44 protein-coding genes and 1 riboswitch (1 of these 45 running past the window's edge) are annotated in these 57671 nt (G+C 40.9%); of the genes, 6 read left to right on the top strand and 38 right to left on the bottom strand.

Annotated features, from left to right (window positions below):
- Window positions 1–1088: the 3' portion of a glycoside hydrolase family 43 protein gene (locus tag C4S54_RS13635; RefSeq protein ID WP_103870009.1), read on the top strand. 475 nt of this gene lie to the left of the window's left edge; only the last 1088 of its 1563 coding nucleotides appear in the window; its start codon lies off the left edge, out of view; its stop codon occupies window positions 1086–1088.
- A gap of 38 nt (window positions 1089–1126) precedes the next feature.
- Here C4S54_RS13635 and C4S54_RS13630 read toward each other — a convergent pair whose 3' ends face one another.
- A complete protein-coding gene (locus tag C4S54_RS13630; RefSeq protein WP_103870008.1) occupies window positions 1127–1891 on the bottom strand; it encodes a PHP domain-containing protein in 765 nt (254 codons plus the stop codon).
- Between the two features lie 87 nt (window positions 1892–1978).
- Between C4S54_RS13630 and C4S54_RS13625 the strand changes: the two genes are divergently transcribed.
- On the top strand, window positions 1979–2761 hold the full coding sequence (locus C4S54_RS13625; RefSeq protein WP_022775371.1) for a formate/nitrite transporter family protein: 783 nt from the start codon (window positions 1979–1981) through the stop codon (window positions 2759–2761).
- Between the two features lie 1553 nt (window positions 2762–4314).
- Here the strand turns inward: C4S54_RS13625 and C4S54_RS13620 are convergent.
- Entirely contained in the window at window positions 4315–5472 is a 1158-nt protein-coding gene (locus C4S54_RS13620; protein ID WP_103870007.1) for a hypothetical protein, read from the bottom strand.
- A gap of 184 nt (window positions 5473–5656) precedes the next feature.
- Here C4S54_RS13620 and C4S54_RS13615 point away from each other — a divergent pair, with 184 nt between their 5' ends.
- Complete coding sequence (locus C4S54_RS13615; protein ID WP_022775365.1) at window positions 5657–6430, top strand: SDR family oxidoreductase; 774 nt, start codon at window positions 5657–5659, stop codon at window positions 6428–6430.
- A gap of 321 nt (window positions 6431–6751) precedes the next feature.
- On the opposite strand, the gene htpG is transcribed toward C4S54_RS13615, so the two are convergent.
- From htpG to C4S54_RS13555, 12 genes are all read right to left on the bottom strand, one after another.
- Entirely contained in the window at window positions 6752–8860 is a 2109-nt protein-coding gene (gene htpG / locus C4S54_RS13610; protein ID WP_103870006.1) for a molecular chaperone HtpG, read from the bottom strand.
- 119 nt (window positions 8861–8979) lie between these two features.
- Complete coding sequence (locus C4S54_RS13605; protein WP_160110772.1) at window positions 8980–10659, bottom strand: AMP-binding protein; 1680 nt, start codon at window positions 10657–10659, stop codon at window positions 8980–8982.
- Window positions 10631–11386: an acetyl-CoA carboxylase carboxyl transferase subunit alpha gene (accA, locus tag C4S54_RS13600; RefSeq protein ID WP_103870004.1), complete on the bottom strand. Its 756-nt coding sequence runs from the start codon at window positions 11384–11386 to the stop codon at window positions 10631–10633. The genes C4S54_RS13605 and accA overlap by 29 nt, the downstream gene beginning before the upstream one ends.
- A gap of 20 nt (window positions 11387–11406) precedes the next feature.
- On the bottom strand, window positions 11407–12219 hold the full coding sequence (locus tag C4S54_RS13595) for an acetyl-CoA carboxylase carboxyltransferase subunit beta (protein ID WP_242973826.1): 813 nt from the start codon (window positions 12217–12219) through the stop codon (window positions 11407–11409).
- 24 nt (window positions 12220–12243) lie between these two features.
- Window positions 12244–13572: an acetyl-CoA carboxylase biotin carboxylase subunit gene (locus C4S54_RS13590; protein ID WP_103870002.1), complete on the bottom strand. Its 1329-nt coding sequence runs from the start codon at window positions 13570–13572 to the stop codon at window positions 12244–12246.
- A gap of 1 nt (window position 13573) precedes the next feature.
- Window positions 13574–14008 (bottom strand): 3-hydroxyacyl-ACP dehydratase FabZ, encoded by a 435-nt coding sequence (gene fabZ / locus C4S54_RS13585; protein ID WP_103870001.1) that lies wholly within the window; start codon window positions 14006–14008, stop codon window positions 13574–13576.
- Window positions 14009–14017: 9 nt separating this feature from the next.
- Window positions 14018–14440, bottom strand: a complete 423-nt coding sequence (locus C4S54_RS13580) for an acetyl-CoA carboxylase biotin carboxyl carrier protein (protein ID WP_103870000.1) — start codon at window positions 14438–14440, stop codon at window positions 14018–14020.
- A gap of 2 nt (window positions 14441–14442) precedes the next feature.
- Entirely contained in the window at window positions 14443–15681 is a 1239-nt protein-coding gene (fabF, locus tag C4S54_RS13575) for a beta-ketoacyl-ACP synthase II (protein WP_200821078.1), read from the bottom strand.
- The gene (fabG, locus tag C4S54_RS13570; protein WP_103869998.1) at window positions 15674–16414 is read right to left on the bottom strand and encodes a 3-oxoacyl-[acyl-carrier-protein] reductase; all 741 of its coding nucleotides are present in this window, start codon (window positions 16412–16414) and stop codon (window positions 15674–15676) included. Before fabG ends, fabF begins: the two co-directional genes overlap by 8 nt.
- Window positions 16407–17342 carry an ACP S-malonyltransferase gene (locus C4S54_RS13565; protein WP_103869997.1) on the bottom strand — a complete coding sequence of 312 codons (936 nt, stop codon included), beginning with the start codon at window positions 17340–17342 and terminating at the stop codon, window positions 16407–16409. The genes fabG and C4S54_RS13565 overlap by 8 nt, the downstream gene beginning before the upstream one ends.
- On the bottom strand, window positions 17342–18286 hold the full coding sequence (fabK, locus tag C4S54_RS13560; protein ID WP_103869996.1) for an enoyl-[acyl-carrier-protein] reductase FabK: 945 nt from the start codon (window positions 18284–18286) through the stop codon (window positions 17342–17344). The genes C4S54_RS13565 and fabK overlap by 1 nt, the downstream gene beginning before the upstream one ends.
- A gap of 21 nt (window positions 18287–18307) precedes the next feature.
- The gene (locus C4S54_RS13555; RefSeq protein ID WP_103869995.1) at window positions 18308–18529 is read right to left on the bottom strand and encodes an acyl carrier protein; all 222 of its coding nucleotides are present in this window, start codon (window positions 18527–18529) and stop codon (window positions 18308–18310) included.
- 112 nt (window positions 18530–18641) lie between these two features.
- On the opposite strand from C4S54_RS13555, the gene C4S54_RS13550 reads away from it, so the two are divergent.
- Window positions 18642–19499 carry a MerR family transcriptional regulator gene (locus C4S54_RS13550; RefSeq protein WP_103869994.1) on the top strand — a complete coding sequence of 286 codons (858 nt, stop codon included), beginning with the start codon at window positions 18642–18644 and terminating at the stop codon, window positions 19497–19499.
- Here C4S54_RS13550 and C4S54_RS13545 read toward each other — a convergent pair whose 3' ends face one another.
- From C4S54_RS13545 to asnA, 20 genes are all read right to left on the bottom strand, one after another.
- Complete coding sequence (locus C4S54_RS13545; RefSeq protein ID WP_103869993.1) at window positions 19500–20432, bottom strand: TIGR01212 family radical SAM protein; 933 nt, start codon at window positions 20430–20432, stop codon at window positions 19500–19502.
- Window positions 20405–21007: a GNAT family N-acetyltransferase gene (locus C4S54_RS13540; RefSeq protein ID WP_103870049.1), complete on the bottom strand. Its 603-nt coding sequence runs from the start codon at window positions 21005–21007 to the stop codon at window positions 20405–20407. The genes C4S54_RS13545 and C4S54_RS13540 overlap by 28 nt, the downstream gene beginning before the upstream one ends.
- A 27-nt stretch (window positions 21008–21034) precedes the next feature.
- Window positions 21035–23083, bottom strand: coding sequence for a DUF2264 domain-containing protein (locus tag C4S54_RS13535; protein ID WP_103869992.1), 2049 nt, complete (start codon window positions 23081–23083; stop codon window positions 21035–21037).
- Between the two features lie 89 nt (window positions 23084–23172).
- Window positions 23173–24339 (bottom strand): glycoside hydrolase family 88 protein, encoded by a 1167-nt coding sequence (locus tag C4S54_RS13530; RefSeq protein WP_103869991.1) that lies wholly within the window; start codon window positions 24337–24339, stop codon window positions 23173–23175.
- Window positions 24340–24509: 170 nt separating this feature from the next.
- On the bottom strand, window positions 24510–25304 hold the full coding sequence (locus C4S54_RS13525; RefSeq protein WP_103869990.1) for a hypothetical protein: 795 nt from the start codon (window positions 25302–25304) through the stop codon (window positions 24510–24512).
- Window positions 25305–25920: 616 nt separating this feature from the next.
- Complete coding sequence (locus C4S54_RS13520) at window positions 25921–27984, bottom strand: heparinase II/III domain-containing protein (protein WP_103869989.1); 2064 nt, start codon at window positions 27982–27984, stop codon at window positions 25921–25923.
- Between the two features lie 53 nt (window positions 27985–28037).
- The gene (locus C4S54_RS13515; RefSeq protein ID WP_103869988.1) at window positions 28038–28841 is read right to left on the bottom strand and encodes a DUF7402 domain-containing protein; all 804 of its coding nucleotides are present in this window, start codon (window positions 28839–28841) and stop codon (window positions 28038–28040) included.
- Between the two features lie 105 nt (window positions 28842–28946).
- Window positions 28947–29996 carry a tetratricopeptide repeat protein gene (locus tag C4S54_RS13510; RefSeq protein ID WP_103869987.1) on the bottom strand — a complete coding sequence of 350 codons (1050 nt, stop codon included), beginning with the start codon at window positions 29994–29996 and terminating at the stop codon, window positions 28947–28949.
- A 9-nt stretch (window positions 29997–30005) separates the two neighbouring features.
- Window positions 30006–30383, bottom strand: a complete 378-nt coding sequence (locus tag C4S54_RS13505) for a RidA family protein (RefSeq protein WP_103869986.1) — start codon at window positions 30381–30383, stop codon at window positions 30006–30008.
- A 114-nt stretch (window positions 30384–30497) separates the two neighbouring features.
- On the bottom strand, window positions 30498–30737 hold the full coding sequence (locus tag C4S54_RS13500; protein ID WP_022774288.1) for a hypothetical protein: 240 nt from the start codon (window positions 30735–30737) through the stop codon (window positions 30498–30500).
- 14 nt (window positions 30738–30751) lie between these two features.
- A complete protein-coding gene (locus C4S54_RS13495) occupies window positions 30752–31741 on the bottom strand; it encodes a GDSL-type esterase/lipase family protein (RefSeq protein WP_103869985.1) in 990 nt (329 codons plus the stop codon).
- Between the two features lie 9 nt (window positions 31742–31750).
- Window positions 31751–33103 (bottom strand): MBOAT family O-acyltransferase, encoded by a 1353-nt coding sequence (locus C4S54_RS13490; RefSeq protein WP_103869984.1) that lies wholly within the window; start codon window positions 33101–33103, stop codon window positions 31751–31753.
- 57 nt (window positions 33104–33160) lie between these two features.
- Complete coding sequence (locus C4S54_RS13485; protein WP_103869983.1) at window positions 33161–34576, bottom strand: tetratricopeptide repeat protein; 1416 nt, start codon at window positions 34574–34576, stop codon at window positions 33161–33163.
- A gap of 3 nt (window positions 34577–34579) precedes the next feature.
- Window positions 34580–34744 (bottom strand): hypothetical protein, encoded by a 165-nt coding sequence (locus C4S54_RS16130; protein WP_022774293.1) that lies wholly within the window; start codon window positions 34742–34744, stop codon window positions 34580–34582.
- A gap of 31 nt (window positions 34745–34775) precedes the next feature.
- Entirely contained in the window at window positions 34776–36155 is a 1380-nt protein-coding gene (locus C4S54_RS13480) for a bifunctional folylpolyglutamate synthase/dihydrofolate synthase (RefSeq protein WP_103869982.1), read from the bottom strand.
- Between the two features lie 34 nt (window positions 36156–36189).
- Window positions 36190–38862 (bottom strand): valine--tRNA ligase, encoded by a 2673-nt coding sequence (locus C4S54_RS13475; RefSeq protein WP_103869981.1) that lies wholly within the window; start codon window positions 38860–38862, stop codon window positions 36190–36192.
- A gap of 33 nt (window positions 38863–38895) precedes the next feature.
- Entirely contained in the window at window positions 38896–40524 is a 1629-nt protein-coding gene (locus C4S54_RS13470; RefSeq protein ID WP_103869980.1) for a GGDEF domain-containing protein, read from the bottom strand.
- Between the two features lie 426 nt (window positions 40525–40950).
- Window positions 40951–43413, bottom strand: a complete 2463-nt coding sequence (locus tag C4S54_RS13465; protein WP_103869979.1) for an ATP-dependent DNA helicase — start codon at window positions 43411–43413, stop codon at window positions 40951–40953.
- A gap of 110 nt (window positions 43414–43523) precedes the next feature.
- Window positions 43524–43763 (bottom strand): HPr family phosphocarrier protein, encoded by a 240-nt coding sequence (locus tag C4S54_RS13460; RefSeq protein WP_022774298.1) that lies wholly within the window; start codon window positions 43761–43763, stop codon window positions 43524–43526.
- A gap of 85 nt (window positions 43764–43848) precedes the next feature.
- A complete protein-coding gene (gene asnA, locus C4S54_RS13455; protein WP_103869978.1) occupies window positions 43849–44859 on the bottom strand; it encodes an aspartate--ammonia ligase in 1011 nt (336 codons plus the stop codon).
- A 159-nt stretch (window positions 44860–45018) separates the two neighbouring features.
- Window positions 45019–45123, top strand: a riboswitch (TPP riboswitch).
- A gap of 80 nt (window positions 45124–45203) precedes the next feature.
- On the opposite strand from asnA, the gene thiT reads away from it, so the two are divergent.
- On the top strand, window positions 45204–45896 hold the full coding sequence (gene thiT, locus C4S54_RS13450) for an energy-coupled thiamine transporter ThiT (protein ID WP_103869977.1): 693 nt from the start codon (window positions 45204–45206) through the stop codon (window positions 45894–45896).
- Here the strand turns inward: thiT and hflX are convergent.
- The 4 genes from hflX to C4S54_RS13430 are packed head-to-tail and all read right to left on the bottom strand — an operon-like array spanning window position 45886 to window position 56605.
- Window positions 45886–47205: a GTPase HflX gene (gene hflX, locus C4S54_RS13445; protein WP_081644796.1), complete on the bottom strand. Its 1320-nt coding sequence runs from the start codon at window positions 47203–47205 to the stop codon at window positions 45886–45888. The genes thiT and hflX overlap by 11 nt on opposite strands.
- Window positions 47206–47213: 8 nt before the next feature.
- Entirely contained in the window at window positions 47214–50894 is a 3681-nt protein-coding gene (addA, locus tag C4S54_RS13440; protein ID WP_103869976.1) for a helicase-exonuclease AddAB subunit AddA, read from the bottom strand.
- 37 nt (window positions 50895–50931) lie between these two features.
- Window positions 50932–54447: a PD-(D/E)XK nuclease family protein gene (locus tag C4S54_RS13435; RefSeq protein WP_242973824.1), complete on the bottom strand. Its 3516-nt coding sequence runs from the start codon at window positions 54445–54447 to the stop codon at window positions 50932–50934.
- 25 nt (window positions 54448–54472) lie between these two features.
- A complete protein-coding gene (locus tag C4S54_RS13430; RefSeq protein WP_160110771.1) occupies window positions 54473–56605 on the bottom strand; it encodes a GGDEF domain-containing phosphodiesterase in 2133 nt (710 codons plus the stop codon).
- A gap of 178 nt (window positions 56606–56783) precedes the next feature.
- On the opposite strand from C4S54_RS13430, the gene C4S54_RS13425 reads away from it, so the two are divergent.
- A complete protein-coding gene (locus tag C4S54_RS13425) occupies window positions 56784–57365 on the top strand; it encodes a TIGR01440 family protein (protein WP_334293928.1) in 582 nt (193 codons plus the stop codon).
- The last annotated feature ends 306 nt before the right edge of the window (window positions 57366–57671 follow it).

Below are 57671 nucleotides of genomic sequence, written 5' to 3'. Positions count from 1 at the left end.
CAGATTCTGATACGCACGATACTGAAAAGCTGATAATATCAGATGCCGATGACGCATATCTTGGCTATGAGGGTTCTCATTTTTACAAGATAAATGGAAAATACTATATTTTCCTGATTCACATTCCAAAGTCCACAGGAAAGCGCACTGAGAGCTGCTTTATTTCAGATTCTCCTTTTGGTCCCTACACCGGAAAAGATGTCTGTGATGACGACAGAAACTACCGCTCCTCAGGCGTAGCCCAGGGCGGAATAATTAAGACTCCAAATGGTAAATGGTATGGCATTCTCTTTCAGGACAGCGGTGCTGTAGGCAGAATTCCTATACTTATGCCTGTGAGCTGGGATGGAGATTATCCAGTCTTTGGAGATAACGGCCACATCCCTGAGTCTTTTGACATTGAAGATTTGAAACCTGGCCACTGCTATAACCCGCTTGTTTCAAGTGATGACTTTAAGACTGAGTATTCTCTTCAGGGAAATTCTTCATTTGGTTTTAAGCCATGCTGGCAATTTAACCATGAACCTGACTTATCACTCATAAAAAGAAATCTTACAGATGGAACAGTTACTTTAACAACTGATAAGCTATCATCCAACCTGATGCAGGCTAAAAACACACTGACTCAGAGAACTCTTTTCCCGGGCTGTAGCAGCACGGTCATCGTCAATGGTTCAAATCTGAAAGATGGTGACTACGCCGGTCTTTGCGTTTTGGAAAGCTGTTATGGCTTCATAGCTATAACAAAGCGCCATGATTCATACTATCTTGTCATGGGCAAAAGAGATATCACCACAGGTGGTATTTTTGGCGAGCGCCACGATGACGAGCCTTTTGATGAAATGGAATGCATAAGGCTTGAAGATTCTGTAGTCAGACTGCACTCAAATGTAGAATTTGAAAATGACACAGCAGAATTTAGCTACTACGAAAAAATAAGTGATGCCTCACCTAAAAAGCTCGGTATCACTCATAATCTGCAGTTTAAACTTGACCATTTTACTGGTGCAAGATTTGGCCTGTTCATATACAGCACAAAATCCTTTGGCGGAAGTGCTTCATTTTCAGATTTTGTATATCAGTCATAAACTTGTGACTGATATGCAATAGGTGCTATGTTTTCATTTCAATGATAAATCACTTCAAGAGAAGGCTCTTTTACCGGATTCGTCAGCGCAGCGTTGCCGCTAACAGGCTTAAATTCTGCTGACAGATCCAAAGCATCACTCTTATAAAGAGGTATCCCTTCTCCAGCCATAAATGCCTCTACATACTCTTCAATAGTCCTTATGGGATGGTCAAATCCCATTCCACCCATGTTCTTTAATCCAAAATTGTGAATATCAGAGCCCGCAGCCATTCTCATATTGTTCTCCACTGCATACTGATACCCAAGAGCATTCTGGTAGTCCGGGTTTGATGCGTTGTAAACCTCAGCACCGTCGCAGACATTTTTTGTAAGGTGTATCGCTTTCAGATAATCTCTTTCTCTATAGGGATGCGCATGGATCATTATCGCCCCCGCTTCATGAACTGTCTTATAGACTTCGTATCTGTCTTTTTCCATTATGTCAGGGTTTGCCAAAAGCCAGTTTTTATCTACTCCGTAAAGCAGGTATTCATCCCCTTCAAAGTTATACTCTATTCCAAAAAGTACAACGAAGTCATCGCCTGCAGCTGCCCTTGCATGCTCATACCCCTTGCAGTACAATTCAACTCTTTTCTCCCATGGAAGATCTTTTGGAACAGCACTGTTTCCGTTAAAAAAGTGATCTGTCACAATGATGCCGCTGTAGCCAAGCTTTTTCATATAGTCAATATAATTTACTCCCGGCGTAGATGAACAGGCACTTCCCTCGATAGTGTGTAAATGTGTTTCAAAAATATACATGATTAATTCCCCAAAAAATATTTCCTTTTCAAAAATAACCCTTTAAGATTATAATATAGTTTCACGTTAATTTGGGAGGAAAAAGATATGAAATCACCGGCAGAAATTGCTACAAGATACGAAGCTGCAGGTTCAGCTAAAGCATCTGCACCCTTTGGCAAAACTCTTTTACTTGGAATAATGGCAGGAGCATTTATAGCACTTGGAGGCCTTGGAAGCCAGATAGCTTCTTGCTTTGCTTCTGATCCATCATCAGCAAGAATGATCAGCTCAGTGGTATTCCCTATAGGACTTTTCATGGTACTAATCGGCGGAGCTGAACTTTTTACAGGTAACTGTCTTATCACAATCCCTGTTCTTTCAGGTAAAGCCAAGCTTTCAGGCATGTTAAAAAACTGGGTTATTGTTTACTTTGGCAACATGATAGGCGGCTTCATCATAGCAGCCCTTGCTACTTTCAGCCACATCTACTCATTTGGCGATAACGCACTTGCTTTGTCAGTCGTAAATACCGCCATTACAAAATCAAACATAAGCTTTACAGATGGACTCCTCCGAGGAATACTCTGTAATGTTCTTGTATGTATGGCCGTATGGTGCTCTTTTGCAGCAGACGAACTTGCAGGAAAGGTATTTGCCCTTTGGCTCCCTGTAATGCTCTTTATCATCTGCGGATTCGAGCACTGCGTTGCCAACATGTACTTCATTCCCGCGGGCCTTCTCACATCAGCCTTCTATGGTATCCCAGGCGATGGTCTTTCACTTGCAGGTTTCTTTATAACAAACCTCATTCCTGTAACTATCGGAAACATCATCGGTGGCGGCCTCTGCGTTGGCGCAGTATACTACGCTGCATACCTTAAAAAATGATCACAGAGAAGAAATAACACGAATATTGTAGATAAGGGAGAGTAATCAGCTGTATGCAATTAGCATACATCTGATTACTCTTTCTTTGTATATGCGTAAATGACTTCTCTAACTCTCTATAAGACACGGGGACGGTTTTAATGACTTATTAAAAGCAAGTCACTCAACCATCCATTTAACTTCTTAGAAAAGTATAGGTTGTAGCTGCGTACGCCACCATTGACTGAGCCTGAGGAAAACGCGGCCTTTATCTCGCCGACGGTGAGGATGATGGGAACAGTAGTTAGATTCATGCACCATCGGATTCAGCATTGTAGCGTTTTCCTCAGAACCCGTCAATGGCAAGCACCTTCGGTGTGGCTGGGTATAAAGGCCTCTGGCTCCAATTCCGAGAACAGTAGGGGCGGCTACTTTCAAGGATGTATGTGACTATATGTCTGCGTCTTTCAATGTAAATAGAGCGAAGATTCTGTTTTGGAAATATAGCCTGATTTTTGAGCTTACGACACCATGCGACAAGGTTTTTGACTTGTGATTTTGGGCATATACGGCCTTATTTGAGGTTACCACACCATTATATAGAGATCATATGTCCTCAGTTCACTCATCCAATGGATGTGGCAATCCATTTTTTCTCGTATATGCCCAATTTCACTTCCTGAAAATTCTGTCGATGGATGTGTTAACTTAAAAATATGACCCTATATACTCAATTCGTTTTGACAATCCGAATTTTCTATGTTCCATTCACCGTCCATATGATCGTGAAGAATAATGGTTTGCGCATATAGCGCTTTGGAGAGCCACTTTGAGGTCTCATGACCAGAAACATGACCTAAGTAAAAGAAAAATACAAAATAGGTCATGAATTTTGTAGCAGTTTAGCATTATCACGATAAAAAATATGACCTAAATAAAAGAAAAATACAGAATAGGTCATGAATTTTGTAGTAGTTTAAGCAATATCACAACCAAAAATATGACCTAGACAAATGAAAAATGCTGTTTAGGTCATGAATTCTGTAATAACAAGGCAATATCATGACAAAAATCATGACCTAGGCAATTGAAAAATGCTAATTAGGTCATGCTTTTTGCAATAGCACGTTATCCGTGCAGGTTATAATAAATTGTCACAGTAAAATGAAAATATAGCCCTACACATTATTGAAAGTAGCCACCACTACTGTTCCTGGATTCAGAGCCCGAGGCAATACCCCCAGCCACACCGAAGGTGCTTGCAATTGACGGGGGCTGAGGAAAACGCTAAAATACTGAATCCGACGGTGTATGAATGAAGCTACTGTTCCCATCATCCTCACCGTCGGCTTGTAGACCAAGGCGTTTTCCTCAGATTCAGTCAATGGTGGCGTACGGAGCCACTATGTATGGCTCATATGTTGGATTTTGACATTTCTTTTCCTTGGATATAAAAGAATGCTTACGCCACCGGCGTAAGCATTCGTAATAAAATCAATTCTAATTATAAAACTACCGCTGTAACACAAGAGTACGCTTTTTTAGCAGTTTCCTCATTAAACCAAGCAATCTCATTACTGTACAACGCTGTATTCAATAACTTCAGCTTTTTCAAGGTCAGCGTACATAGCTTTCATTGCTGAGTCATCAGGTACTACTGCATTTTCATCTCCATCAAGCTCTCGAAGATCTGAGTGATGGTAATATGTACCATTGCCGTTTCCGTCATATTCTACATATGCTTCTTCGTCAATGCAGAGAATACTTCCACTTGCAATAGTATATTTTTTGATCCAATGATTTGAACCTGCGTAAAGCTTTCCATCATAAATTGCAAGAGGATAAGCTGTGCCGCCTGCTTCTACAAGACCAAGGTACTCTGGAACACCAGCTTCATTGTAGCGATATACTTCTGAATCGATAGCTGCATTGAATACACCACCATCAGGGCTGTTATTAAATGTGTATTTTGTCACAAGTAAAACATCTACTCCATCGATAGTTGCATTTGCATAGCCGCTTCCTTTTTCAAGCTTATCTACAATCTGTGTAAAAGTATCACATCCTGTGATGTCAGTAGGAACATATTCATCATCCGGCATATTGGCGCCAACCTGCTTACTCTCATCATACATAGCCTCTGCTATTGCCTGAAGATCAAATCCGTCAAGGTCAGCAGCCTCTACAGTAAGAGAATAATCTGCCCCTGTTTCTATATCAAACCAGGTGATAAGATCAACATATTTATCATCGCCAATGTAGCGGTAAGCTTTTCCTGTCATATTTCCACCGCCCCAGTTAGCAAGAGTAATATCATCTTCCACTGTCCAGTTATAATACAGGCCTGAAATATCCGTAGGCTCATCTGAAGCAATGAGCTGTTCTCTTGCAACAAAAGAATTGCCATCAAGATCAAAGTCAAGCTCTACAAGAGGCCATGTATACTCATTCTCCTTTTTTTCCGCTTCCATCATTCGCCATACTATATTTGTTGCTCCTTCAGGTGCAGAAAAGAGATTTGGAGCTACAGCATATGCTTCATCTTCAGTACACTCACGCCATGGATTTGCGATTTCTGTTTCTTTAGTACTCTCAGAAGAAGCTGCCTCTGCTACATTTTCAACTGCTTCACTTGTTTCGGTTGTTGGTGCTTCTGCTGCACCTGATCCACATGCAGCCATAGAAATGGCCATAGAAATAGCCATGATAGAAGTTACGAATCTTTTTTTCATGTTTTCCTCCTCATAAACGAAATTTAAATTCATATATAATGCTACACCATTTTGTGTACCACAATAATTAAAAAAAAATAAAACAATTTAAAAATATATATTGCATGCAATTTAATTATGTGATAGATTGTATACAATCTAATTCGCAAATACAAAATATTTTACCAGAAAGGATGTGATATTTATGAATAATATGTTTGATTTAACAGGAAGAGTTGCACTTGTGACAGGCTGCTCAACAGGACTTGGTGTACAGATGGCTAAAGCTCTTGCAAGCCAGGGCGCTTCAATCATCGCTCTCGCAAGACGTCAGGAGATGATCGATCAGGTTGCAAAAGAAATCCACGATACATACGGAGTTGACACTCTCGCTATAAGATGTGACATTACAGATACTGATATGGTTGATAAGGCTATAGATGAGGCTCTTGCTCATTTTGGAAAAATAGATATTCTTATCAACAACGCCGGAACAGGTGCAGTCGCTCCTGCAGAGGATATCACAGATGATCAGTTCAGCAATGAGCTTAACATTGATCTTTTTGGAACTTTCAAAGTTGCAAGAGCAGTTGCTAAAAAGGCAATGATTCCTGCAAAATACGGAAGGATCATCAACATCGCTTCTATGTACGGACTTGTTGGAAACAAGATTGCTCCTTCATCTCCATACCACGCAGCAAAAGGTGGTGTAGTTAACCTCACAAGAGCCCTTGCAGGTGAATGGGGCAAGCACGGCATCACAGTAAATTCCATCTGCCCAGGTTATTTCTACACTCCTCTTACAAAAGAAACTCTTGATTCCGATTACTTCAAGGAGTATGCAAAGACAGCTATTCCTATGGAGAGATACGGTGTTGAAGGTGAGCTTGATACAGCAGCAGTTTTCCTTGCTTCTCCAGCCTCCAGCTACGTTTCAGGAATCGCCCTTCCAGTTGACGGCGGCTACACAAGCATGTAACCCCTCGCAAAAATACATACTTTCTTGCGAGTGGCATTAAATCCGAAAGTGCCCATAACTTTGGATTTATGGTCTACTATACATATAAAGACTAGTATTTTTGCAAGAACAGCAGACGAACTGAAAGTGCAGGCATAGTGATGTGAGCGATTTATTTTGAAATGATGATAAATGGATATAAATAAACCCACAAAAGACTTGTGTTCTGAATAAGTATGAAACAAGTCTTTTGTGGGTGTTTTATGTCCAATTTATCACATTGAAAAATATCAGAGTGAACAGAGCTATACCTGCACTTTCAGCTCGGCTGCGTCCGTTTAATTATTTTGCAAGAACCATCATGATCTCATTGCTGCGGGAGATGAACTTGGTCATTGCTTCGCCTTCAAGTGGTGCGTTCTGAATGCGTGCAAGATCGTAGAGCTGCTCACAGATCATGTTTGTGTTCTCACCGTCTTCGTGTTCCATTACGTACTGAACAAGAGGATGATTTGCGTTGAGGATAAGTGTCTGGCCTTCGTTACCAAAGTCACCCATGCTCATTCCGTTCATGGCATACATCTTCATCATCTCTGCCATACGTCTTGATTCTTCTGATACTGTAAGCATAGAAGACATCTTCTTATCTTTGAGCTTTTCAAGCTTGATTGTAAGTTTGTCATTCTTAAGAGCCTTTTTGATCTTCTCTGAAAGCTCTTTTTCCTTCTCTTCAAGTTCAGCTGCTGCCTTCTTGGATGTCTTGGACTTAAATGTATCTGTAAGGTCTGCATCGATTCTTGCAAACTTGATACCTTCATTCTTAGCCTCAAGCTGCTGCATGAAAGGAACATCGATGTTGTGGTTCATGATGAAAGCTTCCATCTTCTGAGCCTTGAACATCTTAATGTACTGGCTCTGCTGCTGTTCATCAGTTACATAGTAGATTGTACGAGGTTCCTTAGACTCTTCTTCCTTCTTTTCTTCAGTAGAAGAATCCTTCTTCTCATCGATAACTTCTGCCTCAACCTTATTGCCGTTCTCATCAACAGCATCTTCCTTAGCTGCTGCCTCTTCAGCCTCTTTATTGATCTGAAGAGCTTCAGGTGTTGTAAGATACTTGCCATCGAGGTTCTTAAAGAGGATGTAATCTGTCATCTTCTCGCAGAACTTGTCATCACGAAGGCATCCGTATTTAATGAATGGGCTGATGTCATCCCAGTACTTGTCATAATTCTCTTTATCTGTCTTGCAAAGACCTGCAAGCTTCTCCGCAACCTTCTTTGAAATGTACTCAGAAATCTTCTTAACAAATCCATCGTTCTGAAGAGCACTTCTAGAAACGTTAAGAGGAAGGTCAGGACAGTCAATAACACCCTTAAGGAGCATTAAGTACTCAGGAATAACTTCCTTGATGTTATCAGCTATAAATACCTGGTTGTTGTAAAGCTTTATTGTTCCCTCAATTGATTCAAACTCCATGTTGATCTTAGGGAAGTAAAGGATACCCTTTAAGTTAAATGGATAATCCATGTTGAGGTGGATCCAGAATAAAGGCTCCTTGTAATCACGGAATACCTTTCTATAGAATTCCTTATACTCCTCATCTGTACAATCCTTAGGTGTCTTAGCCCAAAGAGGATGTGTATCATTAAGAAGCTGTGGTCTTCTCTTTATCTTAAGCTTCTTCTCCTCTTCCTTTTTCTCATCCTTATTTTCGCCATCTGCCTTGGTCTCATCTTTCTTTTCAGGCTCAACGACTTCTATAACCACATCAGAATCCAGTTTTTCTGATTCTTTGATTGTCTCAGTTCCCTCTTCATTTTCCTTTGAAAGATAGATTTCATAAGGCATGAATGAGCAGTATTTCTCGATTACTTCTCTGGCCTTGTACTCGTTACAGAACTCAAGGCAGTCCTCAGAAAGGTGAAGAGTGATTGTTGTTCCTACCTCTTTTTTGTCACCATCTGACATCTCAAAATCTGAACCGCCATCACATGTCCAGTGAACTGAAGCTGCATCAGACTTATAAGAAAGTGTATCGATATCTACTGAATCAGATACCATAAATGTCGAATAGAAACCAAGTCCAAAGTGACCGATGATCTGGTCTGCATTAGCCTTATCCTTGTACTTGTTAAGGAAGTCAGTAGCACCTGAAAAAGCTACCTGGTTGATATATTCCTCAACCTCTTCAGCAGTCATACCAATACCATTATCAGTGATCTTGATAGTCTTTTCCTTATCGTTAAGTACAACATCTACACGAGGCTTAAATCCATCAGGAAGAGTGTACTCTCCCATCATATCCATCTTGCGGATCTTTGTGATAGCATCGCATGCATTTGAAATTACTTCTCTGTAAAAAATATCATGATCCGAATAAAGCCATTTCTTAATTATTGGAAACATGTTTTCGCTGTTAATAGAAAGATTACCTTTTTTTGAAGCCATAATTCTCACTCCTTATAAAAATATTTAGCAGGTAAAAATCCCACCAAAAACTAGTTTAAGTCCGCCCAATACAAAAGTCAATAAAAAATTAGCACTCATCTAATCAGAGTGCTAATAACCTATCTATTATAATCTCTTTTTCGTATCACTGACCTTAATATCTTTCCGTTGGCATTATGTGGAAGGCTCTCTTCAAACTTTATAAGTCGTGGGTATTTGTAGATTGCGGTATTCTTCTTTACGAAGTCCTGAAGCTCCACGGCAAGCCTGTTGTCCGGTTCATAGCCTTTATTAAGAACAATGCTGGCCTTTACAAGTGCCCCTCTTGTTTTGGAGGGATAACCTGTGACTGCGCACTCAAATACTGCCGGGTGATGCATCAGTATATCCTCTACTTCTGAAGGGCCTATCCTGTAGCCGCTAGATTTTATTACATCATCATTTCTTCCTACAAAGAAAAAGTGCCCTTCCTTGTCCCTAATAGCCATGTCCCTGGTATGATATACTCCGCCGTCCCATACCTCTTTGTACTCATCTTCTCCACATAAATATCCTGCCAAAACTCCCACAGGCCTCTTTCCATCCTTTGGTACTATGACAATCTCACCCTCTGTGCCATCAGGTACAGGATTGTTGTTATCATCCACAAGCTCAATATGATAAAGAGGTGATGCAAGCCCTATGCTGCCAGGAACCTGCTGCCCATCCACAGTAGTACAGGTCAAAAGAGCTGTCTCAGTCTGGCCAAATCCCTCTCTAACCGTAAGCCCTGTCATCTCGGTAAATTTCTTTGATACCTCTTTTGGCATGGATTCACCTGCAGTTGTGACATAATGCAGATTCTCAAGATTGTACTTTTTTAAATCTTCCAGAACAAGGTACTTATATATGGTAGGCGGCGCACAAAACGTGTTAACTTTCTCTTCTTCAAGAAGTCTTAGCATATCTCCCGCATAGAACTGTTCATAGTCGTAGACCATGATGGCCGCTCCCATAAACCACTGACCGTAGAGTTTTCCCCAGGCAGTCTTGGCCCAGCCGGAATCCGCCACAGTAAGATGAAGCCCCTTTTCTCTGACCCCATGCCAGTTTTTGGCTGTAAAAATATGGGCCAATGGATAGGAAAAGTCATGAATAACTGCCTTCGGCGCCCCATTTGTTCCGGATGTGAAATAGTAAAGCATAGGATCAGTAACCTTCGTTGTCACCCTGTCAAAAGAGCTTTCTCCACTTTCAAGCATCTGATCAAAGCCCTTTTTATCCTTGTAAGTATCCCCCACAACGATCTGGCATGTCAAAAGACCTGCTATTGCACTTTCTACTTTGCTGCAGATATCATCAGCATTTACGCATATTACAGCCTTTGCCCCTGAAAGACGCACTCTCTCCCTGATATCCTCAGCAGAAACCATATGTGATGTAGGCACAGCAACTGCCCCAAGCTTGTGAAGAGCCAGGATGCTTATCCAGAACTCATATCGTCTTTTAAGAAGCAGCAAAACGCTGTCACCTTTCCCGATGCCGAGACTTCTCAGCCCATTTGCAGCCTTATTTGAGAGCACCTGCATATCTCTAAACGAAAACCGCGTTTTCCTGCCATCTGCAGTCTTGTGTAAAAGAGCCAGCTGGTCTGGCACTTCTTTGGCAAACCTGTCCATAACATCATAGGCAAAATTGAAATCATCGCCATATGTAAGCTCAATATCAGTGATTTTTCCACTGTCATCTTTTATTTCTTTATAGTAATCCTCATAGATCATGGTATTTCCCCTAGTAACCCACTTTCCTAAACTTTTCATAGCGCTCATCAACAAGGTCTTCTACAGGTAATTGCTTAAGTTTCCTTATTTCTCCAGCAATTTCTTTTAAAAGATCGTCTGTTTTTTCACTGCTGCACACCCTGTCCACAAGCCCAAGTTCATAGAGCCTCCCAGCTGTAAGTCCAAGAGCTTTGGCTGCTGCATCTGCTTTTTCCGTAGTTTTCCACAATATGTTGGCGCAGCTTTCAGGAGAAACCACACTAAAATAGGCATCCTCCATTATCCAGATCCTGTCAGCATGGCTAAGAGCAAGTGCTCCGCCGCTTCCGCCTTCTCCTATAACAATTGATAATATGGGGGTTTTAAGATCAGACATTTCAAAAAGACTTTGGGCGATTGCCCTTCCCTGGCCCCTTTCCTCTGCGTCAATGCCGCAATAGGCACCGGCTGTATCGACAAAACAGACAACGGGCCTTTTAAACTTCTCTGCCTGCTTCATCAGTCTTAGAGCTTTCCTGTACCCTTCGGGCATGGCGCTGCCGAAGTTATGTTCAATACGCTCTTTGGTATCTTTCCCCTTTTCAATTCCTACTACTGTAACCGGAATTCCATCAATCCTGCCAATCCCTGCTATTATCGCCCTGTCATCTCCAAAAAGCCTGTCTCCGTGAAATTCCACAAAGTCTTTTACCAAAGCTTTTATGTAGTCGCTTGCAGTCAGGCGTCCCTCAGATCTGGCGCCCTTAACAATCTCGTAATCTTCCATTTGTTTGTTCCCTCTATGCCTTAAAATCCGTGGAGCTTTAAGATTCTCTCAAGATATTCCTTCTGCTCCTGTCTTGGCACTATCTCGTCGATAAAACCGCACTCCAGAACCCTTTCTGCCTTTTGAAAGCCATCCGGCAGCTTTTGGTTAAGAGTTTTTTCAATAACCCTCGGCCCTGCAAATCCCACTCTTGCTCCCGGTTCTGCAAGTGTTATGTCTCCAAGCATTGCAAAAGAGGCATCTACGCCCCCTGTGGTGGGATTAGTCAAAAGAACTATATAAAGGTTCCCAGCCTTGTCATGTCTTTTTACTGCGGCAGAAACCTTTGACATCTGCATTAGAGAAACCATGCCCTCCTGCATCCTTGCTCCTCCCGAAACAGTGACTCCAATAACCGGAAGGCCACGCCTTGTTGCATATTCAAAGAGCCTTGTGATCTTTTCACCTACAACTGCTCCCATGGACCCCATCATAAAATTTCCATCCATGGCGAAGATGCAGACCCTGCTGCCGCCGATAGCTGCCTCTCCGCAGATCACAGCCTCTTTTTCACGGCTCTTTTCCTTTGCTGCAATGAGCTTATCCTCATACTCAGGGAAAGATAGGATATTCCTGGATTCCATATCCCTGTCCATCTCAACAAAGCTTCTTTTATCTGTGAGCATAAGGATCCTTCTGCGGGCTCTCACAGGAAAATAGTGTCCACACTCAGGGCATATAAAATAGTTTTTCCTGATCTTTGAAACAGACACCTGATTTTGACATTTCTTGCAGGTGATTTTCCTGCTCCTTGGCCTGTTATCTGTATTTTCAAGCTCATTATTAACTTTCAAAAATAAGCTTTTAAGCTCCATATCTTATAACACTTTCTGACAGATCCCTGTATCATAGTTTCCAACTACAAATCTGCCGTTTTCCATGAATTTCATATGCATATCCCTGTTATTATCAACCCCCAGAAGCACAAACTCTGACAGAGCACTCTTCATCTTTCTGATAGCTCCATCCCTGGTATCTGAGCAGACAATAAGCTTACCCAGCATTGAATCGTAAAAAGGACTTACAGTGCAGCTCTGATAAAGAGCTGAATCAAACCTTACATCCACTCCTCCCGGAATATGCAAAAGCTCTACCTTTCCGGTGGAAGGCTTAAAATCCTTTGAGCTTTCTGCGCATATCCTGCACTCGATCGCATGCCTGTTACTTCCTATCTCCTCCTGCTTAAAAGGAAGCTCAACTCCCGCTGCTGTTCTTATCTGCCACTCAACGATGTCAATGCCGCACACCATCTCTGTCACAGAGTGTTCAACCTGAAGCCTTGTGTTCATCTCCATGAAGTAGAACTTATCATCTTTTACCAGAAATTCCACTGTCCCCACAGTCACATAGCCCACCTTCACAGCAAGCCTTCTTGCGGCCTCGTGCATCTTAATACGCAGCTCCTCTGAAAGAACCGGAGCCGGGCACTCTTCGATAAGTTTCTGATTCTTTCTCTGAACTGAACAGTCCCTGTCCCCAAGGATCAGGACTTTTCCCTTTTTATCTGCAATTATCTGAACCTCAACATGTTTTACATTTTCAAGATACTTTTCCATAAACACGCCGTCATCGGCAAAAGAGCTTTGGGCTTCTTTTTTCACCTGCTCAAAAGCAGAAAGAATTTCTTTTTCCTCCCTGACAACTCTTATGCCTTTGCCACCGCCACCGGCTCTTGCCTTAAGGATAACCGGATATCCTATCTCTTTTGCCCATTTGAGAGCGTCTCCACTGTCAGTGAGGATATCGCTCCCCGGAGTCACAGGAACATCTGCACTCTTTGCAATTTCCCTTGCAATCTCCTTTTGTCCCATATTACGCATAACTTCTTCACCGGGGCTGATCAGAACAATTCCGTTCTCGCTGCACTTTTTGGCAAACTCAGGGTTTTCTGATAGCATTCCATAACCCGGGTGAATAGCCTCTGCCCCGGTCTTTTCTGCCACAGTCAGGATAACGTCCATGTTAAGATAGCTGTCTTTCACCAGCGCTCCGCCAATGCAGTAGGCTTCATCTGCCATTTCCACATGAAGCGCATCCCGGTCCGCCTTGGAATAAACAGCAACCGTCTCTATTCCCATTTCTTTGCAGGCTCTGATGACCCGAACTGCCACCTCGCCCCTGTTGGCAATAAGAATCTTAGAAAACATGTCAGTTACCTCCCTTTTCCACCAATATGGCAAAAGAAAAATCACCGCTCATACACTTTTTTCCATCCACTGTGAGTTCTCCATGAAGCAGATACATAGGATGCGCATCTCTGATAAGCTTTGTATCGATCCTTATGGTATCTCCAGGCTTTATCATTCCCCTGAACCGCACCTTATCAAGGCCTGTGTACACAGGAGTTGCATCTTTCCCCTTCATCTTTTCTTCAAACATGATGCAGGCGGACTGGGCCATCATCTCACACTGAATAACTCCCGGCACTATTGGATTCCCAGGGAAATGCCCCTGTAAAAAGAACTCATCTCCCCTTACCTTATAAAATCCTGTTGCCGTACCATCTTCATTGAGATACGCCTCATCCACAAGCAGCATCGGCTCCCTGTGGGGAAGTATCTTTTTTATTTCTTCTCTGTTCATAAAATCACCTTACTCTATGACAAACAGGACCTGGTCATACTCAACAAGGTCACCTTCATTTGCCAAAACCTTAGCCATAGTTCCGTCAACCGGAGACTTTACCTCATTGAGCATTTTCATTGCCTCCAAAGTGCACAGAACATCGCCCTTTGAAACCCTGTCTCCCTTTTTGAGTGCCTTTTTATCTCCAACACTTCCATTAAAAACACCAAGGAGAGGGGCCTTAACCTCAAAGCCGCTGACAGCTTTAGCTTCACCTGCTTCAGGTTCATTTTTTACTTCATTTTTATTTGCCACAGGCTCTTTTTCCACAATTTCAGATGACTTTAAATCTCTTTTCAACTTTAGAAAAAAATCTTTCTCATGAACCTCAAGTTCTGATAAAGACAGCCTTGCAAACATATCCTCATAATCTTTTAAAGAATTAGTCATACTCACGCCTCGTAACGTTTAAATGCTATACATGCATTATGTCCGCCAAATCCAAGGGACGTGCTGATTGCATATTCAATATCTGCACAAACGGCCTTATTTGCTGTATAGTCAAGGTCACATTCCTCATCTTTTTCCTTGTAGTTTATGGTCGGCGGAATTATGCCATCCTTAAGTGCAAGAACAGAAGCAATGGCTTCAACCGCACCTGTGGCTCCCATCATGTGCCCGGTCATGGATTTGGTGGAACTTACATGGATGTCGTAAGCTCTTTTGCCAAAAACAGCCTTGATGGCCTTGGTCTCCATGGCATCGTTTAAATGAGTACCTGTGCCGTGGGCATTGATGTATATCTCGCTGCTTTCATCAATTTTCCCCTCGTCAACAACGCTCTTGATGGCCCTTATGGCTCCGCTCCCTTCCGGGTCCGGCGCTGTGATGTGGTAGGCATCCGCAGTATTTCCATAGCCGATAACCTCAGCAAGAATATTGGCTCCTCTTGCCTTGGCGTGCTTATACTCCTCGAGGATAAGGATCCCCGCTCCTTCTCCCATAACAAAACCGCCCCTTCGCTTGTCAAAAGGAAGACTTCCCTCATCAGGATTTTCTGCAAGATTCAGGGCCTGACAGTTGATAAAACCTGCCATTGCAAGCTCATTTATGGAAGCTTCGCTACCTCCTGTGATTATGGCATCTGCATATCCGTGCTTGATTGCCCTGTAGGCCTCTCCTATGGTGTTAGTTGAAGTAGCACAGGCAGTAACAACAGGAAGTGTTGGCCCCTTTGCGCCGAATTTTATTGATATAGCTCCTGCTGCCATGTTGCTGATCATCATTGGCACAAAGAAAGGTGATACCATGTCAGGACCTTTTTCTCTTAACTTATCCTGCTCTCTGATCGTAGAATTGATACCCCCAATTCCCGATCCTATATACACTCCAAAACGTTCACTATCAATCCCGTCCTCAAGTATCCTGCTCTGGGTTACAGCCTGCTTTGCTGCTGCCATAGCATACTGCATGAAAAGATCTGACTTTCTGATCTCCTGCATGCTGTCATAATATTCTTTTGGGTTAAAATTCTTGACCTCCGCATCAAGGCTTACCTTAAGGCCTGATGCATCAAATCTTTTTATCTTTCCTATTCCGCATACACCGTTTTTGAGATTATCCCAAAAAGTGTCCAGATCATTTCCTACTGGACTAATAACTCCCATTCCCGTTACAACTACTCTACACATACATTCCTCCATCCACTTTGATGACTTCTCCGGTTATGTACTTTGACCCTTCGCTTCCCAAAAAAAGCGCAAGGTCAGCCACATCCTCGGGATTTCCAAGCTTCCCAAGTGGGATCATCTTCTTCATTTCCTCTGTCTGCGCATCGCTTAGCATCGCAGTCATCTCAGTGGTTATATATCCTGGTGCTATGGCGTTGCACCTTATATTTTTTCTTCCGTACTCCCTGGCAACGGCCTTTGTAAATCCAACAATTCCAGCCTTTGATGCAGCATAGTTGGTCTGGCCTTTATTCCCCATAAGTCCCACAACTGAACTGATATTTATAATGCTTCCTTTTTTATGCATCACAAAGTTTCTGATAAAGGCTTTAGTGACATATATACATCCCTTTAGATTCACATCTATAACACTGTCAATATCCATAGTCTTAAAGTTTGCAAGAAGGTTATCCCTTGTTATTCCTGCGTTATTTACAAGGATATCGATAGTGCCAAAGTCAGCTATTATCTCCTTTGCTACGCTGTCAACCTGGTCTGCATCCTTAATGTCGCAAACATAGAGCCTTGCCGTAATTCCATAAGAAGTAAGCTCTTTTATTGTTTCAAGGGCTGCTTCGCTCTCTCTTGTTGCAATGATCGCAAGATCTGCCCCATTTTGAGCGAATCTCAAAGCAATTGCCCTGCCAATTCCCCTGCTTCCTCCTGTTACTACTGCTTTCTTTCCTTTAAGCATCCTTTTTAAGCTCCCTTAATACTTCATGAAGTGAATCCATATCATTTACTGAATAAACCCTGGCTCCCTCAACAGTTCTTTTCACAAATCCCGAAAGTGTCTTTCCGGGACCGCACTCTATAAATGTATCAACTCCGCTATCCGCCATGTTTTTGAGAGTTTCCTCCCACTTAACGCTGCTGCAGACCTGACCTGATATGGTGTCTATCATATCTTTTTCTTCCTCCGGGTAGGGCTTTGCTGTTTTATTTGCATAAAGAGGAATATGGGGTTTTTTAAGTTTATAGACCTTTCCTTCCTTTAGCTCATGCTTTAGCTCTTTTGCTGCACTCTCCATATAAGGCGTGTGAAAGGGTCCTCCAACAGGAAGCTCTATAAATCTTACCTTTTGCTCCCCAAGTTTTTCCTTGAAGGCATCTATTTTCTCTTTTTCACCCGATACTACTACCTGCCCCGGGCAGTTGTAATTTACAGGATAAACCTCATACTCTTTGCACATTTTTTGCAAAAGAGCTTTGTCCATCCTAAGCACAGCTACCATGCCACCTTCCACAGCTTCAGCGGACTTCTGCATGTATTTTCCTCTCTGGCACACAAGCTTAAAGGCTTCCTGGAAACTTAGTACATCAGAAGCTGCAAGAGCTGCCACTTCCCCAAGAGAAAAGCCTGCAACAGCATCCGGACTTACTCCATTCTGCAATAGAGATATAGCCCCCGCCATATCAGCTAAAAAAAGGCATGGCTGGGCATTTTCTGTTCTTTTTAACGTTTCAGCATCCCCTGTAAACATCTGAGTAAGCGTACCGGGGCGGATTGCCTCGGCAACTCCAAAGAAGTTGTGAACTTCAGGTATATTCTCAAATAAATCCTTTGTCATTCCGGGATACTGACTTCCCTGACCGGCGAATAAAAAAGCTATCTTTCCCATCAAAGTTCCTCACATTTCTTTTCCAAGAGAGCCTTAGCATCTCTGCAGATACCTGTAATGATCTCTTCACATGTCCCCTCAGAGTTAACGAGCCCTGCAATCTGTCCGCACATACATGATCCCGTCTTAACGTCTCCATCTATGGCAGCGCGTCTAAGTGCCCCTGCTCCCATTTTTTCCAGTTCATCCGGTGTAGATAGTGGGTCATTTTCTTTTGCCTGAAAGTCCCTTGTCATTCTGTTTTTCAGAGCTCTTACCGGGTGCCCAAGGCTTTTACCTGTGACAATCGTGTCTCTGTCCTTTGCCTTTAAGACTTTCTCCTTATAATTTGGATGAACACCGCACTCTTTTGCAGTAAGGAATCTTGTTCCCATCTGAATGGCCTTGGCCCCCAGCATAAAAGCTGCTGCCATGCCTCTTCCATCCGCAATTCCTCCGGCAGCGATAACAGGGATATTCACCGCATCAACAACCTGTGGCACAAGTGCCATCGTCGTGGTATCTCCAACATGTCCACCTGACTCACAGCCCTCAGCCACCACTGCGCTGGCGCCCATTCTCTGGGCCATTACTGCAAGAGCGACGCTTGCAACCACGCAGATTACCTTTACTCCTGCATTTTTTAACTGCTCCATGTACTTTGCAGGGTTTCCTGCGCCTGTTGTCACAACTGCGATTTTTTCCTGGCAGACAACCTCAACAGCCTCTTCAATATATGGACTCATGAGCATCAGATTCACACCAAAGGGCTTATCTGTCAGCTCTTTTGCCTTCCTTATCTGCTCCCTAAGCTGCTCCCCATTGGAATTCATCGCTGCGATGATACCAAGTCCTCCTGCGTTTGATACTGCAGCTGCAAGATTCGCGTCAGCGATCCAGGCCATTCCTCCCTGAAAAACCGGATATTTGATCCCAAGCATTTCACAAATCGGATTTGCACTCATTTATCGTTCCTCTCCAGATCATTACTGCTTCTCAATGAGCTCAACCAGCTTATCGATTGTTGTGATCTCCTGTGAAAGCTCAATCTTGCAATCAAGCTCTTCCTGCATCTGCATAACAAGCTCCATGATGTCCAGAGAATCAAGTCCGATCTCTGTAAATGTTGATGAGGATGAGATTTCACTTTCCTCCTTATCAAGATACTCTGCGATTATACGAATGATTGTTCCTTTAACGTCTTTCATTTTTGTCTCCTTTTGAATGTTCCATGTTTATTTATTATCAATTCTTTGTTACAATAATCTTGGGTGTTACCCCCAAGTCAATAGATTTTTTTAAGTTTTTTCGAGGGTTTTTATGACAACTTTTTACGATTACAAAAACGACCAACAGGAATATTCACTCACTGTCAGCCAGTTTGCAAAACTATGTGGTACGACAAGGGATACTTTAAGACACTACTATGAACAGGACATTCTCATGCCCAGAGTAGATGAGAGCAACGGCTATCACTACTATTCCGCATCTCAGATAAGCTCTTTCTTTTTTATAAGCACCATGCGCCAGGCGGGCTGCAGCATTCCCGAGATCAGAGACCTTATCCACAACTCCTCCAGGGAAGCAATCGAGAGACTGACTAACTCCAAGATTCTTGAAATGCAGAGGGAGCTTTACAGAATAAATAAAAAGATAAGTGCGCTGCACCTTGGAATGTGGATACTTGGAGAATTCGGAGGGCACAAAAAGGGCTCTTTGTTCTTGCAGACAATGCCCGAGATCAGCATCAGTAAGACTCCCATTCAGAATAAAGACTTTGCTCATCACACCGCTGATATCGCCGAGGACATCTCAGTTCACCTGAAAAAAGCTGTGGACAAGGATTCTCTGTCTATCTTCCCAACAGGAGTCACCATCTCTTATGAAGACCTCGTCAAGAAGCATTACGTTTATAACAACATAATAAGTCTTTCTTTCCTGCCTGCAGATAACATCGATACATTTCCTGCAGAGGGCCGCATCGCTCTGTGCTGCCATCAGGACAATCTGTCAAAAGACATTGAAAAGACCTACCAGAAAATGCTTTCTTACATAAAAAAGAACAGGCTAAAAGCCTGCTCTGATCTATACGTAATAAGTCTCATTAACCTTTATGACAAGGAAAAAGAACATACTTACTTCAAATATTTATTTATATATGTGGAACCTGAAAGCTGATCACTCAAGGATTCCCTTGCATTTCCTGGTGAGGGTGTTTAAGACACGCTTTTTATCAAGGCTCCAAAGTGGCTCCACAAGGAGCTTTCTGGGGCCATCCCCAGTCATTCGATGTATCACAGTTTCCTCAGGTAAAAGAGCTATGCACTCTGCAACAAGGTCTGTGTATTCCTCCATATCCATAAAGGAAGGCCTCTCAGCTTCACTCATCTCAAGGTACTGTCTGTAAAGCTGTGTCCCCTTAAGAAGTTGCAGATTTTGAAGCTTTATGCCATCGAGCACAGGTGTAAGCCCGGAAAGGTATCTGACCGTATCAAGCATATCTTCCTTTGTTTCGCCAAAAAGCCCTAAGATTACATGAACTATTACAACTATCCCGGCTCCTTTAAGCCTCTTATAGGCATCTTCAAAAACCTTTAGCTCATAACCTCTGTTGATGCTTATGGCAGTTTTTTCATGGATTGTCTGAAGTCCCAGTTCTACCCATACAGGCTTTATCTGATTCAGCTCTTTTAGCATATCAAGGACGTCTCTTCCTATACAGTCAGGCCTTGTTCCGAGGGATAAGGCCACCACGTCTTCTCTTTTAATGACTGCGCTGTAGAGCTCTTTTAACCTGTTTACGTCTCCATAGGTATTGGTAAATGACTGAAAATAAGCAATAAACTTATTTGCATCGGTTTTTTGTCGCACCTTATCCTTGGCTCGTTCAAACTGCTCATTCAACTGCCTTACCCCAATGCCGGTCACAGGAACAGCGAAGTCTCCTGAACCTCCCTCAGAGCAAAATGTGCATCCATGAAAAGACCTCTCACCATTTGGCATAATGATAGAGCCGTCCCTGTTTGGGCAACTGCAGCCCGAAGTCAGGGACAGGCGATATATCTTTTCACCATATGTACTTTTTAAGAATGTTGAGAGTTTATGATGCATGGTTCATCCCCATGTTCTCCGATGATCTTTTCCATCCAGACCATATCGTACCATTTGCCAAACTTGAATCCACATTTATGGAAATGACCAATAAGTTTATAACCCATTTTTTCGTGGAATCTGACACTGTCATAGGTCAAATATTCATCCTCTTTTTCAGGATATCCGATGCATGAGTATAGATTGAGGATTCCCATGTCCTTAAGGCGCTTCTCAAGCTCCTCATAAAGAGCTCTTCCAAGTCCATTTCTCTTGCAGTCTTTATCGAGATAAATGGACATTTCAACGCACCACTGATAAGCTGCCCTCTCGTGGAATTTGCTGGCATAGGCATAACCAACGATCCTGGTACTTCCTGCATTCTCACTGTCATCTGCGTTTGAGACTTCCTCAACAACAAGATAGGGGAAATCCTTAAGAACTTTTTCTATACGGCTCTTAAACTCGCTTACAGTTGGCACTTCATACTCATAGGTTATAGCTGTTTTTTCAACATAATACCTGTAAATATCAAGAAGTGCCTCTGCATCATCAGCGGTTGCAAGCCTTATTTTATAACTGCTGTTATTATTCACTTTGTCCTCCAGGTGATGTTACTTGGATCACAGCTGAAGATTACCTTCTATTCCTTCAAAATCAATGACTTTGCAATCGCCGTTTTTAAGGCTTATTCTGACAGGTCCATATCCTCCGCATTTCTGAGGGTCTGTGTACTCTATGGACTTTACAGGGAAAATATCATCATCTGAAAAGTCTTCAAGACTCTCTTTTGTGATCACCTGAGAAATAAGGAAGTACGGCTCATATCCATACTGCTTTTCCCTCTTGGTATCTGCATAAAGGATAATGGAATTCTCACTGTCAGGGTTGGTATTCTTACTGTGTATCAGGTCTATATTATCCCAACCATCCATAATCGTAAAGGCTAACTGCTTTTCTTTTCCTGTATGATCATGGCCCTTTAATATAACAGCCTTAAATCCATCTTTCTCTTTTTTGATAACCTCTGTTCCATTATCAGGGAATCCAAAAGCTCCAAGTGTTATACGGAGCGGTCTTCTGAACATGCGGATCTTGTCTGCACGCATGATTCCATAAGGAACTGCAAAATCAGCGATATTTATGGCTGTTCTCCAATGAGTTTCTGTCTGTGTCTCATACTCAAAGAAGTGCCTTCTGTAGAGCACACCATCCTTCTCCCCATGCCAGAAGCATGCATTAGGCGTAATAGCTACAGGATGCTCTTCATCCAGGTAAGTCACAACATACTGCTGAGACTGAACTCCATCCTTATTGACACTGTCCCAAGGGAATTTTGTGTTATAAACAAGCTTTCCATAGTTCCAGATTCCATGAAGGTCCGTTTTATCTTTTACCATCTTACCAGTTCTAAGCTCAGTAATACCATTTGCCTCATGGTTAGCCATGCAAAGTCCTGGTCCGTCCAGGGTTGTGACAAGGGTCTCATTTTCTTTTAAGTCTTCCCATGGGCCAATATTTTCTTTGCTTGTCCAGAATGGATGATCAGCAGGCAGATGCAGGCACAAAAGAGCCTTTGCAAGCCACATAGGAGACTCAGCGCAGGAATAGGACTGCACAAGAGGAACGAATGGGCCATAGAAGCCAAGTGTTGGTACGCCTTCCCACAAAAAGTCATCTCTTGAAAGGAACTGCAGAAGTGATCCTGAGCAGATCCTTCTTGCAAGTCCTGGATCTATAGCGGGATTGTTCATAAGGAGATTGCCGTCAAATGAACTTGTTGCTGCATTTCTGTAGATGCCGCTTCTTCCCCACATATTTGTAAATCCATCTCTGTCAAAAAAGAGTGGATATGTCTTCATGAGTTCATTGGAATTTTCTTCAAACTTTTTGGCTATATATGGCTCTTTTTCATATCCATACCACTGATTCCAGATGGCTGTATACATATTGAAAGCCCAACATGAATAATAGTCAAAGGACTGTCCGTCTCTGTACCAGCCCTGGCCAACATAATAATTCAGGATGTTCTGGGCATGGTCGCGCATGATATCCTCATCAATCTCATAGCCGTACATATTAAGAAACGCCAGATCAAGCATGTTAAAAAGGCGCCAGTTCTGAGGCACTGTATTTGAATGAGCAAAGTCGCTTAAAAAGGCTGCTATTCTGTCTTTTTCTTCCTTTGTGTAGGTCTCCCAGATTTCGTCTTTTGAAAGCCAGAGACAAATAACAAGCGCTGCTGTCTCTACAGTCTGCTGAAAACATGCACATGGGTTGCCGCTCTTATCCAGCTCTTTCATATCCGAATAGTTTAATACGTAGTTCTTTTCACCCTTTGTAACTGCATATAAAACCTGTTTCTTATAATAATCTCTTACATTTATGCCATTTAATACAAGGTCAGGCCTAATGTGGATTAAAGGCGCAGAAATAAAGAAGGATCTGCAAAGTCCCTCAAAAATCTCCGCCTTGTAGCGCCACATGGGAGCATCCTTTGAGGGGTAGGTAACTTCAGTCTCATACCTTGGCATTACCACCGGATCCTCTATGCTTTTGATATTTCCAAATATTCCTGATAAAAGATATTCTGCTGCCTCTATCCAGCTCTCTCTTGTAAGGCCTGTATATGGGCTAAGTTCATAGTCTGTTTTTGTAGGTGTAAACTTCATGGTCTGCTCCTTATACTCTGACAATATATATTATTGCATCAAAATAAACTGCTTATGACATTTTCAGGTTAAGCTGTCATAGTATTCGTTCAGAATACATTAAGGGCGCTCTCGTTAAGCTTCATAAGTGCCTCAATGTAATAATAGTCACCATAGATAATGGCCATATGGTGACCATTTCCATGATAATCAACTGAGCCTCTGGTAAGGAGGTTATCTCTGTCTAAAGTGTAGTCGCAGCTATGGCTATCAAGCGCTTTTAAGAGTTTTACGGCTGCTGCAAGGTATTTTTCTGCACGTTCACTATTATTATTTGCATACTGGCCCAGAAGACTCTTTGCGATTTCAATTAATCCACCTGCTGTTATTGCAGCTGCTGTAGAATCCTCAAGATCATCCGTCTTTGGCTGTCTGTAGTCAATTGGAACAAGGAAAGTCTCAGGCATCTCAGAGAGTACATAATCTGCAACTTTCATAGCAGTTTCAAGATATTTCTTTTCACCTGTATGAATATAACTAAGGGCAAATCCATAAACTGCCCAGCTCTGTCCTCTTGTCCAGCTTGAGCCTTCACCATATCCCTGTCCGCCATACTCTCTGTCGAACTTTCCGGTAAATGGATCAAAGCCAACGATATGTCTTACTGAGCCGTCTTCTCGGATAAAGTTTTTCATTGCTGTATCCGCATGTGCCATGGCAATCTTTTTAAATCTTGGATCTGCAAGCACATCAGAAGCCCAGTACAAAAGCGGAAGATTCATCATACAGTCGATAATAGCCCAGCCTGTAGTATCTCTGCCATCACCCCAGTCATTCCATGCCCTGATGAAATTACCGTTTAAGTTAAATCTTCCCGCAAGGCTTGCTGCTGCAAGTAAGCCTCTGTTCTTTGCTTCCTCGCCTTTATTTAACTTGTAATTGATGACAGCTGTTGGAAGCCATCTAAAGCCGGCATCGTGGTCCATTCCGTTATAATTAAGAAACGCTGCATCAAGCTTTTCTTCTACCCAAAGCGCCTCTTCTTTAAACATATCATTACCTGTAAGCTTATAGAGCTGCCACATTTCTCCGCCCCAGAAGCCATTAGTCCACCAGCAGATTTCTTTTTTATCTGATCTGTCATCAAATCTGCCGCTTTCATCTGTAGTATATGGTATCTTATTCCTGTTTCTCTCTGTAACAGGAACCATCTTTTCTTCTATTTTTTTCAATGTGTCATTGACCCACTGTAAGTCTTCGCTACTGATAAATCCCATAATCTTCCTCCCAAACATGATTGCATAGTTGAATTGCTTTAGTTTTTTCTTACCCAATTCACCAAATTATATAGTACCGTCTTTTGGAGCAAAAAATAATGTATATTTTATATTAAATCTTGCGATTTTTTAGCCAAACAGGATTTTGTCACTAAATGCATGACTTTTGGTTATAGCAAGTAATTTTCTATAACCCTGTCAATGCCTACTGAATCTAAAGGTATCTTTTCTGTTTCAAATGTAGCAAGCATGTTTAAAGACATCACGTAGCCGTTCTCTACATATGCTTTTGACTTATATATATATTTGCTTATATATTTTTTATCATCCATCATTCCATAATGCTCCCAAATATATATTTTTCCGGTTCTCTTATTCTTCACAATAAAATCCGGATAAAAATATTCATTACCAACTTTTAATCTGCATTCATATCTATACTGAATTCCATTTCGAAATAGTGCATCAGCAATCATTGCCTCTGCTTTGGACCTTACCAGGTCACCTTTTAAAGTGGCAATTTTCAATTTTTCTGGATTTTTATTTGATTTTTCATACTCTGCCTTATCCCAATTATCATCGCATTCTGCGCCAAAATAAGATGGTATATCTATCAATTTCCTATATGCAGGTTGATTTTTAATAGTCATCGCTGGTGTCTCTCTAGGATGTCTTTTTATGTATGCATCAATGGCTGCTATTTCCATCTTTGTCGAACTTATCTGCTTTTGCAGCAAGTTCTTTATGGCAAGACTTTTTGCGATTTCTATTTTATCCTTCTTTAAGTATTTCCTTGTGATTTTCCGGTCTTTTTGAATTACCTGATAATACTTATAACCCCTGCCATTTTTATTTATCTGTATTCTTCCTTCAGGAAAATTTCCCCTTTCAAATTTATCTTGATAAATGTTTAATTTTTTAAGCAGCACTCTTTTTTCTGCCATCATAGCATCTTCAATATCCACATTCACTCCTACTTTCTTAGAATTTTGCTTTCTTTATTTGTTTTCTTCTTTATTTTGTGCGGTTTCTCTCCTTCTCTTTTCTTTGTCCCTACTTATATACCTAGTATTGCTGTCACTTTTCGTGCAGTTATCATTACATGCACTCTGTTTGTTAATATGAATAGTCTCGCGATTTGCGAATAACGTTGTTCATGCCAGATTAGGCATCAAGATTTAAATAAATAAACAACTTGATGAAAATAACACATTTCAACTTCTAAAGTCAAGCTTATTTCCTATTATTGTAAAAATAGTTTATCTACACCCTATTTTTTCTAAAACCATTTCCTATACAGCTTATTTTTATTTAACTGCACCCTTTTTTTCAACTAACTCTTTCCTGTGATTAGATTTCTTGTTCAAGTGCACCCTCTAAAAAGGGTGCACTTGATTTAAAACATGTTGTATAGCCAATGTCTCCAATATGTAATAGGGTGCAGTTAAATCAATATCGGTATCACAGGAAAACAAAAACAGAAAACTGGGGTGCAGTTGTCTGAATATGTTAATCTCAGGAAATTCCACTTACAAAAACAGGGTGCAGTTGCTTTAAAATCTGCAACTGCACCCTGTTTCATCATCTAAACTTCATTTCAAGCCTATTTGAAGGCCCCATCTCTAAAAGCACTCTGTATACATCGTGCTTCCAGGCGATAGAAAGCCTCTCATCTGTTATTGGATATGCTTTAACAGTGGCTGATTCTGCGCCACTTATCTCTGCGCATCCCAGATTGCCTATGCGCACCAAAAATTTCTTCTTGCATGATGCGGGGCCATCACTTGGACTATCCTCACAATTTCCATCTTCAGAAAGCACCTCAATTTCCGGCTTCTCATAAGTCATAAGACTTATAACTGCATTAAGATCGCCATCATAGGTATCCTCAACACAAACACCCTCACCTTTATTCAGACTTACAATTCTTTTATAGCTTCTGATGCGGTCATCACCGTAAGCACCTGCGATATCCATGGCTAAAGAGGATATATGCTTTCCAGAGCATACTTCATCAGCAGAATTATCTTCTGAATTCATGCATAAAATACAGTTTACATCCCCTGCCGCGAACTGTTCACCTGCGTGCTGCATTATAAATGCTGAATTATACACATCTGCAGCAGCATCTCTTCCAAGTTCTTCCAAATACTGTTTTCCGCATGCTTCAGTTTTTCCCTCAAACGTGCCACTCTTATCTCCAGTCAGGTATCCTTCATCAACAAAAGTAGGCAGATTGTGGAACTGAGACTGCATGGTCCACAGTTCATATCTTCTATTAGAGAAAGTCTTCTGTGTATAAGTTCCAACTCCAAGGTCAATGAGCATAGGCTTTCCATTTTTATATATGGTAAAAGAGCCAACATCATTATGATTATGACTATCTGCATTGTCACCAGCTTTGGCAGCAAGTGTATAAACGCCGTCTCGAGCCACCATCAGTCCAACACTCTCAAAAAAGGCATCTTCAGGTATACCTGCTTCACCAGTAACACCCATCATCTCGTCATAAGCAAAAGCCTGGATAAAATGGTAAAAGAGATTTATCTCACTGCTGACAAGCCTTTCCTCTTCAGATTCTTTTTGAAAATCAAGAGCTGCAAAAGTAGAAAGGACCTTATCTCCTGTTGCCTTTCCAAACAGATACTCTCTTGCAGTTCTTCCACCAGCAAGAGCGCTGCAATCAGCAAAGTTCACATAATACCCATTGCCTATGTACATCTTAACTATGTAATTGGCAACATTTCTAATAAGCTTTTCCTTGAATACCTCAGCAAAAGAGCTATTGCCATCCTTGCCATTTCCAAGAACAGCGCTCATAAGCTCAAGACATCCAAAGAGACAAAGAGCCGCATGAGAATAATACTGAGCTCCCTCATCACAGCCTCCGTCTTCGCCGTACTCATCAAGGAAGTAATCACAGGACTTGGCAGCCTTTTCAATAAATACCATTCTTTCCTCTTCTGTGAAAAAGTCTTCAGGACGAGTAAGGGCACATATCAGAACGTTTTGTGTACACCATGGTGTCCAGTTACACATTGATTCCTTGCCATTTCCCATCCACCAAAAATGCTGTTCTAAATATGGGGTAAATATTCTCTCCTTAAGTCTTTCATTGACATAAGTGCTGATAAAAGGACTTATCTCATTTAATACAGGTCTTAAAGCATATTCTGCAAAAGCAACTTCTGCACCTGACTCTGCATCAAAAAGATCTATGATAGGCCTTGTCACATCAGGCATTTTCTCCTGTACGCCATCACGCACATAGCTCGTGTGGGGTGGCAGGCACCATGTAGTTTCCTCCAGGATGAGGTATAGCCCATCAAGGATATCCCCTAGAAATCTCCCTTTATTTTCAACGCACTCGGCAAGAACAAGCTTATTTAATTTCCTTCTCCTTGGAAAGTACTTATCCTCAAACCTTACTCTGTTTCCTGATTTCTTAAACTCCATAAAATCCGAGATAAGAAGCTGTGTCCATGGTTCTTTCATAGCCTCCTCGCCAGCCTGCACAAGTCTCTTTTTCAGGGAGTCAGAAAGTCCTTCCCATTTGTTCCTGTCTGAAATATCAGGATACTTTGTATATATGCTGCATCCTTCACTTTTACTAAAAAAATTCTGTATTAAAGTTCGATTACTCATCTGCTTTCCTCATTTAGGGTGAATTTATCTTTATTCTGTTCAGATACTTTTATTCAATTCACTCCTGCCTCAGTTCCATACACTTCTATCTGTGTAAGTGCAGGGAATGGGCTTGGATCATCGGCTTTTATCAGTTTTCCAAGTTTTATCCACCTGATGTTTTTCTTCTCAATGTTGAAAACATGTGGTTCTGCGACCTTTTTATCCATTTTGACAACTTCGCTGCTTCCATCAGAAAAAGTGAAAGTAGCTTCTACCCACCAGTTATCATGTGGGAAATCGGCTCTTGTATAGAGAACTATCTTGTCAAAGTCAACTTCTCTTCCAAAATCCAAAGTAAACTCAGCATCATCCTGTCTGTTTATTCCCCAGGATTCATAAGGCCACTCACCATGAGAAAGTGTAGCTATACAGCCATCTATCGCATTCCTTGCAGCAAATACAGCTTCGCCTCTTGTTTCAACATTGGCACTTGCATGAGGATAAACACCTGACACTTCATGCTGATCAAAAGGATTAAGAGCAATATTCCTATAGCCTTTAACTTCATAATCCTCAGCTTCTCTTATTGTAACAACATGTCTGTTGCCAAAAAACGCAAGGGGATTATAGCTTGTTTTCTTTTCATAAAAAGGAACAATAAAATCAACAGTTTCCTGGTCCACAAGCACCAGAGAAGTACCAACTGCTGCATCTACCTTTACGACATAGAACTTTCCGGGAACAAGTCCTGAAAACTCAATAACATCTCCCTTTCTATACTCCCCATCCCAGGCAAGTACTACATTTTTCTCACCTTCGTACTCTGCCTTAGGCACATGATCCCATTCATTAAATACTGTAATTTTCATACCCACTCCTCCAAAGCCTTTTTCAATTTTACTTTATAGTCAAAAAATCCGCACAAACTGCGGATTTTTCTATCTAACCAAAAAACATTATTACATTTTGAACAAAAACATTCATCTTGTTGATAAAAATACGTTTTCTCTAACTGCTGCCTCATCCTGTGGATATTCCTGGAGATATGTTGTCATTAAAGATGATGCCAATCCAAACTCTCCCATATATTCATAGGCAGTTATCTCATTAAGCATAAGCGCCTGATTTAAGGATTTGTCGTTTATCTCTATTCCTGACTGAAAAGAAGAAACAGCACCTTCATAATCGCCCTGCTTTATCTGGCACATTCCAAGCTGATTGTAGACCTTTGCACTGTTAGGATTTTCAGACAGATAAGTCTTATAAACACTTATAGCATAGTTATAATCACCCTGAACTTCTCCAGTCTGTCCCAGCAAAAGAACTACCGGCTCTTTTTCCTGGTCTCTTTCGCTTCTTGCTGCTTCGAGGTAGCTCTGAGCATCAGCATTGTTCCCAAGGTAAAAAGAAATCTGTCCCTTCTCGTAGTTGGTCATGTAATCACTGCCATTTTCCAAAGCTCTGGTAATGATGGAAACGCCTTCCTCTTCATAGCCATTTTCAGCAAGGGACTTATATATCATGATCATCATAGAATAATCCTTGGGATTAAGAGATATGGCCTTGGTAAAATCAGCATATCCGGAGTCATGATTACCTGAGGACAATTCACATGTTCCTCTTAGATAATACGCATTGATGTCTCCGCTCCGAAGACCGATTATTGCATCATAGACCTCTTTTGCCTTACTGTACTCTCCAAGCTTCATATAGCTCTCAGCAAGGTAGTAGTTGGTGTCAAAGTCCATATCATCAACTATTCCCTCATCCGATGCAAGCGAAGAAAGCAGCTCCTCAGCTGCCTGCTCATACTCGCCGCTATATAGATATGCTATTCCCTTACCTCTATGGATAAGGCACGCATCCTCGCCATTTTTTTCTGCTTCCTCAAAGCTCTCGAGCGCACTGGTATACTCGTGGCTCTCGATATAAGCAAAACCGGAGTCAATGCTGTGTCTTCCGGCCAGACTCCCGCAACCTGAAAGCAAAATGGTCAGAGATAACGCTCCCGCAACAATTCCGCGCTTCATAAGCTCTTATTACTCCCCAAGATAAGCAATTACCTCAACTTCGCAAAGGACATTTCTAGGTAACTGTTTAACTGCCACGCAACTTCTTGCAGGCTTTCCTGTAAAATACTTTTCGTAAACAGCATTAAATGCTGCAAAATCGCTCATTTCAGCTAAAAAACATGTTGTCTTAACTACGTGCTCAAAGTCAGTTCCTGCTGCCTTTAAGATCTCGCCAATATTGCGGCAAACTCTGTCTGCCTGATCAGCAATTGTAGTTGTGTCTATTTCCCCACTTGCAGGGTTGATCGGGATCTGTCCTGAAGCATAAAGAAAATCCCCTGCCTTGATTGCCTGTGAATATGGTCCTATAGCTGCTGGTGCCTTGTCTGTACTGATGTATTCCATTTCATGTCCTCCTCTTTAAATGCTTAAGTGCTCTGCTCTTGGGATTCTCACTAGGCTCGTAAATACCTCGCCAAGTGTTTCCCCATGGCTCGCACTAAATTCGAAAATACCTCATTAAGTGCTCTGCTCAAAAACGGCAGTCACATAGAAACCCCTGTCATTCTCCTCAACCTTTGTCACTACGCCTTCCCTCTCAAGCATTCGCTCTCTAAAGGGGAAATTGCCTGACATTGCAAGAGACGGATCAATCGTATAGTAATAGTTACTTGGAAGGACGCCTTCCGTAACAGTCACATGATCTCCCTCTTTAAGGAGTCCGGGCCTTTCCATTTTAAAAGTCATTTCTCTAGCCATTTTAACACCTACCCTTATTCCTTAACAATAGCATTTGCAAGCAAATACTGATGCCATCTCTCATATGAAGAAGCCTTAAGATGAACATCGTCAAAAGAAAGCTCTGCTAAAAGGTTTCCGTTTTCATCATCAACCGCTTCATTCATGTCTATGTAAAAGATAGTTTTGTTATCTGCAAGCTCTGAAAGTGCCATATTTCTAGTATTTATATTGTCGTTATTAAAGTACTTATCTGAACTGCTCTTTTTCTCTGTCACGTGCATGATGCCCTGGATATATATGATCGCATCAGGCTGAAGTTCACGAATTCTGTCCACCACAGCCTTGTAGGCCTGGGCAAAAGTCTCAGGTGTTCCTGTTCCAATCTCATTAAGTCCAAGCATGATATATATCTTGGAAAACTGATTCTCGGAAAGAGCCTGATCAACAGTGATTTTACCGCTTTCAGTCTTGATGAACTCAGTGTTCATGGCATTGTATATGGTCAATGAGATCTTGGAATAGAAGGTGGCCCTGGTATCCAATTCTTCACAATACTCAGAAAGTCCAACTGTTCTGGAGTCTCCGATGAAAAGAGCATCCGTAAAATAGTCATCATCAACCTGAGTAAATTCATACACTTCCTCAGAATTGCCTGAAATGTCATTGCCGGAAACATCATTTCCTGATACATCAAAACTTTCTGCACCAACGCCATTTCCTGATATATCCTCACTTACCTGTAAGCCATCATCAGGACTTTGTGTGCCTTCTGCCAGCTGATCGTCTTCGACGTTTTCCACATTTTCTGTCAAAGAATCAGAGTAATCCACATTTGTTTTTGTCCACGGAAAAACTCCATCCGCAGCAGCTTTAAAAAAGCTGGCAAGGATAGGCGTATCAATATCTTCAGGACTTACGTACTCACTGTATACAGTGTCCTTCAGTGCAAAAGACAATATCGATATTAAGCTTGCTGTGATCACTACCCCAATTAAGAGAGGGCATGTCTTTACTAGTTTCATTTTTATTCCCTAAAATCTAAAATACATAAATGGATTACCGGCAGCATTGGATAAGCTATAAACGCAAACCCAGAAAAGTACAAATAATAATACAGTAAATGCCGGATGTTTCCTCTTTACTTCAAAGAATTTATATAATCCCGGAAGCAAAAGAACAATTGATACTGCCAAAAATCCGCCATAAATACCAAGGTTCTTTATATAATCGCTTCCATTCACAGATATTCCCTGTCCAAAGAAAGGAAACAATCTTTTAAAATAATCTGTAAGACCCTTAAAATCAGAAATTGCAAATATTACCCAGGTCAGCGGAATAAGTACAAGCACATTGAATCTGCCAAGCACCTTCCTTGCAATTTCAGGCATTTTCCCCAGCATTACAAATCGCTCAAAAACGATAATACCAAAGAGGATAAGTCCCCACAAAATAAAGTTAGGCGTAACTCCATGCCAAAAGCCTGTAATAAGCCAAACCACAAAGAGGTTTAAAACAATCCTCATATCCCCTACTCTGCTTCCTCCAAGAGGAATATAGATGTAATCCCTAAACCAGGATCCAAGAGAAGCATGCCATCTTCTGTAAAACTCAGACACACTCGCTGAACTGTAGGGCTGGTCAAAGTTTACAACAAACGGAAATCCAAGCATTACCCCAATTCCTGCAGCCATAAGAGAATAGCCCCAGAAATCATAGTAAAGTTCAAGAGTATATGTAACCGCGCCAATCCACGCAAGAGGAGTTGAGATACTCTCATAACCTATTGTTCCTATATCATTCCACAGCATAGACAGATGATCTGCCAAAAGAACTTTCATTCCAAGTCCTACAACAAAGAACCTTAAGCCATCTTCTATCGCCGAGAAAATATCCTCTTTTTCTTGAAAATATATCTTTTTCTGATAGTCAGAAAAACGCATGATAGGTCCTGAAACCACCTGTGGGAACATGCAAAAATAAGCCGCAGCATCGACAAAGCGCGGCTCTTCATCAATTTTTCCCATGTAGAGATCTGCCTGATATGAAATCATCTTAAAGGTAAAAAAACTGATTCCAATTGGCATAAAAGAATTATCCACAAATTGTGAAAGAAGCTTAAACTCTACGAGCATTAAAGCATCAAGACATACAATAAACGCAAGAAGAAACTTATTCTTCTCCCCCTTATGAGCTCTCCCAAATAAGTAGTTAACAATCACAGCTATGCATAGTACTGCAAGCCCCTTTAAATCTCCCACCGCATAAAACGTCAAACTCCCAATAAGCAGCGTAACGCTTCTATATGTAACGGGAGTCAGATAAAATGCTACTAGAAACACAGGTAAAAACCTGAATATAAAACCTAAATCCGAAAAATTTATCATTTCCCCACTTTGTTCCTTCAAAATAAGGCGATATTTCTATCGCCTCAATCTGCTTAATCAACCATCAGAATTATTTATTTCTGCAAGCTTGGTCTTAGCCTCCTGAGCGCTCTTTGTCTCAGGGAACCTTGTGATAACCTCGTCATAGACCTCTTTAGCCTTGGCAATATCACCACTGTTGTAATATGAATTACCAAGATAATACAATGTATTCACATTGGTATTGTCGTACTGATATGCCTTAGAAAGATTGCTGATAGCAATTTCATAATCACTTTCCTTATAGGCACTGTATCCGGTATTGTAATATGATGTTGCAAGCTGTGGACCTACAAGCACCATAAGATTGTCATAAAGCGCTGTGAATTCAGTTGAAACATCATCACCTATCACAGTAAGATCAACGTCAGCAAGTGCTTTTGCTATTCCATCCACGTCACTTGGATCCTTGATGTATATTGAAGCAGCCTGCATAAGGGAATTCATAGCTGCTGATGTGGATGTTGCACCCTCATATCCTGAAACCTGTCCCTCAAGTTCCTCTACCTGACTCTTAAGAGTCTTGATCTGCTGCTCATAATCATTTATCTGTGCTGACTTGGCATCAGACTCTTCACTAATCTGAGTTATCTTTTCCTGATTATTGGAATTGATCCCTGCAATTCTCTGAGGAAGTATCAAAAAGCATGAAGCAGCAATTCCCAAAATAATTCCAAGAACAATGCCCCATATGGATCCCGTTCTAGTAATAGCAGTCTTTTTAACCGGCTGAATGATCATCTCATTGCCGCTGTTGTACCTGATAACATCATCAGCATCTGCAGCTATATCAGAGACAAGCTTACCGCTCTCACCGGGAAGAAGCATATCATCAGCTTCCTTAAGGTACCTCTTGGCCATTATATTGCCAGTATCAAGCTTAAGGGCTTTACCCGCCTCTGCCTTGGCTCTGTCCCAGTTTCCGCTCTTTAGATACAAAAGACATAGCAAAAGATGCGCTTTAACAAAATTGCTGTTAAGTGAAAGCACCTTTTTAAGCTGTATTACAGCAAGATCAAGGCTGTCCTGCCTGCAATAATTAAGGGCAATATTGAATTTCTTTATTGTCTGATTGATCTCATCAAGCTTGGCAGGGCTGTTTCTAACTGTATCCATGAAATAATCAGCAGTATTCTCACCTGTTTCAAGATTCTTGCTGATTACCCATTCTGAAAGCGCAGCAACAACCTCCCCGGTCTCATAGTAAATAAGTCCAAGAAGGTTTCTGGCATCAATGTTATTCTTGTCCAGCTTAAGGCTCTGGCGAAGTGAAGCAACAGCACCTGAAAGGTCTCTGACACTGGCTTTTTCAAGTCCCTCGTTATAAAGCCTGTTAGAAAGGCTGACCATTTTCTTGTATGTTCTGACATTTCTTCCGCATCCCGGACAAATGTCGGTATTGTTCAATTCAGTGTTGCAATTAGCGCACCTCATCTGTTATCTTGTCCTTCTCTGATTATCAGTTTCGCTTCTTGCCTCTTTTAAAAGCTTTACAAGTACATCTGACATATCATCAAGATCCTGATTGTAGATAATGTCTTCTGTATCCTCTATTTCAAGGCTTGGTTTGAATTTTTTAAGTTCTTCTTCAAAATTCAGCATAATTATCCTCGTATTATAGATATGAGTCATTTCACATCATAGTTTTTATCTCGCCCGTAAGATACAAAGATCCTGCGGCAAAAACTATGTCTCCTGACTTTCTGATAGTAATTATATCAGTCACCGCATCTCTGACATTTGAATAGTACTTTATCGGCAGGCCAAATATACCAAACTCTTCCTTACCATGTTCGAAGGCTCCCTTAAGTTCTGAAACAGAAACTGATCTGGAAGTCTCAAGAGTTGCAACATATATGGCGTCAAACTGACCACTTAGGAGTATCTTATCAACAATATTCAGATACTGTTTGTCAGATACCACACCAAAAAGCAATATTTTCCTGCCATCTGCATCTATTCCTTTTACAGAATCAAGAAATGCCTCTATTCCGTCAATATTATGAGCTCCATCCACATAAATCCCGGGACGGATCTCTTCCATTCTGCCTTCCCATTTGGCTGTAATAAGCCCTTCCTGAATATCCTGCCTGGATATAGCAGCGCCATTATCCTTAAGTATTTCTGCGGCTGTCACTGCTATAGCAGCGTTCTCCGCCTGATACCTGGCCTGGGTCGACAGTTTCAAGTCAACATATTTATCATAAAGGGAATTATACGAAAAAGCAATGAATTTGTTTCCGTTTTCATCGCATATTCCTCTTACATCCTCAATGTCTTTTTCCTGGATTATAACTGCCCTGGAATCCAATTCCAGAGCCTTTTTCTTTATTACTTCCGTGCTCTCTTGCTGTTTGTCAAAAAAGACTGTAGGAACTCCGGGTCTTATTATGCCGGCCTTTTCCCCTGCTATTTCTTCAATGGTATTGCCAAGATACTGCATATGGTCAAAACCTATTTCAGTGATAATGTTTATCTCAGGTCTTCCTACTGAATTAGTAGCATCAAGTCTTCCACCAAGTCCCGTTTCAAGTATGAGGTAATCCACAGGATATACATCATAAAGGAGCATGGCCATAAAGAACAAATACTCAAAATAGGTTGGAAAATAGCCATCCTTGCCATATTCCATGACTCTTTGAAGTGTTTCCACAAATATTTCTGTAAACAAAGAATCTGAGATCATCCTGCCATCAACCAAAAATCGCTCATTAACTTTAACAAGGTGAGGCGAAACAAACGTCCCCACCTTGTATCCAGCTCTCATCAGTATAGATGTAAGGTAACTGCACACCGAGCCTTTTCCGTTAGTCCCGGCAACATGGATGATTTTCATGTTCTCATCAGGATTCCCCAGAAATTCCAGAAACTCCTTAGTATCTTCAATCGTATGTTTATCAGTAAAACCCGGAATCCGGTTAAGGAACTCTTCACATTCCCTAACCGAAACTCCTATTCCACTTGATGCAGATTCCAATATTCGATTTATGCTATCATTTATCTCTTTTGTCATAACTTATCCAAGCTGCACAAACAGATGTCTTAAATTACTTGCTAAGCTGCTTAAGACGCTCTGTGATCTGGTCGTAAGTCTGCTGATATTTCTGCTGTTTTTCTTTTTCTTCAGCAATCTTCTCTGCAGGAGCCTTTGAAAGGAACTTCTCATTGCTGAGCATATTCTGAGATCTCTTAAGTTCTCCCTCAAGCTTTTTCTGTTCCTTTGTAAGTCTTTCAATCTCAGCTGAAATATCTACAAGATCTGAGAAAGGAATATATACAGTTGCATCAGCAAGTACTACTGATACAGCATCATCAGCAATGCCTGTCTTGTCTTTCTGGCATACTGATTCTGAAGCATATGCAAGTGACTCAAAGAAGAGCTTACCTGTTGTAAAGATATCGAGGATTTCACTGTTCTCACTTACAACAAATACTTTAGCCTTGCGGGATGGAGCAACGTTCATCTGAGTTCTTACGTTACGGATACCACGAACAGCTTCCTTGATTGTCTCGATAGCCTTCTCGTCATCAGCAAAATTCCACTCTTCCTTATATACAGGCCAGTCAGAGATCATGATTGATTCCTCTTCATCCTGCATAGTGCAGAAGATTTCTTCTGTGATAAATGGCATATATGGGTGAAGGAGCTTAAGGGCTCCGATAAGTACTGTCTGAAGTGTCCAAAGAGCTGCTTCATGTGACTTTTTGTTGTCTGAGTTGTAAAGACGAGGCTTAACCATCTCAATGTACCAGTCGCAGAACTCATCCCAGATGAAGTCATAAACCTTCTGAACTGCGATTCCAAGCTCAAAATGATCCATATTATCTGTTACTTCTTTTACAGTCTTATTAAACTTGGAAAGGATCCAGTGATCTACAGGCTCAAGTCCTGCAGGAGCAGGCTGATGGATAGCGCTCTTTGCATCTTCGCCCATGTTCATCATGATAAATCTGGAAGCATTCCAAACCTTGTTTGCAAAGTTACGGCTGTTTTCTACTCTCTCATTGTAGAAACGCATGTCATTACCAGGTGCATTACCTGTGATAAGTGTAAGTCTCAGCGCATCAGCACCGTAATTCTCAATGATATCCAAAGGATCGATACCATTTCCAAGTGACTTACTCATCTTTCTTCCCTGAGAATCCCTTACAAGTCCGTGGAAAAGAACTGTCTTGAAAGGATATGTTCCCATCTGCTCGTAGCTTGAGAAGATCATTCTGATTACCCAGAAGAAGATAATGTCATAACCTGTTACAAGCACATCTGTAGGGAAGAAGTACTTAAGTTCCTTAGTCTCATGAGGCCATCCAAGTGTCTCAAAAGGCCAAAGAGCTGAAGAGAACCATGTATCAAGTGTATCTGGATCCTGAGTAAAGTGAGTCTTTCCGCACTTAGGACATACAGTAGGTGCCTGCTTGGCAACAACTACTTCACCGCAATCATCACAGTAGTAAGCAGGAATTCTGTGTCCCCACCAAAGCTGTCTTGAAATACACCAGTCACGGATATTATCTGTCCAGTTGAAATATGTCTTATCCATTCTTGAAGGAATGAGCTTGATCTCTCCATCCTTTACAGCCTTAACTGCAGGTTTGATGAGCTCATCCATCTTTACAAACCACTGTGCCTTGATCATAGGCTCAACAGTTGTATGGCAACGATCGTGAGTTCCAACATTGTGAGAATAGTCCTCGATCTTAACAAGAAGTCCCATCTCATCAAGTTCTTTTACAATAGCTTCTCTTGCAGCATATCTGTCCATGCCTGCAAACTTGCCACCGTTTGAATTGATAGTTGCATCATCATTGAGGATGTTTATCTCCTCAAGACCGTGACGCTTTCCAACTTCGAAGTCGTTAGGGTCATGGCCAGGGGTGATCTTAACAACACCAGTACCAAATTCCATATCAACATAAGAGTCCTCAACAATAGGAAGCTCTCTGTTTACTATAGGTAAAAGAACTTTCTTGCCCTTGAAGCTCTTGTATCTGTCATCATCAGGATTTACAGCAACTGCTGTATCACCAAGCATAGTCTCAGGACGTGTTGTAGCAAACTCGATAAACTCTGTATCTGAAACCTTGCCATTCTCATCGATCACAGGATATTTAATGTGCCATAAGTGACCTGCCTGCTCCTCGTACTCAACCTCTGCATCAGAAATAGAAGTCTTACAAACAGGACACCAGTTAACGATACGGCTACCCTTATAGATATAGCCTTTCTCGTGCATCTTGCAAAAGACCTCTGTAACAGCTTCATTGCAGCCTTCATCCATTGTAAAGCGCTCTCTGTCCCAATCACAGGAAGATCCCAGCTTTTTAAGCTGCTGAATGATTGTTCCGCCGTATTCTTTTTTCCACTCCCATGCTCTCTCAAGGAATTTCTCTCTTCCAAGGTCTCTTTTATCGATTCCTTCTTTTTTGAGAGTATCGATGATCTTAACCTCTGTAGCAATTGAAGCATGGTCTGTTCCAGGCTGCCAAAGTGCATTATATCCCTGCATCCTCTTGTATCTGATGAGTATATCCTGCATTGTGTTATCAAGAGCATGTCCCATGTGAAGCTTACCGGTAATATTTGGCGGTGGGATTACAATAGTAAAAGGTTTTTTGGTCTCATCTACTTCTGCGTGGAAATACTTTTTCTCTTCCCACTTTGAATAAAGACGAGCTTCGATGCCCTTTGGATCATAGGTCTTAGCAAGTTCTTTTTTCATAATTATCTCCTTATAAAAAGTTCTCTAATTTACTTAAAGGTGTGTTGCATCATCCAGTGACTTCTGTGAGATTACTGCCTTATGAAGCATTATTATCTCGCCTTTGGTATGCTCTTTTACCTGATAGAGAGCATTGTCCGCAGCATACATATAGTCCCAGAGTTTAGTAGTCTCCTGAGGAACAGAATTTCTGATTCCCTGGGAAATCGTCACGATTCCCTTATCGGAGTATTTGCTGGAAAGATCAAGATCTATCACAGCCTGTCTAAGCATTGTAGCATATTCCATGACTTCTTTATCAGTCATGCTTTCATATATAATAACAAATTCATCGCCGCCATATCTAAAGGCGTGAATGAGTTCATTTTCTCTGGCCATTTCATTTATTATAGAGGCAACCTGAGTGAGACACTCATCACCTGCCTGATGGCCATAGGTATCGTTATACTGCTTGAAATTATCTATGTCAAGAATCTCTACTGCCAGTGATCTCTTAAGGTCAAATGCCTTCTCAAATGCTGCATCTGCAAACTTATTCAGGCCATATCTGTTACCAAGCCCTGTCAGAGGATCGGTAGAAGCCTGCTTCTGCAAAATGACATTTTCCTTCTCAATAGAATAAAGCCTGTTCCTGATGTCTGTGAAAAACTTATAATTGGCAAGTCTTTCTTTTTCTTCATCATTAGAAGCCTGGAAGAATTCATTCAGTGCTTCGTTCTTTTTCTTTTTATCACCAAGACATACATATAGCTCACATTTTAGCTTGGCAAAATCTTTTTTCAGATGTGCTATATTAAAATCCGCAAGAGACCTTTCAGTATTATCAACTATACGGACGGCTTCGTCAATCCAACCAATCTTAATAAAGAAACGACACATAATAAATATGTCTTCCATATTATCAAGGGGATGCTTGTCGTTCTGAATAAGAGTAAGAAGCCTTGAAGCATATCTCTGGAACTTAACCATATCCCCTATGTAATGATAGCCCCTTGTCCTTATGTCTGCAGCGGTAATACCATTTGCAAATTCTCTGCCGGCTTTATCCTCCGCTTCGAGCTTATCAATCCCCAGAAGGCACTTTCTTACTGAATCCGGCTTGTCCAGTTCCATATAACAGTCTGCCTCAAAGCAATAACAAAACAGTATATTTCTATAGTATAAACTGTCTTTTTTATTCTTTCTGATCTGTTTGTAGGCTGAACGGATATAAGTCAAAGCCTGTTTGGGATCCCCAGCCACATAATAAATCTGACCTATATTAAAATCTATGAATCCGGGAACACTGCTGTCGAGCCCTTCACAATTTCTTTTTCCTGATAAAAAGAAATCCAGAGCAAGTTCGTGATTGCCATGATTTAGTGCATCGATACCCAATAGATTAAAGCACCTTGCCAATAACTCGTTTTCTCCACAGGACTGAAGTATCTCAATTGCCTTCAACAGATTCAAATTGAATTTCCTATAATCTGTAGTCAAAAGATAATACGCATCTGCAAGGTAGTAATAGGCACATCCCAAAAGATTCTGGTCATCCGCCTCTTTGGCTCTTCTGATAAATCTGTTACAGGCATTGATATAACTACTGGACATAGTTGTTCTGGTAGTAAGCACTTCATCATATAAGGCCTGTATTTCTGAATCAAAGTTTTTAATATTCATCGTGGTACCTCAAATTAGCATAAGAGCCATAAAAAAACTAGAGTCAGTATACAACATCGTAAGGGCGCTAGCAACATGACATACGTGTCAACTACAATATATGGTTTACATATAGTCGTTGACCGCATTAGTCACATGCTCGTTTTTACACACCATAGTGTTATATTTTTACACACTATTTAAAGCGCCTATTTTAGCGGTATCTTTAATACTATATTTCGACTAATCCCCAGTTTCCACAGAGTTATCCACATGACGCACACGTCACTTATCGGTAAACTCTGTATCATTTTTCTATAAAAACGTCAAATTGAACATCCAATTGATACAATTTAAACATTTGTTTGGTTTACATATTTTTGCAGATTTTATTATTATGTTAACCCTGTTGTTTTCTTTCTATGATTTCCTTCCAAAACCAATAGCTCAATCGCGGCAAATCCCAGTCCAGAACTGCGATACAGCGTTTTTGACCGTACTGGTCGTTACAGTCTTATAATCTTTCCACTCTCGTGGGAAAAGAGCTCTGTAGCTTCCCTGCATAAACCTGTCATCCAAAAGCGCCGCAACGCCCATATCTTCTTCAGTTCTGATAACTCGTCCAGAAGCCTGAAGGACCTTATTCATGCCGGGAAATCTATAGGCATAGTCAAAACCATCAAGTCCTTTTTCATCAAAGTATCCTCTTAATATCTCTCTTTCGTTGCACACAAGAGGTATACCTGTTCCAACTACTATTACCCCGATAAGGCTGTCATACTTAAGGTCAATGCCCTCACTGAAGATTCCTCCCATAACACAAAATCCAAGGATATTTTTATCCTCAACAACATCAATATCCATGTGGATAACTTTCGAAAGGTCCAAATTATTTCCGGCAGAAAATCTGTCGAGAAACATTTCCCTTGCATCCTCACTCATAAAGCTCTGCTGAACAAGAAGCTCTGTTGTCTCCTCATCAAAAAAATTATCCTCGAAGCATGCAAGAACCTCATCCAAAAACTGATGTGACGGGAAGAAAATAAGGTAATTTCCACTTCTGGCACTTACAATATTGTGGATATAACCTGCAATATTCATGTACTGCGCCTCGCTCCTTTGGGAGTACCTGCTGGTAACATCACTTCCAATAAAAAGTCCAAGTCTGTCAGGATCAAAAACAGATTTGGCATACATCTCAAAATCTTCATCAGTTCCGCCGAGGAGCTTTTTATAATACTGAATAGGCAAAAGCGTAGCAGAAAAGAGTATTGATGATCTGCCTCGCTCCATGCACTCCGAAAGGTTCCTTGACGGATCTGCACAGTAGAGCCTTACTAAGAAGCTTCCATCTTCAGAAAACTCGCTGTACATCACATAGTGGTCATCCACTCTGTCATAAATTGTCAAAAATCTCGATATATCAAAATAAAACTCCAGTATATCATCTCTGCATGGGCCTTCAGAATGATTTTCCAAATACTCGGATATTATCCCTGCCAGCCTGTTTAGTGGATTGATCAATTTTTCTATCGATGTAAGCTTAGTACATCCGTCGCATTCTCTTTTCATCTCCAACATTACCTTGTTACATTTATCCAAATGTCCTGCAATGCTTGGATGATACTCTTTTATGGTGTTCTTAAGCTCAAGAAAATTCTCTTTTCTAAGAACCGCACTGTACATATCCCTTCCTCTGTCAAGAAGGTTATGTGTCTCATCCACAAGAAAGATGTAATCCCCCTTTGCCCCATCAGCAAAGAATCTTCTAAGATATACAAAGGGATCAAAAACATAGTTGTAATCGCAAATTACAGCATCGGCCCAAAGGCTCATATCAAGAGACATCTCAAAGGGGCAGACTTCGTGCTTTCTGGCATATTCTATGATTACTTCCCTGTCAAAAGAATCCTCGTGGGTCAGGCAGTCAAATATGGCATCATTTATTCTGTCATAATGTCCTTTTGCATAGGGGCATATAACCGGATTGCAGTTTCTCTCGGCATCCTCCAAAAAACATATCTTATCCCTGGCAGTTATAGTAACCGTCTTAAGGCTCATATTCTGAGTTTTTCTCAGGGTATTAAAGGCCTCTTCCGGAACCGTCCTTGTTATAGACTTGGCTGTCAGGTAAAAGATCTTGCTGGTCTTGCCCTCGCCCATGGCCTTGATCGCAGGAAATACAGTGGTTATAGTCTTTCCCGTGCCGGTTGGAGCTTCCAAAAACAGCTTTTTCCCATGTATGATAGTTCTGTATACGCCTGCTGCCAGGTCTTTTTGCCCGTCTCTGTAAGGAAAAGGGAACGCAACCTTCTTAAGAGAAGCAGTTCTTTCTATACTCCAGTTGTATTCAAAATCAGACCACTTCAAGTAGCTGCTTATAATATCGTCAAACCACCCGGTTATCTCTTTATAAGAAAACTTATAGTCAAAATACTTCATTTCCTCCGAGTCTATGTTGCAATAACTCATTCTGACCTTTATCTCAGGGCATTTTATCTGCCTTGAATATATGGCAGCATAGCATTTAGCCTGGGCAAGATGGACCAAAACAGGTTCCTTTAAGTGATTCAGGTCCCTGTAGGTGCCCTTGATCTCATCTATCAGTGGCAAAGCAGAATTTTTCTCAATAAAAGACTCCTGAGCATCATATGCTCCGGGTTTTCCAAAAAACTTATCTAAAATACCATCAGCTCTTCCGGATATTACAAGTTCATAGCCATTTGCACTATGTACATACTCAAGTGGAACTTCCGCATGATAATCAGGTCCCATGCTCTTTTGTATCATTCTGTGTATTCGGCCACCTTCCTGCATTGCATCTGCAGGAGCCTGATGTATTCTGTTGTCTATGTCGCCGCTTCGAAGTATAAATTCAACAAGTCCGCGTACAGATATTTCAATCCTCATATACTCTCCGTATATAAACTTATTTAAATCAGGCTTTTTAGAAAAAGAAAAAGCTCCATGATATTTTATACCATGGAGCTTTTTTAATCTACAATGAACAAATTGTTTTATCAGCCTGCAACTGCAAGAGTGTCAAGGTACTGCTCAAATTCTGCATTATGTCCGCTGAACTCTACAGTAAGCTTCTGATTAAAATCAAGGCCAAGAACGCCTAAAATTGATTTAGCGTCAACCACATACCTGTTGTAATATATATCCACGTCAAAGTTGCACTTAGAAGCTGTGTCCACAAAGTTCTTAACCTGTGAAGGCTGCAAGCTTATATTTTTTCTAATCATCTGTCTCAACATAAATAGTCACCCCTTTCTTTATGCGACTTAAAAAACTATATCGTTAAAGTGTGACTATTTTGTGAAGAAATTGCGAATAATTCGTTTAAAGAATCTGAATTCCGTTAGAAACTGCTTCTTTTACCATATCTTCTGGCCAGATTGAACATTGAACTTCTCCGATGTGAGCTTTTCTTAAGAAGAACATGCAGATTCTGGACTGTCCGATTCCGCCTCCAATAGTATAAGGAAGCTCTTTATCAAGAATTGCCTTCTGGAATGGAAGCTGAGCTCTCTCCTCGCAGCCTGCTTTCTTAAGCTGTGACTTAAGTGAGTTTTCATCTACACGGATACCCATGCTTGAAAGCTCAAGAGCAATGTCAAGAACAGGATAATATACGATGATATCAGCATTGAGTTCCCAATCATCATAGTCAGGAGCTCTACCGTCGTGTCTTTCACCTGAAGGTAAGAGATCACCGATCTTCATGATACATACAGCGCCCTTAGCCTTAGCAATGTAGTATTCGCGTTCCTTTGGTGTGTACTCAGGGAACATTTCCTCAAGCTCCTGAGTTGTGATAAAAAAGATCTCCTCAGGAAGAATCTCTTCAATGTAATCATACTGAATGGACATAAACTTCTCAGTCTTACGAAGAACCTTATATACGTTCCTTACTGTTTCCTTGAGGAATTCTTCATTTCTGTCCTCTTTAGTAATAACTTTTTCCCAATCCCACTGATCTACAAAAATGGAGTGAATATTATCAGGAACCTCATCACGTCTTACGGCGTTCATATCTGTATATAAGCCCTCACCTACGTTAAAACCGTATTTTTTAAGGGCATATCTTTTCCACTTAGCAAGAGAATGAACTATCTCTGCATTGCGACCGTCCTGATGAAGGATATCAAAAGAAACTGGTCTCTCTACACCATTAAGATTGTCATTAAGACCTGACTCAGGTGTAACAAATAAGGGGGCTGTAACTCTCTGAAGATTGAGCCTTGTGGAAAGCATCCCCTGAAAGAAATCTTTAACTGTCTTGATGGCAACCTGTGTATCGTGCAGATCAAGCGCTGACACATAGCCACTCGGAATCTTTAAATTTTCCATAATTCTCCTCCAATTTTTATAGCATATATAAATAGATTAAATTACTTTTTTTATTTTTATGCAAGAAAAAAATATCATATAAATACGTTTTTTCCATGATTACCTATGGTTATTGACAAATCACGGGCAGAAGCGTTTAATATGAATTGCAAAACAAAATAATACCGCTAGGGGAGCTATGCTGAGATTGAACGATTTTTTTTCGTCGGACCCTTATTACCTGAACCGGATAATACCGGCGTAGGGAAGCATTTGATATCTTTTTTCGTGCGAAGATATATCATCTTTAAATGAAAAAATTAACCTCCTCTTGATTTGGTATTAATCAAAGGGAGGTCTTTTTTATGGATTTATTTTTACAGGATGTCAGTGGTGAAGGAGTTTACAGCATCACTACCGGCGGTTACATTTTATTTATAGCTCTTATGGTTGCAGCACTTCTTGCAGTGAGCTACCTTGTTAACAGAGATGGAAAGGGCAGGATCAGTATCAGACAGCTCACCACATCAGCTCTTTGCATTGCTCTTGCTTTCGTATTATCTAATATAAAGCTTTTCAGAGCACCAATGGGAGGCTCTGTCACAGTATTCAGTATGTTCTTCATCACATACATCGGATATGTATATGGACCACGAGTAAGTCTCGCAGCAGCCTTTGCATATGGACTTCTTCAGATGATAAGCAACCCCTATATCGTAAGTGTTCCTCAGCTCATATGCGATTATATCCTCGCTTTTGCAGCACTTGGTCTGGCAGGATTTTTCCATAATGAAAAATACGACATGTATAAGGGATATATTGTAGGTGTTCTCGGCAGATATTTCTTTTCTTTCCTATCCGGCGTTGTATTCTTTGCAGACTATGCTCCGGAAGGTATGTCACCTATAATTTATTCTCTTCTTTACAATGCAGCATATTTAGGACTTGAGGCTTTACTTACACTTGCAGTTCTCATGATTCCTGTAGTAAGAACCGGTCTTAACAGGCTCAAACATGAAGCCACAGACTACAGCGTCAGAAAAGAAGCTACTCTATAATATAGGCATTATATCTGTTATAGTCGTCGCTGCCTAAGGTAGCGACGATTTTTATGCCCTCTTCAAGATATTCAGAATTCTTTACAACACCTTTTCCTGTTAAAAGACTAAGTATCCCGCCCTCAGAATAAGGAATAAGCAGTTCACAGTCATTCTCATTCTCACTGAGTTTCTTTTCTATAAGCTCAATAAGAGTGTTCAGACTTTCATCTTCCCTTGCTGAAATATATATTCTGTCATCCATGGATCTTGGCACCGGCATGACAAGCTGTCCGCTTTGCTCCTGCTCATCCTGTACCACATCAGATTTGTTAAAAACATAGATAACAGGTATATCTCCGGCACCTATCTCAGCCAGTGTTTCTTTTGTCACATCCATATGATAACGATATTCAGGATCCGAAAAATCTATTACCTGAAGGAGCAGATCTGCGTACTTAGCCTCTTCGAGAGTTGACCTGAATGCTTTTACCAGTGCATGTGGAAGTTCACTGATAAAACCGACGGTATCTGAAAGAAGAAATGGTCTGTGTCCCGGCGCAGAAATCTTTCTTACAGAGGTATCAAGTGTGGCAAAAAGCATATCTTTTTCCAAAACCTGCTTCTCATCAAACCCTTCGCCGCCATAAAGCCTTAGAAGGTTATTCATTATTGTGGACTTACCGGCATTGGTATATCCAACCAGAGATATTCTGGGAAGTCCCGATCGTAGGCGCCTTCCTCTCTGAGTGTCACGCTCTTTTTCAATAGCAGTTAAATCTCTTCTAAGTTCAGCCATTCGGTGCTCAATACGCCTTCTGTCCAGCTCAAGCTGTTTTTCACCAGATCCCTTATTGGAGAGTCTTCCGCTGCCACCTCCCTGCCTTGAAAGGGAGGTTCTCATATGTGCAAGTCTTGGAAGCATATATTGGAGCTGGGCGTATTCTACCTGCTGCCTGGCTTCTTTGGTCTTGGCACGCTTGGCAAAAATCTGCAGGATAAGCCCCGTTCTGTCTATAACCTCTGTATCAAGAGCCTTTTCAAGGTTTCTTATCTGCATTGGGGATAATGTGTCATTGAATATAATGATATCCGCTTCAAAAACATCCAGGGAATTACGTATTTCCTCAACTTTTCCGCTACCAATATAAGTACTTCTGTCCGGATTCGGAAGAGACTGCGTAACAGTGCACGCAACTTCAATATCTATAGCTCTTGTAAGCTCTTTTAACTCATCCATTGACCTCTCAAGATCAAGGTCATTTCCGCCCTGATCAAGGCCTACAAGAATTGCTCTTACTTTCTTTTCTTCTTTTATGTTTTCGTACATTCTCTTCCTCACTTCATCCTTATTTCTTTTCCAAGGCAAAAAGAATAAATATACACTTCTTTTACCTTCATACCTGTGGATGCCTCTATGGCCCTTTTATAATAATCGAGCTGTACTTTATATCTTGAAACAAGCTCAGAATCACGCTTTACATGGTCTGTCTTATAATCAAGGAGCACAATCTCTCCATCTTCGATAAAGAACGCGTCGATGATACCCTGAATAAGCACCATTTCTTCATCCGGGAATTTTGCATCAAGCTCTTTTGAAGGAATCCCCATCATAAAGGGCTTCTCACGCATGAGCGCGCCGTTTCTAAAAGCCGCTCCCATTCTTTTTCCAAGGCTCGTCTCCAGGAAAGTAGCAATATCAGTGGCTTTGATCGACTTTGAATACTCAGGTGGTATCACTTTTAGCTTTTCTTTTTGTATTATCCACTCTTTTACTGCAGATGCAATCTCATCTTTAGCTTTGGCAAAAAGACTTTCATCCCCATAGATAGGTTCATCCAAAAGCTCCATCACTCTATGGTATGCGGTTCCCCTCTCTGCACCGAAGAGAATATCTTTAGAAGAAGCGCTGTCATTTTTCACTTCAGGCTCTTCATAACTTATCTCCCTGGTAAATACTTCACCTTCCTCATGCAATTTCTTGCTCTTTAATTCTGTCACAGTAGTCTTGGTAAAAAGACCTCTTAAGTCCTCGTGGGCATATTTTGCTTCAAACTTAGCCTTTAGTCTATGTGATAACTGTTCATCAAAACAGGCATCAATATCCCCCTTTAAGTTCTCAAGCCTCATTGCACCTTTTACATTTTCATTTCCAAGGGCATCTGATAGTTCAGTATCATTCATACTCTTAAACTCGAAGGCTATATTTCCGGCATCTTTATCCACAAAGGGCAGGTAATTCTCTTTGGCAATCCCCAGCTTATCAAGTAGTTTTCCTACACTTGGATGTCTTATGACAGATGGCAGGATAATATCAAGATAACTGTCCGCAGAGGTTCTCATGGAATATGGTAAAAGATCATTTCCTGCTATTACCGGAATATTCCTTATAACGCCCTCCAGCTTATCATTCAGACTCTTGCAGGAAGCCGTCATGATAAGCTTCTCCTTTGCTCGTGTAAGTGCAACATACAGTACTCTAAGCTCTTCACCAAGGCTGTCTTTTTCCATTTTATCTGCAATGATCAGGCGTTTTAATGTGTCATATCGCACTCTAAGCTCAGTATCTATGCACTTTACACCTATTCCTAGATCAATATCAGCAATCAAGTCACCCTTAGTATCCATCCTGTTAAACTTTTTGGAAAGCCCTGCAACAAAGACAACAGGAAATTCCAGTCCCTTACTCTTATGGATAGTCATGATCCTGACTACATCTGCATTTTCATCAATTATTCCAGCCTCTCCATAATCCACCATTGCAATCTTTAGATGCTCAATATATCTGATAAAATGGAAAAGACCCTTAAAACTTGATTTTTCAAAGCTAAGTGCTCTGGAAAGAAGCTGATCCAGGTTTGCTTTTCTCTGACTTCCGGAAGGAAGAGCTGATATATACTTATCATAGCCTGTCTTTCTGATGATATACTGAAGAAGCTCATGAACAGGCGTGTAAACGGACATTTCCCTGAGTTCCTGCAAAAAGTCCGTAAATTCAGCCAGCTTTGGATATTTTTCCCTATCATTATCCACAAGTTCAATCAGCCCCTGATAAAAAGAGTCATCAAGACCAATCGCTATTCTATATTCCGACAGTTCCTCGTCAGTAAAGCCCCCAATAGGTGAATGCATCACACCTACAAGCGGAATGTCCTGAAGGGGGTTATCAATTATGGTCAGTAAATTCAGCATTGTGCTGATCTCACTGGTCTCAAAATAACCGCTCTTCGATTCAATATAAGCAGGGATTCCCTGTGCCTCGAGAACACTCTTAAACGCATCATCCCAGCCGGCATTACTTCTTAAAAGAATTACAATGTCCTTAAACCTAAGCTTTGGATCTTCTTTCATAAGCTCTTTTATGCGGATAGAGATCGCAAGAGCCTCTTTCTCTTTTGTATCATATGAGTCTATATCCACTTCAGGATTGGAGACATCTCCTGTAGGTGCCCCATCTATCATAATGAGTTCCGGCGACATATCAAATGCAGGACTTTCATACTCTGCACCGGTCACAAGCTCAGCATCTTTGTCATATTCTACCCCGCCAAGGTCTTTACCCATTATCTTTTTGAAGATATAGTTCGTTATCTCAAGAACCTCTTTTCTGCTTCTAAAGTTCTTGTGAAGGTCTATTCTTCGGTCTTTGGATGACGCATCCTTGGAATATGTTCCGAGTTTTTCCATAAATATCTCAGGTCTTGCAAGTCTGAATTTGTAGATACTCTGCTTTACATCACCAACCATGAACCTCTCGGACTTTGTAACATCATCTCCGGAAATTGCTTTTAGCATCATCTCCTGAACATTGTTGGAATCCTGGTACTCATCAATCAGTACTTCCCTGTAGTAGTCTCTGTATTCAAGCGCCACAGCAGAAGGTGTATCCCCAGGATGATCTACCAAAATCTGCAGAGCAAAATGCTCCATATCAGAAAAGTCGATCATCTGCTTTTCTCTCTTTTTGTCATCAAAGCGCTTTTTAAATTCTTTCGTCAGCCTGCAAAGCTCTCTGACTGCTCTGTCGCAGAGCTTCATCTGCCCGGCTATTACATCTGCTGTAAGAGCCAGATAATTCTCTGTCAGCTTCTTTATCTCGTCTTTAACACCGTTTCTTACCTTCTGAACATAGTCTTTTTTATCGGGGGATACGGAATCGTCCTTTTTTCCTGGGAGTCTCCCAAAAGAAATCCCGCGGACCCTGTCAAACAGCTCATTGTAGGTATTATATCCCAAAGCCGCATAAATACTGTCTTTTTCCTGTTCCAAAAGATCACCATACATATACGGGCCATCAGGTTCTTCACAGATTCTTATAGCTGCTGACATTTTATCCACAGATTCCTGCAATGAACTTTTGATGTATGCGATACAGTCTTTAACCCACGAAAGCTCATCAAAGTTTTCACCTTCAACCAGATAATCTCCTGCCCTCTCATCAAGCCAGTCCATTGGCCAGGGCATACTCTCAGAAAATCTGTAGAGCTGATATATATATTCCTCAACTTTTTTGTCACTGCTTCCTGTACCGAAATAATTCATGCAGTAAACAAAATCTTCATTCTGCCCCTCTTTAGCAAGGGCATATTCCTCCTCCAGAAGATCCTGCATTACATCTTCCATGAGGAGTTTTAGTTCTCCCTCATCCCCTACCCTGAAAGATGGATCAAGTCCAATATGATTGAAATTGTTTCTGATAACGTACTGGCAAAAAGAGTCTATAGTTGTTATCTGGGCATTATGAATAAGCGTCTCCTGCTTTTGGAGATGCTTGTTATCCGGCTCTTCTTCAAGTTTCTTTTGGATAGCCAGTGTTATTTTTTCTTTCATTTGAGAAGCAGCGGCCTTTGTAAAGGTCACAACAAGGAGATGATCAATATCAACATCGCTGCTGATCATCTGTATGATTCTCTCTACCAGCACAGCTGTTTTTCCTGAACCTGCTGCCGCTGAAACCAATATATTAGATTTTCTTGCGTCTATTACCGCCTGCTGTTCTTCTGTAAATGTGACTCCCATTTATCCAACCTTCTAATTTCAAATATTAAGTCCACAATTAATTATTCTGATTTCGTATAAGTTCCATAGCTTCGTCACTCTTGATGTCCAGTTCTCTCATGGAATAACCCGATATTTTCTCGTCATAACCGCAGATAGATCTGTAGGAACAGTATGTACAAGAGCTTCTGTCACCCATTTCATAAGGATTAACCTTTATTTCTCCCTGAAGAATCCTGTTTCCAAAGTCTTTTATCTTTGAATCCACGAATTTTGAGATAGCTTCATAATCATCCAGGGTAACAGTTGTTGATCTGGCTGAGACTGTTCCATCCTTTTTCAGCTCCACAGGAATAACATCGGACTTGCCATTTAGCCCTTCATCTAAAAGGTTTATGACATCCATATTTTCATTGACCAAACCAGTCGTTCGCAGTTTATCCTTTATAGCCTCATTGATATCATCCGGTTGCAAATCTGCTTTTCCATCTGCCAGAGGATCATCAACGTGATAGTACAACACCGCTGCCGGAACTGTATCTTTTCCACCGTGTTTTTTCTTAACTGCTGCGGTTGCAACGTTCATATACATTACAAGCTGCAATTGCAGTCCATAATAAAGCGCTGCCACATTAAATTTATGTCCACTTGATTTAAAATCTATAACCTTCACGTACACATGGTCAGAGTCTTCGCATAGATCGATTCGGTCAATGCGTCCATGTAATTTCATGCTGGTGAGGATATTATTTTTTTCATCTTCAGACAGGGTTATATTTATCTCATCGATATTACCCGCATCTCTAAAATCCATCTCCACATATGCAGGCTCAAAGTGCCCTTTAGAGATCTGATACTTTAGAGTGTCCACAGTTCTTGTAAGGATTCTCTTTATACGCTCAGTCATGTACTGATTACGGGCACTGCTCATAAGTATTGTTTCGCCATAACCGGTGATACATTCAGTTAAAATACGATTTAACAATTCATCTGACTCTTCTTTTGTGAACTCTGTCCATTTCTTTTGCCCACTCATGACCTCATGGGTGTATTTTTCCAAAACTTCGTGGAAAACATTTCCAAGATCTGCCGCATTAAACTCGTACTCTTTTCTCTCTTCAAGCCTCAGACCATACTTGAGGAAATGGGCATAACAACAGCTTGCAAACTGTTCGAGACGGCTTACGGAGTTCTCCAGATTGGCTCCATATAAAGACAAGGCAATCATCCTGGATAATGGTTTATCCTCATAATGTTTAAATGCAGCTTCTGTGATCCTGTTAAGAATCCTGCTGTTTTCCATGTCTATCTTTGATAGAGTCCTATAGAGCGTTATAAAGTCTGACTTTTCTCTGCCTTCAAGAATTCCAAGTGCATATTTTCTCAGCATCTCAGAAATCTTGTCCATACTGTCATCTGGGGTTACAAGTTGCCCCTCAAAAGTTCCCTCCTCCGGTTTTTCCACAGTTATCCCCGGGAACATCTGAATGAGTTTTGGCACCAGATAGGCAGGTCTTAGAGATTTGCCATCCGCTCCCAGCTCTGCATATGACAAAAACAGCCTGTCCGTCGGCTTAGTAAGGTTCATATACAGGTATAGTCTCTGTATATACATCTGCTGCCTTGGAGTTGGCGCAAGTTCTACGCCTGTGTCAAGTTCAAGCAGGTATTGCCTGTCAATATCAGAAAGAATTCCTCCTGTACCTGCTCCTGACGGAATATACCCGTCATTAACTCCAAGCAAAAAGAGAACCCTAACCTCTCTAAGCCTTGTTCTTTCTATATCTCCCACAATTATTCTGTCGACATCCTGAGGAATCGTGCCAACTTCAATTTCTGAAAAGCCCGCACTTAAAATGTCCCTGTACTCAGAGATATCAATTTCATCATCGCCAAGAAGCTCATCGATCTGCTTTAGAAGATTTAATATCTTGTCATAGATCTGCTCATATTCCCTTGCTTTCTTCTCATTTCCAAGAGCCCTGAACTTTTCCTTGTAGCCATCAAGCTTTTCTTTACAATTCTCAGTTTCTATTACTTTGACAAGGGCCCCTGTTATATCTGATACTTTTCCCTTTTTGTTCTCAAACAAAGGCTTAAGGCAAAGACTTATCTGCTCACGCATTCCTTCTAGCTTTTCAAGTAAGAGAAGCTCTTTTTCCGAGTCTTTGTCCTTGGAGGAAGATTTGAATTTCCTGGGCATATGCCTAAGGAATCTGTCCTCCCATTGCTTTCTTCCTTTGATTCCAAGTGCTCTTACATAATTTTCCAAAAGATCCGTATCTTCAGCAGAAAAAGAAGTCATTCCACTTCGCATGTAGTGGAATACATCCTCATACTTATACCCTGAAATAACTATGTTTATAGCACTGGTTATATACTCAATAAAAGGATTCAAAAGCAAACTGCTATTCTTATCGATGTAAATTGGAATATTAAACTTTTTCGCTTCATCCTCAAGGATATCGCTGTAATTATCAAGGCCTCCGCACACAAGAGCAATATCCCTGTAAGCATAGCCATTTTCTCTTATAAGGTCCGATATCTTTATCAGGGTCTGCCTGACTTCCTCGAAAGGCGTACTTGCCTGATAAATTGATATGGCATCCTGCTCTTTTTCATATTTGAGCTTGTTAAATCTAAAGAGATTCTGTTCCAAAAATGCCAGTGGTTCATTATTCTCAAGCCTCTTAACAGGACTTTTTTTTATGAAAATGTCCCCCTGCTCATTTTTCGACATTTCCTGATTTCTTACATTTCTCCATGCGTCAAAGCTCATATTTCCGGGATACTCGAGCTTTTCAAGATCAAGAACAGTCTTTTTTGTAAGCATAAAAAGATCCTGCTCTTCAAAAGTACCTTCATAGGGATCACTAAGTGGGCTGATAGTAAGAGATACCACTACTTCGCTTGCCACATCCATAAGCGCCTTTATAACTCTGTACTGTATAGGAGTAAATCCGGTAAAACCATCAAAGACTATAACGCTGTCCTTCATAAGTTTAGAGTTCGGAATCTCTCTGCACAAAACGTCCAAAGTCTCCTCAGTAGTGATATACTTACCCTCAATGTATTTTAAAAATTCACTGTAAAGAAGCCTCAAATCCTTGATCTTGGAATTAAGCGCACCTTTAGAGGAGCTCTTTTCCTCAAGCAGAGAAAGCGCTTCATCTGAAATGCCATATTGCATAAACTCAGAGATAGTTGATTTTACCTCATCAATATAGCCGGGCTTATGCATGTTTTTTCCTATAATTGGGAGCTTCGTACCAAGAATATCTGCAACGCGCCTTAGAACAAGGCTTTTTCCCAGATCATCAAGCACAGAAAAAGAGCTTATGGAAAGTTCTTCAAATATCCTGTGCGAAAGCCTTCCAAAGCTCAGTACATCTATATTCATTATAGCGTGAGAAGGATGCATTTTTACTACATCCTTCTGGGTCTGCATCGTAAACTGATCAGGAACTATTATATAAAAAGATTTCCCCGGTTCCTCGATACTTCTTTTTATTACCTCGTTATATAATCCGGTACTTTTCCCCGAACCGGATGCCCCAAAACAAAATCTAAGCATACCTATCCACTTTCGATTGGTGTATTTAGTTATATATCCTGTCATCGCTGACATCATCAGCATATCTGCAACAGGATATATACTTCCACCTATCATTATAGTAGAAAGGAAGTATCATGTACATCTGCATTCTTCCATTATCACCGGGAATTGCAGAATGGTAATAATCCACAAGATAGTCTCTGGCAACCTTCTTTACTCTTTCAAGAACAGTTGTTATGTCATAAAACTTTCTAAATCTCTCTCTATCCTGTTCATACAGATACATATTTGAATACATCTGAACTGCTTTTACAGCATCTGACTCTATATCTGCAACTGCAAGCTGATCTGAATTCAGGAATATATTCTCAACTGTTCCATCTTCATCATAAAGATCCACTCTAAAGTACTGACTAAATACATGTGCCATCGCAACCTGAATATTGTCAGATTTCTTGGCTTCGCCGTGCATTGTGATATTTCTTGAGACTATTGCAAAAGCAGCCTTACATCCATGCCTCGAAATGAACCTGATTTTAGTATTAATCACGCTCCCGTTAACAACAATGTCCATTTCAGCTCTCTTATCACTTGATATCTCGGCCTTTTTTGATATTTCCAAAAGTCTTTTTGTCTCGGTGAGATCAACACTCTGATTCCTTTTATTTGCCTCATTCACACTTGATATGCCAAGGCTGCTCAAAAAATTCCTATAAGCATCGTTGGCATAAATAATAATCGGCTTTTCATCAATAATTTCATATAATCCAATAGGAAGGTTATTAAAAACCTGCATAGTTTTGGGACGAAGTGGTGTACTCCCAAGGAAATTTATTCCGCCTATATCGTCATAGTACTCATGATAATCAACATCTTCACAGATCTCCAAAGTATTCTCCTTTGGCCTGTCAATATCTGTCGCAGGTTTAGGTTTTCCAAAAAAATATCCCTGAATCTTTTCACAACCTATTCGCCTTAAGAACTCATACTGTTCCTGAGTCTCCACACCTTCGGCAAGGGTGTGAATCCCAAGCTCTTTTGCCATGTTTACAATCGTCGCAAGAATAACTCTTGATTTTTTATTTGTCTCAAATTCCCTTATAAAGCTCATGTCTATTTTGAGCATATCAAAATCATAGGATTTAAGGTTGCCGAATGATGAATATCCTGCCCCAAAATCATCCATCCAAACCTGATATCCGGCATCTCTGAATTTCTTTATTTCCCCTCCAAGAAAAGTTGAACCGCTGGCTATTGCACTTTCCGTAACTTCTATGTTCAGAAGCTTTTTGGGAATCCCATACTTTTCTCTGCACTTATCAATTTCTGCCATTATGTCGCACAGTTCAAAATCAAGTCGTGACAAATTCACAGAAACAGGTTCAACACAATATCCGCTATTAATATCATCCCTTAAATCAGCGCATACCATGTCTATAATGTATATGTCCAGCTTATTAATTAAATGTACGCTCTCTAGTACCTCTACAAAAATCGCAGGCGATATCATACCATGAATCGGGTCCATCCACCTTGCAAGAGCTTCATATCCGCAGACCTTTCCGGTAAGTGCCCTGACTTCTTTTTGATAATAAACTGTAAAATATCTCTTTTTAAATGCACTCTCAAAATTATCTATTACATACTGCCTGAGCTCATTCCTTTTATTTAGCTCATCAGAATAAAAATTGTTGTCTTTATCATAAACTCTTATTATGTCATCACAGGCAATTTTTGCTCTGTCAATCAGCAAAACAGGATATTCCTCATTGCCTTCCACCTTGTAAATACCGGCTTTAAGGCGCATATTAAGGCTTTTCTCATACCTGCGCATCTCATTTCTTAAAAGGTCCAGCTTTTCTATTATTTCATCTTCCTGGATCTTTTTGGAGAGGATAATAAACTGATCGCCTGTTCGTGCAATAAGTGATTCATTAAAAATACTCTGAATTTCTAAAGCTAATCCCTTAAGGAGATCATTGCCGCCGATAAATCCATATCTTTGGTTAAAAGCTTTGAAATTCATTATATTCAGATAAATAACCACAGTAATATCTGATGCAGAATACTCTCCATTTCCTTGAAGGTGATCCAATACACCCGTAAGATTATGGAGCCCTGTCAGATTATCCATATGGCCATATTCATCTAACTTTCCCTGTTCAAATGAACTCATAAAGCACCCCGCATCATACCAAAAAGAGCCAATAATCCTTATTGGCATATATATAAATTGTAACACAGCTAATGTAAACAAAGTGTATATATGACGTTATTTCAGATTTTTTTTATCATTTAGTTATAATTGCAATTCGCATAAGATTGTGTGAAAATTATTAGAATCAAATATAAGCATGACAGGGGTAAAAAACATGAATTTTGAAGATATTACTGCACAGAGCCGTCAGGCCGTAACCGAGATACTTGAAAAAGCACGCCTTAAAGCAGGCGATATCTTTGTGATAGGATGTTCCTCAAGTGAGATTCTTGGTGACCAGATAGGAACAGCCACTAACCTTGACTCAGCAAATGCAGTGTACGATGGCATTATGCCTGTTTTAAAAGAAAATGGCATATTTGCAGCTGTGCAGTGCTGCGAGCACTTAAACAGGGCTCTTGTAATGGAAAGAGCCGCCATGGAAAAATACGGATTTGAACAGGTCAATGCTATCCCTCAGCCAAATCACGCCGGCGGAGCCATGGCAACAGTCAGCTACCAGAGATTTGAGGATCCTGTTCTTGTGGAATCAATATGTGGAAAAGCCGATGCCGGAATCGATATCGGTGGAACCATGATAGGAATGCATATGCACAGCGTAGTAGTACCAATGCGCATATCCCTTAGAAAAATAGGTGAGGCTCCTATCATATGTGCACGCCACCGCCCTAAATATGTCGGCGGCCAGCGTGCTATCTATGATGAGAACCTTATGTGATTTGGACGACAGCGGGGAAGACACAGGGACGGTTCCAATGTCATTTAGTTAAGGAAATTCATATATACTTTCATATCAAAAACATTATTGCAAAAGAAAAAGTGATTCTACAAAGAACGTAAGAATCACTTTTTTATTTGAAAATTTTTAAATTAGGGCTTGACACAGGCCTCAAAAAGTGCGGCCGCCTTTGCTAAAGAAGCTTTAGCAAAGGCGGCCCCTTAAATCAAAGGTATCCGACCACACATTGATTTAAGGAGGCACTCATGAAAGCATCATACATCAAAAAGAAGTTTTTTGAAACTA

This window comes from Butyrivibrio sp. Su6 (assembly GCF_900108105.1).
GTDB lineage: Bacteria > Bacillota > Clostridia > Lachnospirales > Lachnospiraceae > Butyrivibrio.
The sequence above is the reverse complement of the archived record's forward strand: the minus strand, read 5'-3'. Positions and strand labels throughout refer to the sequence as shown.

Excerpts from the sequence above, each read along its gene's own strand:
- fabK (WP_103869996.1), bottom strand. The coding sequence starts at position 18,286 with ATGAGTGCAAATCCGATTTGTGAAATGCTTGGGATCAAATATCCGGTT.
- C4S54_RS13480 (WP_103869982.1), bottom strand. The coding sequence starts at position 36,155 with ATGACAAAAGAGATAAATGATAGCATAAATCGAATATTGGAATCTGCA.
- accA (WP_103870004.1), bottom strand. The coding sequence starts at position 11,386 with ATGGAAGATTACGAGATTGTTAAGGGCGCCAGATCTGAGGGACGCCTG.
- C4S54_RS13520 (WP_103869989.1), bottom strand. The coding sequence starts at position 27,984 with ATGAGTAATCGAACTTTAATACAGAATTTTTTTAGTAAAAGTGAAGGA.
- C4S54_RS13425 (WP_334293928.1), top strand. The coding sequence starts at position 56,784 with ATGACAGGGGTAAAAAACATGAATTTTGAAGATATTACTGCACAGAGC.
- C4S54_RS13555 (WP_103869995.1), bottom strand. The coding sequence starts at position 18,529 with ATGAAAGACGTTAAAGGAACAATCATTCGTATAATCGCAGAGTATCTT.
- C4S54_RS13465 (WP_103869979.1), bottom strand. The coding sequence starts at position 43,413 with ATGAGGATTGAAATATCTGTACGCGGACTTGTTGAATTTATACTTCGA.
- C4S54_RS13620 (WP_103870007.1), bottom strand. The coding sequence starts at position 5,472 with ATGAAAAAAAGATTCGTAACTTCTATCATGGCTATTTCTATGGCCATT.
- C4S54_RS13590 (WP_103870002.1), bottom strand. The coding sequence starts at position 13,572 with ATGTTTTCTAAGATTCTTATTGCCAACAGGGGCGAGGTGGCAGTTCGG.
- C4S54_RS13615 (WP_022775365.1), top strand. The coding sequence starts at position 5,657 with ATGAATAATATGTTTGATTTAACAGGAAGAGTTGCACTTGTGACAGGC.
- C4S54_RS13460 (WP_022774298.1), bottom strand. The coding sequence starts at position 43,763 with ATGTTGAGACAGATGATTAGAAAAAATATAAGCTTGCAGCCTTCACAG.
- C4S54_RS13545 (WP_103869993.1), bottom strand. The coding sequence starts at position 20,432 with ATGCATCATAAACTCTCAACATTCTTAAAAAGTACATATGGTGAAAAG.
- C4S54_RS13485 (WP_103869983.1), bottom strand. The coding sequence starts at position 34,576 with ATGAGGTGCGCTAATTGCAACACTGAATTGAACAATACCGACATTTGT.
- C4S54_RS13605 (WP_160110772.1), bottom strand. The coding sequence starts at position 10,659 with ATGAAAAGTTTAGGAAAGTGGGTTACTAGGGGAAATACCATGATCTAT.
- fabF (WP_200821078.1), bottom strand. The coding sequence starts at position 15,681 with ATGTGTAGAGTAGTTGTAACGGGAATGGGAGTTATTAGTCCAGTAGGA.
- C4S54_RS13435 (WP_242973824.1), bottom strand. The coding sequence starts at position 54,447 with ATGCTTAGATTTTGTTTTGGGGCATCCGGTTCGGGGAAAAGTACCGGA.
- C4S54_RS13580 (WP_103870000.1), bottom strand. The coding sequence starts at position 14,440 with ATGACTAATTCTTTAAAAGATTATGAGGATATGTTTGCAAGGCTGTCT.
- C4S54_RS13500 (WP_022774288.1), bottom strand. The coding sequence starts at position 30,737 with ATGGCTAGAGAAATGACTTTTAAAATGGAAAGGCCCGGACTCCTTAAA.
- fabZ (WP_103870001.1), bottom strand. The coding sequence starts at position 14,008 with ATGAACAGAGAAGAAATAAAAAAGATACTTCCCCACAGGGAGCCGATG.
- C4S54_RS13550 (WP_103869994.1), top strand. The coding sequence starts at position 18,642 with ATGACAACTTTTTACGATTACAAAAACGACCAACAGGAATATTCACTC.
- addA (WP_103869976.1), bottom strand. The coding sequence starts at position 50,894 with ATGGGAGTCACATTTACAGAAGAACAGCAGGCGGTAATAGACGCAAGA.
- C4S54_RS13625 (WP_022775371.1), top strand. The coding sequence starts at position 1,979 with ATGAAATCACCGGCAGAAATTGCTACAAGATACGAAGCTGCAGGTTCA.
- C4S54_RS13430 (WP_160110771.1), bottom strand. The coding sequence starts at position 56,605 with ATGAGTTCATTTGAACAGGGAAAGTTAGATGAATATGGCCATATGGAT.
- C4S54_RS13530 (WP_103869991.1), bottom strand. The coding sequence starts at position 24,339 with ATGGGATTTATCAGTAGCGAAGACTTACAGTGGGTCAATGACACATTG.
- asnA (WP_103869978.1), bottom strand. The coding sequence starts at position 44,859 with ATGGAAAATTTAAAGATTCCGAGTGGCTATGTGTCAGCGCTTGATCTG.
- C4S54_RS13495 (WP_103869985.1), bottom strand. The coding sequence starts at position 31,741 with ATGAAACTAGTAAAGACATGCCCTCTCTTAATTGGGGTAGTGATCACA.
- C4S54_RS13510 (WP_103869987.1), bottom strand. The coding sequence starts at position 29,996 with ATGAAGCGCGGAATTGTTGCGGGAGCGTTATCTCTGACCATTTTGCTT.
- thiT (WP_103869977.1), top strand. The coding sequence starts at position 45,204 with ATGGATTTATTTTTACAGGATGTCAGTGGTGAAGGAGTTTACAGCATC.
- C4S54_RS13630 (WP_103870008.1), bottom strand. The coding sequence starts at position 1,891 with ATGTATATTTTTGAAACACATTTACACACTATCGAGGGAAGTGCCTGT.
- C4S54_RS13565 (WP_103869997.1), bottom strand. The coding sequence starts at position 17,342 with ATGGGAAAGATAGCTTTTTTATTCGCCGGTCAGGGAAGTCAGTATCCC.
- hflX (WP_081644796.1), bottom strand. The coding sequence starts at position 47,205 with ATGTACGAAAACATAAAAGAAGAAAAGAAAGTAAGAGCAATTCTTGTA.
- htpG (WP_103870006.1), bottom strand. The coding sequence starts at position 8,860 with ATGGCTTCAAAAAAAGGTAATCTTTCTATTAACAGCGAAAACATGTTT.
- C4S54_RS13470 (WP_103869980.1), bottom strand. The coding sequence starts at position 40,524 with ATGAATATTAAAAACTTTGATTCAGAAATACAGGCCTTATATGATGAA.
- C4S54_RS13535 (WP_103869992.1), bottom strand. The coding sequence starts at position 23,083 with ATGAAGTTTACACCTACAAAAACAGACTATGAACTTAGCCCATATACA.
- fabG (WP_103869998.1), bottom strand. The coding sequence starts at position 16,414 with ATGCTTAAAGGAAAGAAAGCAGTAGTAACAGGAGGAAGCAGGGGAATT.
- C4S54_RS13475 (WP_103869981.1), bottom strand. The coding sequence starts at position 38,862 with ATGAAAAAAGAACTTGCTAAGACCTATGATCCAAAGGGCATCGAAGCT.
- C4S54_RS13505 (WP_103869986.1), bottom strand. The coding sequence starts at position 30,383 with ATGGAATACATCAGTACAGACAAGGCACCAGCAGCTATAGGACCATAT.
- C4S54_RS16130 (WP_022774293.1), bottom strand. The coding sequence starts at position 34,744 with ATGCTGAATTTTGAAGAAGAACTTAAAAAATTCAAACCAAGCCTTGAA.
- C4S54_RS13490 (WP_103869984.1), bottom strand. The coding sequence starts at position 33,103 with ATGATAAATTTTTCGGATTTAGGTTTTATATTCAGGTTTTTACCTGTG.